This is a genomic window from Actinoplanes sp. GCM10030250, assembly GCF_042666575.1.
Classification (GTDB): domain Bacteria; phylum Actinomycetota; class Actinomycetes; order Mycobacteriales; family Micromonosporaceae; genus Actinoplanes.
The window spans coordinates 167,761-216,598 of the sequence record NZ_JBHTDO010000012.1 but is presented as its reverse complement, the minus strand read 5'-3'; the positions used below and the strand labels follow the sequence as shown (position 1 = coordinate 216,598).

The following is a 48,838-nucleotide window of genomic DNA, read 5'->3' as shown; positions in this document are numbered from 1 at the left end:
CGAGAGTGCTCACCCACTCGCGGCTACCAGGCACCGAGTCTGCCAGCGGCTGACCCGGTAGCTCCCATTAGGCGGTAGCCACGCCGATGCCGAATCCTGCGGCGAGACGGGTGTAGGTATCGCCGTTGCGCAGGTGAGCCAGAGCGAGTAATGCCTGCTCACCGGGGTTGAGGCGCCGCCAGCGGGAGCCGCGTTCACGGCGGTGGACGCGGATCCGGTCAGCGAGGTGGTTCAGGCTCCGATTGGACAGCGGGATCTTGGCGGGGTAAGACAGCACAGCGAGGCTCCCGGTTGGGGCATCTGATCTTGGTCGATTGCTGTCTTACCGGGAGTCTCGTCCTATGTCGACACCGGCCACCCACACCTGCCGTGACCAGCACCGTCAGGTTGGAAAAGGCTCAGTGACTACGTAACCCGTTATGCCACGGACGGCACCGGTGGCGAGCTGTTCTCGATCGCGCGCGAGGGGAACGAGCACGCCCTCGCGAACATCAAAGGAACCTTCAATCGGCTCGCCTGCGTCCTCGACTACTCAGCGCCAGAGCTTCGCAGCGCTGCGGGCTATTACCAGAAGACAGATCTCTCGGCAGCGACGAACCTCGACCTCTCATTGCCAGCGGGGGCGAAAATATGCCCCACGCCTCTTGAGTACGAGATCGCCGACAACTCTTGTAAGCCTTCGCCGATCGCGGACGCCCGAGCGCCGGAGACTCATCTCCGGCCGCCGGCGCCCGAACCGGACAACCCGGTGAACCGCCTGAGCTGGATGGACTACATCAGTCCGAGTGCCTGGATCATGAAGGGCTTCGACCTGGTCCTCGGGTTCGATCCCATTCAGGAGGTACAGAACAAGATCTTCGGCGACTGGGAGACATTGGCCAGGATGCCGGAGGTTCTCGACAACGCCTCTACCGCCGTGCACGACGTCGCCATCAACATCCAGTCCGGAGCCACCGTGCTCCAGGGCTGTTGGCAGGGCAACGCCGGCGAAGCGGCCTACCGGTACTTCACCGACTTGGCGACGAGCGTCGACGGGCTCCGTCTGCCGCTCGGCGAGATGGGTGCGGCATATCGGACCATGGCCGACGCCGTGTGGTCCGTCGGAGACGCCCTCGGTGGCCTGCTCAAGGGCATGTGCGACGCGGCCTTGATCGCAGGACTCGCCGTGATCGGAGGAACCGCCACCGCGGCGAGCGGCGTGGGCCTGGGAATCGGCTACGGCATCGCGGCCATCGAGAGCACCATCATCCTCAAGCACTGGGCGGAGGCAACGAAGCTCCTGGCCTACGCCAACGCGGCCATAATGGGCTTCCGAGCCGTGCTCAACCGAGAGCTGAGCAATCTCGACTCGGTGAAACTGCCCGTCATCGGTGGTGGAGCGGGGTATGACCACCCGCTCGCGGGGGCCGGTGCTCATGCCTGACGAAATCCTCGATATCGCCGGCGGCGACAACGAGATGGCGAAGAAGTTGCGCGACATTTTGATCGCCCTGGCCGATGACGGAAGCGAGCAGATGCGGGAGATGGCTCAGGAGGTCATCTCCGGATCGTCGCTCAGGGAGATGGGAGCAAGCAGTGTCTACGGCGACGAGGTCGGCGCGGCGTTCGAAGAGTTCTGGGCGAAGTACCGGGACATGCCGCAATCCGAGCGCGATGAGATCGTGCAGAAGGCTCGGGAGTATCTCAGTCATTGAGCCGGAAACGATCGGACACGAATGCGCCTGCGCCGCGCTCGCGCGGCTCCTTGATCTAGAACGGGACAATTCGGCAGTAAGAAGGGCCTATGCACCCGCGCATCGATGAATTTCTGTTCGCCCAACTCAGGGCGTGCTTCAGGTGATCGTTTGAGTGCCCCGGCAGGAATCGAACCTGCGACACACGGTTCAGGAATGAGTGAGCGCAGAGAGCCGCGTCAGGCTCTTCACCTGGGCGTACGCCTTCCCTCCTCGCCTCGCTGGGCGACCCCGTTTCACCTCCTCTGCACCAGCTGCCCAGTCTTGCTACCGGTTGCCGGGCCATATTTTGTCTGACACAATCGGCGTGTGGCTCGGTACAAGTACAAGTGGGCGGCCTCAGCCACCAAGCACGGCCTCAGCCAGGCCCAGATCAAGCACGTGATCGAACACTGCGGGCTCCCCTTCGCGCTACCGGCTGAACCACCCGACAGACCCTTCGAACGCCTGCTGTTCCTCGGCGACGACCAGGACGGCACCGCCCTCGAAATTATGGCGGTCGAACTCCTGGACGACAGCTTGTACGTCATCCACGCGATGGAGATGCGGCCCCGGTACAACAAGAAGTACAAGGAGGCGAAGCAATGGCGGACCTGAAAGAAGACCGGAAGACCCCGACCAAGCCTGTCGCTCCGAAGAAAGCACCGGCCACGAAGTCGAGCAAGGCTGGCACTCGCAAGACAGGTGTGCGGACCAAGAGCGGCGCAGTCCTGACCGCAGAGGCCGAAGCAGTGCTCCTCGCCGAAGCGGAATCCGGCTACGACCCTGGCGACATGGTTCCCCGCAAGGCTGCGGGCCGACCGTCGCTGTCTTCAGCCGGAGGAGCGTCGCACCGCATCAACGTTCGCGTCGACGACGAGATCTACGACGTTCTCCAGCGCGTAGCTAGCGACTCCGGCCGCAGCCCCAGCGAACTCGTCCGCGAGGTGCTGCGCGCGGCGTATGGCCCGAGATCCTGACCTCAAGAACGCCAAGAAATACGATGGCCGGCTCCCGGGCAGGGGGTCGGCCATCTTCGTCATTTCGGGGCCGTCGACCCACGCAGCCGGGCCTGTGTGCCCCGGTGGCAAGCCGCGAAGCGGCGCGGCAGCGATCGCCGGAAGCACCGAACTGGGTGACCGCCCACAGCGATCGTCACGGCCGTTCTACGGCTGAGGAATGGGCTGGGCCTTGTGTTGGTCGGCCGCGCGGCCGATGCCGGCCGAAGGCCGCCAGCAGGCCAGCGCGTGCCGACCGCGCCGCGCTTGCGCGGCGCCTTGATCCTCGAAGAGGGTAACTCGGCAGTACGGGCGCTTCGCCGCTTCGCGCACTGGTTCCAGCTCCAAACCGAGTAACCCGCTTGGCCATCGCTCAGATTCACATGATCAACGTCCTCCCAATGCGACCGCCTTGGCACGTTATGAGTTTTCTGGCGCGAGATGCCAAATGCAGGAAAGCATACCGTTCCGATTGAATTGTCCAGCTCGGCAGCATGGGCCGTCGCGCCAACTGCCGCTCGTAGGAAATCAATGGTGCCGCTAGCTTGTACGATGAGCAACGGTGTGGACCTTGGCCGAGCCAGCAGTGACAGAAATGTTTCTAATTCGTAGGTGGCTTCTATGACCAGTAACGCCGACCCCGACATTGCGGAACCTAGCGAATTACAGGGACGCTCCGGTGCGGCATTTGATCGAATTATTGGAAACACAGTCAACACCGCTATTGCAACATGGGTGTCAACGTCAACCGGATTACCAGAGGCAGGTGCGACACTAGGCGGAACACTCGGACCGCTAGCCGAAGAGCTATCTTTCGCGATTCGAAAGATCGTAGGCCTCCGACACAGGCAAGCGGAGTTGATGGTGGCGAGGGCGGCCGATACCGCGAGTGTCTCAGTCAGCGACTTAATAGACTGCTTGGCAGAAGAGCCAGCGAAGTTACAGCTTTTAGTGGTCTCACTAGACGCCGCCGGCAGAGCCGCAAGCGAAGACAAACTAGACCTTGTAGCGAAGCTGCTAGCCACCGGAGCCATTTCTACTGACAGGGCGTTGGTAGATGAGCAAACACTTGCTATGCAAGCCGTTGCAGATCTAGAGATATTCCACCTGCGGCTAGTTGCGATCCTAGACAGACCATCACCTGTCTGGTGGAAAAGCATGCCGCTTAGGCAGCGGCTCAAGTTCGCATGGCCGGAAGATAGAGTCCTGGAACAGGATCCAGGGCTTTCAGCAACAATCGCGGCGCTCACTGCAAAGTTGCAAAGCCTAGGTATCGCCAGATCGATCGCGAGTCCTCTAGGCGATGAATCAATCTTATGGGAACTCACCGATTTTGGCAGGCTGTGCATGGGCACCCTTCGCAATCGACCCGTCAAAGAGCCACTCGAAGAGCAGGATTAATGGGAATGGTGAAACGTTGACCACGGATCGGATTGATAACGCTTCGAGGAACGAAACTCAACGGGATTTCACAAAGAATCCTGGGCTGCTCTTTATCACCACCTCCTTGAGACTTCTAATGCTACGCCTCGATCGTCTGCGCGACCTCGTCGAGATTGTGCGCAAAGATAAGGCACATAATAGTACTAAGTCTCTCCGTCATCTCGAAAAGCGTATCGATTTCCAGGAGCGGATCGCTATCGAGATCAAGGTAAGAGGACTTGCAAATTCGCGCCAAGATCGAATTGATGCACTTCTTGCCGAGAAACACGGGATAGTCCCGGACAAGAGTAAGGGTAGAGAATTTGAGCGATATCCCTTAGCGGCCGAGCAGGTCTTCGCTTTCATATCAACGTACTCGGAGAAGGTCGACAATGACATCTGGGAAGAGCTCGAAGCGACCCACAGTAGCGATGAGGTCAAGCTAGAGTACGCGTCGAACTATTACGCTAGTATTCTGCAGCCTGATCTAGCGGGCGAACTCGCAGCATCTATATTCCCCCGCGCCGTCCAGCAATTCAATTCAGTTCTCGGAGGTCTCGCTCGGACGGCGCTTACCGTTTCAGGTGCCGAAAGCCTAGGTGATCTCCCAGACATACCTTGGGCGATCCAAAAATCGCTCGGGAAGTACCCTAATGATATCGAAAGGTGGGCGATCGATCGGCGAGTTGAAAACTTCGTGCGCGGCGGAATAGATGAGTGGCGTGACACGAGCTTGCGATTTGCAGAGTTCGATGTCGAAGACGCGACTGGCAGCTGGCATATTATTCAGGAGGCAATCGCAAGGATGCGACTTCTCGACCGCGCCTCTGATGGCACGGTCGATGCCGAGTATCTAGCCGACGCGGGCCCACTGGCTCCACCGGAAGCTCGCATTTGGGGTCGCCTTAAGACTTCAGGAGACTACCTAAGTGATCTCTTGGACAATATCGAGTCACTTGCACTCAGCATGGCACTATTGTGGTCCACCAACTTTTTCAATGATCACGACTCCGACATAAACTTTTTTATAGACCGGGCCGTAGATCTTGAGAGTCGCGGCAGATGGACGAGTGCACTCGGAATCTTTCAGACCTTACGTGACACATATGTTCATCCTGAACATCCGTCATTCTCGATGACGATGATCAACATATGGCTGTGTCGTCAACAACTCGGTACCGACGACGACGCGATGAGGAATTCAATCAAAATCTCGCAAACCGCGGAGCCTGTGGAACAGGCAGGTCTTTGCGCACTCACACGCGATTGGCCGGGCATGCTGGCTGCAATCGAGGAGGCCTGTGAAGGGGAATCCGCCTCCTTCACCGCCAACTGGCTAATGCAAATGCCTTTAATGCAACGTGCCATGAAGGAAAACCCTCAGGTCAGGCGACTCCTCGAAAGAAAGAAGAGTGCGTCTACGAAGCGAAGATTGAGAAAATAATGGGCGGTCACAGGCATTGCAGAGGGAGGTGTCAAGGATAGTTGTCTAGGTGGGCGCTACCGGAACCTGGCTGATACGGTACAAATCACCCGGACCGAGCAAGACGCGGATACGCTCAGCGCGCAGTTGTTCGACGCTGCGGCGGAATGGTTCGCGAGAGGCGAGGGCGCTGTTCACGAAGGGCAGGACGACGACGGGGATGCCGAGGCCGGGCGCTTCGGCGAGCAGGCCGAGGGCATAGGTGTCGGAAATGCCATGGGCGAACTTGTTGATGGTGTTGTACGTCGCTGGTGCCACGATGATGGCGTCCGCACGGGGCGACCTCGGTTCGCCCGGCAGGCGGTAGCGGTGGCGCACGAGGCGGCCGGTCTGTTCCTCCAGCGCTGGGCACGTCGATGAAGTCAAGTGCCGGCGGCGTGGCGATGATCTGTACGGTCCAGTCGGCGTCTTGCGCCAGTTCGACAAGCTGGCCCACCTCGCCGGCAGGGCCGGCGGCACAGACGACGATGTAGAGGACCTTGCCTTCCGAGGTCATGCGGCGATTCCCAGGGCGTCGGCGAACTCGCGGGCTTCTCGGCGGACGCTGATGCACACCTCAGCACATCGACGATTCTCAGTTCGCCCAGCTCAGGGCGTGTTTCAGGTGATGGTTCTGGTGCCCCCGGCAGGAATCGAACCTGCGACACACGGTTTAGGAAACCGTTGCTCTATCCCCTGAGCTACGAGGGCGCGAGTGCCCAGGATAGCGTGCCCACCGCTGACCACGGGTGACCACCGGTACCCACGCGTGCCCCACCGTCGCCACCTGGCATATCGCGGCGTGGGAGCGGCCCGTGGAGCGGATCTGGAGCACGCGAATCGCGCGTGGAGCGATGTCGCCGGGCGTGGACTCACGCGGCGCCGGATTGCCGGCTGTTGTCTGTGCCGGCGGGGACCAGGTCGCCGATGTCGACGCCTGCTTCGGTCAGGAGCCGTTCGACGGTCGCGATCGCGAGGCCGTCGACGATGTTGTCGGCGGGCACGTTGGTGAGCCGGTAGAAATGGTCGCGGCCGCGGCGGACGGCTTCGACGCGCCAGTGCCGGTCGGGCGTTTCGAACGCGCCCTCCACCGTTTCCCGACCTCGTTTCATCGGCCCTGGTGCGGGTGGGGGAGCGGCGGGGATGTCATGGCGGCGGGCGGCCCGTGGGGGCCGGTCGGTGCGTAGCCCGCGCCACGACGGGTGCCGCATCCGGTTGTCGGGTGTCCAGTTTCGGAACATCACCTCGCCCACCAGGACGGGTTCGACCCAGTGCGCGTGGCGGGCGTGTTCGCGGGGCACGTCGGCGACCGGGGCGGTGGTGCGCTGCAGTGGCCGTAGTTGATCGCGGAGCTGGCCGAGCATGACGTCGGTGAAGCCGGTGCCGACGTGCCCGGCGAAGACCAGTTGGTCGCCCTGGTCGTAAACGGCCAGCAGCAGCGAGCCGATGGTGCCGGTCCGGCGGCCGGCGCCGGCTTTCCACCCGATGATCAAAACCTCTTGGGTACGGATCAACGGCACCTTCGTCCAGTCGCTCGATCGTTTCCCCGGCCGGTACGGGGAACCGAGCCGTTTCGCGACGACACCTTCGAGCCCACCGAGTTCGGCGGCGCGCAGCACGGCGTGGCCGTCGGCGTCGACGAAGTGTGGTGGTGTCCGCACCGTCGGGCCGGTCAAAGCGAGATCGGTGAGGAGTTCGCGGCGTTGTTCGTAGGGCAGCTCGGTCAGCGCCTTCCCGTCGAGCCGGAGCAGGTCGAACACGTAGTAGACGACCGGCACCTTCGTCAACAACGCCGCCGTGGGCTGGGTGACGTGGATCCGGTTGGCGAGCCGGGCGAAGGACGGCCGATCACCAGGTTCGAGGGCGACAATCTCCCCGTCCAGCACCGCGGTGTGCCCGGCCAGCAGGCCGCGCAGGTCGCCGAGTTCCGGGTAGTTCGAGGTGATGTCGTTGTGGTTGCGCGACAGCACCCGTACCCCATGGTCGTTGACGTAGCTGACCGCCCGGACCCCGTCGTACTTGAACTCGAACGCCCACCCGCCGCCGACCGGCATGGCACCAGGGCCGGCCAGCATCGGCGATATCGCATCGGGCAGGGCGTCGATCACCACTCCTGCCTACCCGACCCGGCGCCCAAGGTCACCATCGTCGACCGAACTACACCCTGGTAGTTCGGCGAATCCGCAAAGGGCGGCGCTGAGCGACACCCGATCAAGGCGCTCACACGCTCGGCGGCGGCACCGGAGAACGACCGGCGCAGGCTGCGGCCGAGTAACTCACATAGCCGATGAGAGGGCGCCGGCCACAGTCGCACGGTTCCGGCAGCGTTCACACCGAGTTCGCTTCGCGGGCGGGCTGGCCACGGCACCCGCGCATTTGGAAGCGCTACCTCGGCAGGCATACTCCTGCCGCCGGCAACGCCAACCACCCCGGATCTTGTGACGTTGCACCGTCACGGTGTTCAACAGATTCACAAGATCGCGTCCGGCCTGATGGCTCGCTGGCTGGTCCGCGGGAGGGTGCGCAGGTCGCCCTGACCTACCGCAACAACCCCGAAAAGGCCGGGAAGGTGGCCGCGCGCGCCCCACACATCGGCGTCTGAAATCAGCCTCTCCGGCGTGCCGTCAGATCGAGGTGAACGGCGGCGGCCACCGGTGCGTGTCGCACTGGTGGCCGCCGGGTTCACGTCGGTATTGCTATGGGATCAAGGGGTTGTGCGTCAGGGGTAGGCCACGACCTGGCGCGGGGTGGTGTTGCCGGCCGGGTTGGGGACGGAGCCACCGGTGTCGTTGACGACGTTGGCGATGGTGCCGACGTCGCCGAGGGAGACGGTGAGGACGCTACGGAGCCGGACGCCGGCCCGGTTGGGCACCTCGAAGGCCCGGTCCACCCGGACGCTGGGGTTGACGTTGAAGTAGGCGTAGGAGCCGCCGCCCCAGAGTTCGTGGTCGGTGACATTGTCGGCGACCTTGTAGGCGGCGTAGCCGTTGCCGCGGGGCCCGATCCAGGCTGCCTGGTTGGGTACGTCGTACGGCTTCTCGTTCTGGAAGAAGATCGTCCGTCCGCGGTTGCCGTTCCAGATCACCTCGTACTTCTGGTAGTGCTCGACGAACAGGCCGGTGGCGAGGACGTCGTCGCCGTTCACGATGAGGCCGGTGTCGCCGGTGTTGACCGCCCAGCCGGTGGGTGCGCCGCCGTGGTCGGCCCGCCATGCCCAGATGTGGTCGATGATCGTGTCGTCGCTGTGCACGGCGAGGGTGGTGGTGGCCTTGCCCTGGACGCTGCTGCCGATACGGAAGAAGACGTCCTGCAGGCTGATCGGGTTCGCGGCGTGGTCGGTGTGGACGCCGGCCCGTCCGACGCTCATCAGCGTCGGGCTGTTCGTCGTACCAGCGTCGAACGTCAGGCCGCTGACCTTGACGCCGTCGACGTCGGCGACGTTCAGCGCCTCGACCCCGTTGTTCGGGATCAGGGTCGGGAAGCCGATACCGGTCACCACGGTGTTGGGGCGGGTGACTCTGATCGTCTCGTTGAGGGAGTAGGTGCCCGGGGTGAAGAACAGGTTCAGGCCCTGAGCGAGGGCGGAGTTGATCCGGGCCGCGCTGTCACTGGGCTTGGCGACGTAGAACTCCCGCATCGGGATCGAGGTGCCGGCGGTGTTCGGCCAGCTGGCGCCCGCGGAGTTGCGCCGCACAGCGGGCACGAAGACGCGGTAGAGGCCGGCGTTGTCGACGTAGAGGTAGGGCTTCTCACGCGTGACGGGCGTGGTGGCCAGGGTGGTGTGGGGCGGGTTCGGGAACGCGTTCGGCGGGGCACCCTGTACGCCGGAGTAGACCATGTTCCAGACGCCTCCCTCCCAGCGCCCGATACGGCTGTCCCGGGTGTACCACTGCTGCTGGGAACCGGAGGAGACGGTGCCGTCGACCACGGCGTCGGCCAGGTAGCCGCCGCTGGAGTAGCCCTGCCCGTTGTCCTGGTTCGAGGGTGCCAGGGTCAGGTTGCCCTTGATGTGCACCCGGCGCATCGGTGCGGCCTGGGAGACGGCCCATCGGTTGGTGCCGCCCTCGGGCACGATCGACAGGTTCTCCATGCTGCGCCAGAAGTTCTGGGTCGCGTTGGACTCGTCGCCGTAGTTCCAGCCGGAGTCGACGTTGACCGCGCCGTTGATCGTCACGTCATCGGGGTTGAGCCCGAGACCGGCGATCGTGGTGTAGAAACCGACGTTCGCCCACACCCGCCCGTACGTGCCGGGCTTGAAGAGGAACACGTGACGCTGGCTGCCGAACTGGGCGGTCGGGCTGCGCAGCTGGCCGTTGAACGCCGAGTCCACCGCCGACTGAATGGTCGACGCCGCGGTACCCGGCTCGAAGATCCGCACGTTCGGGCCGAAGTCAGGTTTGTCGGAGGTCGGCAGGGTCGGGGTGCTGGGTGACGGTGACGGCGAGGGGTTGGTGCCGCCGCCGAAGACCTGGAACTCCCAGAGCGAGTAGCCGTACGGGGTGGCCCGGGTGGTGCCGTTCATCCGCACGTACCGGCCGCTGCCGGAGACAGTCAGGGTCTGGACGCCGGCCCGGCCCACGGTGACCGGGGTGATGTTCGCCCAGGTGGAGCCGTTCGCGGAGGTCTGGATGGTGAAGGCCGAGGCGTAGGCCGCCTCCCAGTTCAGCACCACCTGGCTGATCGACTGGGTGCTGCCCAGGTCGACCTGCAACCACTGCGGGTCGGCGAACGTGCTGGACCAGCGAGTGCCGGCGTTGCCGTCGACCGCGGCGGACGCGGAGAAGGCGGCACTCTCGACGGACGAGGCAGTGGCGGGCTTGCCCTGCGACAGCGGGATGTCCGCGGCGCTGGCGTTGGTGGCGACCGAGGCGACGGTGATGCCGAGGGCTGCGGCGAGGACGGCGCTCAGCACGACCTGCCCGCGGCGTCTGTGTTTGTGCGGCGATGGGGAAGTCAGGGTCGGGGGTGTCATGTTCCTGCCTGCCTGTCGGACGGGTGCCGCGCGTCCGTGGGGACAGACTTACGGCGGGGCGGGGTAGCCGTGTAGCACAAAGCAGAGAGCGCTCTCTGGGCAATTGTTACCACGCTGTTGCGGCTCGTCAATATGTCGGCAACAAAGGATTGGCGGATGGGACAGAATCAGGCCCGCTGAGCCGAGTTCACGAACTTCGCTATCACGTATCCGAATGGAAATTGGGGGAAAAATTTCCCAGAAAACTGTTATCCCGCGCATTAGGCCTGGCTGACCCTCCGCAGAAGGAGCGCCAGGCAGCTTGCGGCGAGCGGCCGGGTGCGCTCACGCCACGGCCGAGTCGCCGACGACGACGGCCGCCAACGGTCGCCGACCGCCGACGTGGTGAGCCCAAGATCTCGAAACGATACCGTTTCGACGTGCCCGTAGCCGGACGGCCGCAAGAAGGTGCAGGTCAGCAGGCGGACTCATGTCTGCCAGCGAGGAACGCCGAGAAACGGGACCACAGGCGGACGCCGATGTCCCTACGATGCGCCCAATTGATCTTTCGGGTCAGCACGGAGGAACCAGTTGAAGCACTCTCCCTTTCGCTGGGCCGTGGCCGGAACGGCCGTCGCTGTGGCATCCGTTGTCCTGGCGGCCCCGGCATCGGCGGCCAACGACGCGGTGCTGCTCGCCGGCGCGCCGCAGCAGATCAGCGCGGCGCTGGGCGATGAATTCGATGTCACGCTGTCGGTGACCAACACCGGCACCACGGCCCTGAACAGTGTCGGCATCGTGCTGCACACCGACTGGGCATTCGAGGCTGTCGAGCAGTTCTCCAACTGCGACTACGAGGACGGCAGGCCGAGGCTCTGCACGTTCGGCCAGACGCTGGCGCCGGGCAAGAGCTATCGCGTCGCTCTGCCGTACAAGGCTCGTGCTGACACCTACGCGCCGGGCGGCATCTACGGTGAGTTCGAGTGGCTGACCGCGGACGAGTACCCCGGCCACAGTGGAGGCACTCCGGGCGCCGGCGGTGTCCTTCAGCTGCGGGAGGGTGACAGGCTGGGCGCCAGCGAGAACGGTGCCGCCCAGACCGTCGATGTCGCTGTGACCGGTGCGAACGGCGCGGACCTCGGCGCGATCGGCGACGAGGTCTCCGGCGCGGCCGGCGCCCAGGTGCAGGCCACAGTGGGCGTGCGCAACGACGGTCCGGCCACACTCGACGGAGGCCGGGGTGGCAGCTCACTGGGTGAGATCGAGGTGACGCTTCCGGCCGGCACCTCGTTCGTCAGCGCTCCGGGGTGCGGCCGCGGGGAAGACGCCTCGCACTACATCTGTGCGGCGCCGTATCTCTTCACGGCCGGTACGACGTCGACCTGGACCTTCACCTTGAAGATCAACAAGGTGGTGCCGGACGCCCAGGGCACGGTCGTGGTGAACCCGCCGTGCCAGTGCAAGCGGGTCACCGACCTGGACGACTCCGACAACACGGCACTGCTGGTGGCGAACCCGACCCCGGGCGGCGGCGCCGACCAGCTCGATCCGGTGATCGCGGGCACCGGCCTCCTCGACGGTCAGCAAGCCCCCGCGAAGCTCGTCTTCCATCCGGCGGTAGCCGACAACGTCGCGGTCACCGAGCTGGGAGTGACCGTCAACGGCTCCCTCGCCGCGGACTGCACCTTGAGGAACGGCTGCGAGGTCTCACTGGCGGGCCTGCCCAGCGACACCGAGGCCACCGTCACGGTGTGGGCCGCCGACGCCGCGGGTAACCGCGCTGAGAAATCGGTGAAGGTGCACGTCGACAACGTCCTCCCGACCGCGGCCTTCTCACCGGCGATGGGGTCGTCCGTGCCCAGCGGACCGGTTGCGATCACCCTGACCGGTGTTTCTGGTGATGTCTGGCGCGTCGATGTGTTCGATGGCGGGACCCGCACCAACCTGCCGGAGGCGCCCTGGACCTATGCTTGGGCGGCGACCAGCGGCGCGACCTCCCCGACGTTCGTCCTCTACGACCGGGCCGGCAACACCACCACTCTCGCGACCGGCTATGTCGTGTCCAGCGAGGTCGTGGACGACAAGGCACCGGTCATCGCGCAGGTGGACTTCGCCGGCGCGTACTCGACGAACCGGCTGGACACGGGCACGGGCTGGGTCGGCGGCGTCAGCACCCTGAGGCCGACTATCCAGGACGAGTCGGCGATCACCCGGACCGAGTGGAAGGTCGACGGGGTGCTGAGGTCGAGCGATCCGGCCTTCTCCTGGAACACACGCGCCTTCGCCGCCTCCACAGCGACCGTCGGGCTGCAGGTCTGGGACGCGGCCGGCAACACGTCGTCCAAGTCGTTCAAGGTCAACATCGACAAGAGTGGCCCCACGATGTCGGTCACTCCCGGCCAGAACGCGCTGATCCGGGGTACGTCGTACGTCACGTCGCTGAAGGCTTCGGATGCGCACGGCGTGGCGGTCATGAACCTCGCGGGCCGGAGCGGCTCGGTGACGTGGGTGCGGTTGTCGTCGGGTCGGGACGGCGCCAAGACGATCACCTGGATGGCCGTCGACAAGCTGGGCAACTCGGCGAGCGCGACGCGGACGGTGATCGTCGACAACACCGCGCCCGCGGTCAAAGTCGCCAAGGCGCCGAAGAACAAGTCGAAGCTGACCAGGAAGGTGACCCTCGCGGCCTCGGCGAGCGACCGGAATGGCGTGGCCAAGGTGCAACTGCTGGTCAACGGCAAGGTGGTGGCCACCGACACCAAGGCCGGCTATCGCTTCGTGCTCAACCCGAAGAAGTACGGAAAGACATTCAAGGTCCAACTGCGGGCGTACGACAAAGCGGGCAACGTCCGGTACTCGACCAAGCGGACGTACCGCCGCTGACATTCGCAAGAACCGCCGAGCCGTAACTTGTTCACCGAGCCGGATTGACCTGGGAGAGCAAAAAGTCCGTCACAGCCGGGGCAAAATCAGGACCAAGCTGGGGTACGTGAGCGCCGCCATCGATCGTCCATGCCTGCACTGTCGACTGGCCGGCGCAACCCTGCGCATAGGTGCGCACCGACGTCTCGGCCGCCGGAAGGTCGACGACCAGGTCGAGTGCGGGAGCGTCCCGCCCGGAATCGGAACACCGGTTGTGGTCCCGCCATTGGGCGACGGTGGTGGCCGCCGACGGGTAGGCGGTGCTGCCGCGAGTGCCGCCGCCGTACGCGATGGTCTCGTCGGCGCTGCTGTGAATGGCGAGCACGCTCACCGGTTCGGATGGCCGGCATCGTGCGGTGTCGTTCCAGCTCGCACCGTTGAGGGAGACGATCGCGGTGACCTGGTCGGCGTGATCGCAAGCCATGCGGAACGCCATGAAACCGCCGTTCGAGTGGCCGATCAGATAGACCCGGGCGCGGTCGATGCGGTACGAGCTTTCGATGGTGGAGATGAGCTCGCTCAGGTAGCTCGAGTCATCGGGTTCCGGACCGGAGAACGCGCAGCATGCGTCGGTGGCGTTCCAGAAACGCTGGCCCCGATCGTCGACTGATCCATCCGGATAGGCGTAGATGAATCCGCGCCGATCCGCCTCCGGGGTCAGGCGGAAGTACGACTCCTGTTCGTTCCCGTAGGACCCGTATCCGTGCAACAGGACGACCAGCGGCGCGGGCCGGGCCGGATCATAGGAGTCCGGGATGTGCACGGTGACCGGCCGGCCACCGATGTCGACCGTGCCGGTGCCGCTCGTCGGCAGCGCGGCCGGGGCACTGGACGACGGCCCAGGGTCATCCGCCGAGCTGCAGGCCAGCACCACCATCACCGATGTCAGGGCGATCATGGCGCGAGCCGCCTGCCAATTGTGTCGAGGCATCGCATCTCCCGGGCCGGTGCGGAATCAGGACCAGGTCTGCGCGCCGGCACGCCGTATGGTCCCGACCGGCGGAAGCCGACCTTCGCGTAGCAACGTATTCATCCCGGACAGCCTCGGTCAAGCAGCTCGAAACCGCTTACCAGCCCCTGGTCCCAGGGCCACCCTTGAACGGGCCGGTGATGTCAGCGGTGATCCAGCCGCCGTAGAAATCACCCTCTTGCGGCTGGACCAGTTCGCCCGCCACCCGGCATTCGTCGACGAGGCTGGGATAGAAGGCGACGGCTCCGGCCATTTCCGCGTACGCGAATGTGGGTCTTTCATAGGACCAGCCGGCTCGCTCCACCCGGTTTGTCCCGGTGACGAGGTCCCAGTAACTGGCGACGCCTTTGAACTCGCAGTACGACTGGCCTGTGCCGGGCGCCAGCGCACCATCGGCGATGTCGTCTCGGGGCACGTAGTAGACCGGCGGGTGCGAGGTTTCCAGAACCCGCCAGCAGCGGTCGCTGTCGACGATCACCTGTCCCGCATGCACGATCGTCACCCGTGCCTCGGTGCGCTCCAGGCGAGGCGGACGCGGGTAATCCCAAACCGACTCCATCGGCTCAGCCTGCCAGCCCGGCCGTCACACCGCAGGGCGGCCGGCCAGCGCAGCATCACGTTGGCCGCCATGTCACGCTGGTCGGTCACGATTTCCTCAAGCTGGGCCTATTTAGCAGCTTTTGTCACTTAATGTCGACCGCGGCGCAGGATTCTTCATAAATCTGTTCAACTATTGCGGCGATGTGACCAAGGCTGTCACGATGACCGTCGATCCCTACCTGTCCCCAAGGATCGACTGGAGTCCCCCATGACAGTCACTCGCCGTACCCTGCTGTCCTCGGCCGCCCTCGGTCCGGTGGCCGCCCTGCTCCCGAGCGCCGCACCGGCGCAAGCCGCATCGCCCGCCGGTGACGTGGTCGGCAAGGTCAGCGTCGGGTATCAGGGCTGGTTCTCCTGTCCCGGTGACGGCGCGCCGATCGGTGGCTGGTGGCACTGGAGTCGTGACCGCTTTCAGCCGCCGTCCCTCAGCAACACCACGATCGTGTCGTGGCCGGACCTGCGTGATTTCACGCGCACGTACCCGACGGCGTACCCGAATCTCGGCAACGGGCAGCCTGCCGCGCTCTTCTCGTCCTACGACCAGCAGACCGTGGACACGCATTTCAACTGGATGCAGAGTTACGGCATCGACACGGCCGCGCTTCAGCGGTTCAACCCGTTCGGCGACGAGGGGCCGACCCGCGATGCGATGGCGCAGAAGGTACGGGGCGCGGCCGAGCGGACCGGGCGCAAGTTCTACATCATGTACGACGTCACCGGCTGGACGAACATGCAGGCCGAGCTGAAGACCGACTGGGCCGGCAAGATGTCGGCGCACACCGCGTCCAGCGCGTACGCGAAGCAGAACGGCAAGCCGGTCGTCTGCATCTGGGGTTTCGGCTTCAACGACGACGGGCGCCCGTTCACCCCGGCCCAGTGCCTCGACGTGATCAACTGGTTCAAGGCGCAGGGCTGTTACGTGATCGGCGGCGTGCCCACCTACTGGCGCGAGGGCAAGAACGACAGCCGGACCGGGTTCCTCGACGTCTACCACGCCTTCAACATGCTGTCGCCGTGGATGGTCGGCCGCACCGGCGACCTCGCCGGGCTCGACTGGTTCTACGCCAACGTCAACGTCGCCGACCAGGCCGACTGCAACGCGCGCGGCATCGACTACCAGCCGTGTGTGCTTCCCGGTGACCTCTCCTCCGGTCATCGCAGGCACGGCGACTTCTACTGGCGCAGCATCTACAACATGGTCCGGCTCGGCGCGCAGGGCCTCTACGTGTCCATGTTCGACGAGTTCAACGAGGGCAACCAGATCGCCAAGACCGCCGAGACCGCGGCGTCCGTGCCGGCCGGTTCCGGGATCCGTGCGCTCGACGAGGACGGCACCTTCTGCTCCGCCGACTACTACCTGCGGATCACCACGGACGCCGGGAAGATGCTCAAGGGCCAGATCGCGCTCACTTCCGTACGCCCGACGCAGCCGACAACCGGAACCACGCCGCCTCCGCAACCCACCGGTGACCTCGCTGCCGGCAAGGCGGCGAGCGCGAGCAGCGTGAACGGCGCCTACGCCGCGGCGAACGCCGTCGACGCGAGCGCCGGCACCTATTGGGAGTCCAGCGGCGCGCTCCCGCAGTGGTTCCAGGTCGACCTGGGCGGTGCGTATGCCGCGAAGAGCCTGGTCATGCGCCTGCCCGCAGGCTGGGAGAGGCGCACTCAGACGATCACCGTGCAGGGCAGCAGCGACGGCTCCAGCTTCAGTACCCTCGCCGGTGCCGCCGGCTACGTCTTCGACCCCGGCTCCGGCAACGCGGTGACGGTCGCGCTCTCCGGCGCGACCGCCCGATATGTGCGGCTCAGCTTCGCGGCCAACACCGGCTGGCCGGCGGCTCAACTTGCCCAAATGCAGGTGTACGGGGACGACTCCCCCACCACACCACCGCCCGTCACCGACCTGGCGCGCGGCAGGACGGCCACCGCCAGCAGCCAGGTTCAGGCATACGGGCCGGGCAACGTGGCCGACGGCGACGCGGGCACCTACTGGGAGAGCGCGAACAACGCCTTCCCGCAGTGGGTACAGGTGGATCTTGGCGCGGCTGCCACGGTCGGGCGGGTGGTGCTCAAGCTGCCGCCGTCGTGGGGTGCGCGAACGCAGACGCTGGCGATCTCGGGCAGCGCGAACGGGTCCGCCTTCACCACGCTCTCCGGCGCTGCCGGGCGAGCGTTCAGCCCCGGCTCCGGCAACACGGTGACGATCAGTTTCGCGGCCGCCTCGACCCGATATCTGCGGGTGACCGCGACCGGGAACTCCGCATGGCCGGCCGGGCAGTTGTCGGGGCTGGAGGCGTACCCGGGCTGACCTGCCCACGATGCGGGACCGCGGCGATGTTCATCGATCCGATATAGGTTTGCCTCCCGTATCACGTATCGCCGGGGCGTGTACCCCGGTGAGCGGAGGCCGAGATGACCGACCAGTCCGACGAAGCGTCGTCGGTCCAGCGACGCGCGGACGTGAAGTTCCGCTTCCTGCCGCTGGTCGGATCCGGCGACACGTCGCCGGTCCCGCTGACCGGAAACGCACCTGCCGTGCCGCCCGGTACGCCCGGCGTCCGCGGTGCGGAGCTGCCGGTCGCGGGGCGGCCGGTCACCGCACCACCCGGTGGCTCCCGCCTGCTCGGTAGTCCGTCGTCGAGTGAGGCGCCCGCGAGCGTCTCCTTTCTCAACGAGCCCACCGAGCGGCTACCCATCGTCACGCCGGAGGTCTCCTCGCTGCGGAGCCGCCGCCCGCCGCCGCGGGTGGCGGGGAGGGTCGTGCTCATCTACGAGCAGCAGATCCGCAAGCCCCGGCGGCTGTGGGTGTTCACGGCTGCGCTCGTGTCGCTGACCGTGGGGGTGGTGCTGGGTCAGACGGAGGCCTATCAACCGGCCACGTCGCGCCCCGCGTCGGCGTCGCAGGTCGGCGACGTGCCGGTGCCGGATCCGTCCGCGGTGATCCAGGCGCCACCGCCGGTGCCGTTGACCGCTCCGCTCGGCGCGGTCAAGCAGCGGCGACTGGAGATCGCCGGAGCGGCGACAACGCTGCGCGTCCGCACAGCTGAGCTGGGCGAATCGCTGTTTACCATCACCGCGCTCGACCAGGGCACGGTGCCGCAGCTGACCGACACCGCGAACGGCTCGCTGCTCGCCCTCACCGCCGGTGCGGCCGGCCCGGTGGGCGCCGAGGTGGTGCTCAACTCCAGGGTGGACTGGACGCTGGGGCTCACCGGTGGGGCGACCGAGCTCGACGTGGACTCGCGGGCCGGCGGTCTCGTGGGCGTCGAGCTCGCCGCCGGTGTGTCCCGCGGCGTGCTCCAGCTGGCCAAGCCCAAGGGCACGGTTCCGCTCGCGGTCACCGGCTCGGTGGTGGACCTGACTGTGCGCACCGAGGCGGGTGCCCCGGTGCGGGTCCGCCTCGGCAAGGGCGCGGGCCTGGCCACCATCAACGGCAAGGCCCGGCGCGGCGTCAAGGCCGGTGTCACCCTCCGGGAAACCGGTTGGCCAACTGCCAAGGACAGGTACGACGTCCGTGTCACCGCCGACGTGAGCACGCTGCTGGTCGAACGTTCGACTCCCGCCCGCTGACCCGGGCCGCCTCGCGAGAAGTTTGATCACAGCGTGTGCGGTCGTTGCGACGGTGAGCAACGAACGGTGGAGCGAGGCCCGCGAATGGCGCCTCGGCTGATCCGATCGGGCAGGGCTGACGGGATTTTTACAGGTTTTAGGCGTACGCAATATTAATTAGCATTTGCCCCAGTTTGAAAAGACCGCGGGCCGCCACAGGTTGTGCCACGCCAAGGCCGCTCTTCCCGAAATCCCTGGAGAAACCCTGTGCGCGTCAACCGCCGCCTGGTATGTCTGACTGTCCTCGCCGCCATGACTTCCGGCGCTGCCGCCTGCGGAAACGCGGAAGCGGGCACCACCGCCACGTCGCCGGCCCCGACGCCTGCCGAGACGCTGCTCGACGCGGTGCCGGACGAGGCCGCGCCCGCCTTCGCGTTCGCGACGACGGGAGGCTGCGTGCTGCCCTTCACCGGAGTGTTCGACGCACCCGGCAAGGCCGTCAAGACCTCGATCACCCAGAAGATTCCGCGGGTGGGCAGCATCGCGATGACGTTCCTGGCCATCGGTGAGGACAGGCCGTTCGCGCGGATCACCACCAAGCCGGCCTCGCTGGCGACCAGGATGGGCGTGCCGAAGACGTGGATGGCACTCGATCCGGCGAAGATCGCGGACCTCGGCGACAGCCCGCTCAGCTACGACGGCAAGATCGACCCGTTGGGGATGGGCGAGCTGATCCAGCAGGCGTCGGGCGTGGTCCGGGAGGGCGCCAGGTACACCGGAACAGTGGATCTGACGAAGATCGAAGAGGATGAATCGGTCATCGCGTCCGCGGCCCTGACGAAACTCGGTGACAAGGCAGAGGCCGTGCCGTTCGAGGCCGTCGTCGATGAGGCGTCGGGAAACCTGACCACGCTGAAGCTCAAGATCCCCTCCGGCAAAGCCTGCACCCTGACCTACGACAGATTCGGCGAGGTGAAGTCCCTGTCCGCGCCGACGGCCAAGAAGGCGCCGGCCGGCGTTTACGCCCTGCTGAACTCCTGAGCGTGTCGGCAGCCGCCGGGGTTTGTCAGGGGCGGGCGTCGAATCGGGCGCGGGCCTCGAAGACGCGGTCCATGTTCGTCTCCGCCCAGTTCTTGATGGCGACCATGACCGGGAACAGCTCGTGGCCGAGCGGGGTGAGCGCGTAGTCGACCCGGACCGGCACGGAGGCGGCCACCGTGCGGGTGATCAGGCCGTCGCGCTCCAGCGTCCGCAGGGTCTGCGTGAGCATCTTCTGGCTGACGCCGGCGATGCGGTGGGCGAGTTCGCCGTGCCGCTGCGGGCCGCCGACCAGAGCCGGGATCACCAGCGCCACCCATTTGTCGGTGAGTCTGCTCAGCAGCTCACGGGTGGGGCAGCCGTCCAGGAACGCATCGTAGTCGCGTTTGGCCTGCTCACGGCGTTGTGCCGCGTTCGTCGTCGGCATCGTGTCGCCCCTTCGGTGCCCTAGGAACTTTCAGGTACCTACTTTCTCACAGTGCCCATTGATTCGTACGGTCGTGGTGATCACGAAGTTTCACGAAGGAGACGGCAATGCGCGCAGTCAGCTATGCGGAGTTCGGCGGACCGGAAGTCCTGCACGTGGCCGATGTGCCGGTGCCCGAGCCCCAGCCGGGACAGGTACGGGTCCGAGTCGCCGCGTCAGTCGTGCACCCGGTCGACCTGATGGTCCGCTCCGGCCGGTTCCCGGCCCCGCTGCCGACCGGTCTGCCGTACACACCCGGCTGGGACGTGGCCGGCACCGTCGACGCGGTCGGCCCGTCGGTTGCGGAGTTCACGATCGGCGACGAGGTTCTCGGCTTCTCGCCGTGGCTGCAGACCACGGCCGGCGCTCACGCGGAGTACGTGGTGCTCGACGCCGCCTGGCTGACCTCAGCGCCCGCCGGCGTACCCGCCACCGAGGCGGCCACCCTGCCGACGAACGGCCTCGCCGCCGCGCAGGCCCTCGACCTGCTCGCGCTCCCCGCCGGTTCGACCGTGCTCGTCACCGGCGCCGCCGGGCAGGTCGGCGGTTTCGTGCTGGCGCTGGCCCGGGCGTCCGGCCTGCACGCCACGGGACTCGCCGGCGACGGCGATCGTGAGTTCGTCGAGTCGCTGGGCGCGACCTTCCTGCCGCGATCCGGCGAGCCGGCCGGGACGTTCGACGCGGTCATCGACCTCGCGGTGATCGGCTCCTCGCTGCTGGACCTCGTCCGGGACGGCGGCGGCTACGTGGCGGCGTCGCCCCCGCTCCGCCCGGAATCGGTGCGGGGCATCCGAACGTTCGCGATGGAGGTGCTGCCGGACGGGTCTCGGCTGGGTGAGCTGGTCAAACTCGTCACCAGCGGGGACATCCCGCTCCGTGTCGCGGGCGTGTACCCGTTCGCCGAGGCGGCGGCCGCTCACGACCGGCTGGCCCGGGGCAGTGTGCGCGGCGGCGTCGTGATCGTCCCCTGAGATCCCGGTCATCCCTCGATGAACTGGTAGTCGCTGACGATGCGACCGTCCGGGCCGAGCAGGAGGATCTCCAGCCCCGTACCGGCCGGGTCGCCGCCGGTGCGGGGCACCATCTCCCAGCGGAACTTGACCACGTCCTGGAGCCGGTCCGCATCACCGCGTGACCGGAACACGAACGTGCCGGGTGCGACGAACTCCTCGTACGCGCGAGTCACCCGCGACTCCAGTGCGTCATGCCCGCGCGCCTCCAGGACCAGCCGATCGAAGCCCAGCCCTTCAGCGGCCTGTCGCATCTCCTGCGGTGGCTGCAGAACGTGTACGGCGTCGGCCGACCACAGCCGGCGGATGGTGTCGCGGCGCCGTTCCGCGTCGGGTTCGCCCCAGACGGAGACGTAGAGGTCGGTGAGGTTCTTCAGATCGATGTCGGCCATCGTGGTCCTTCGGTCGCGGCGGAACGGGGGATCGTTGCGACCACGACTGTGCGGCGCCCGCCGCCGCCCGGCAATTCCCGGCAGGGAATCGCGGACCGCCACCGAAACCGGTACACAGGACGCGTGATCACCGATGCGGCAACCGGCGGACTCGCGGATGGTTTGCGCACGTGGCGCACGCGCCGACGGGTCAGCCAACTCGAACTGGCGACGCGCGCCGGCACCACACAGCGGCACGTCAGCTTCATCGAGAGTGGCCGCTCGACTCCCGGTCGTTCGATGATCATTCGGCTGGCCGAGTCGCTGGAGGTGCCGATCCGCGAACGCAACAGGCTGCTCCTGGCCGCGGGATTCGCACCCGCGTACCCGCAGAGCGACCTGGACGACCCTCAGCTCGCCGCGGTGCGGACCGCTCTCGATCGGGTCCTGCACGGTCACTTGCCGTACCCGGCTGTGGTCGTCGACCGGCACGGTGACCTGGTCTCGGCCAATGCCGGGTTTCACATGATCACCCGCGGGGTGGACCCCGGCCTGCTGACGCCACCGGTGAGCGTCCCGCGAGTCCTGCTGCACCCCCGCGGCCTCGCGCCGCGCATCGTCAACATCGACGAGTGGGCCTGGCACATCATCGACGGCGTGCAGGCCGAGAGCGTGCGCAACCCGAGCGACCGGCTCCGGCGCCTCGCCGGGGAACTGGCCGAGATGGCGCCGCCGCGTCCACGACGACTCCCGCCACATCACCTCGGCTTCGCGGTGCCGCTGCACCTGCGCACGGATGACCCGGACCACCCGGATCTGCGGCTCATCACCACACTCACCCACTTCGGCACGGCCACCGACGTCACCATCGCTGAACTGCGGCTGGAGGCGTTCCTGCCGGCCGACGAGACGACCAGCGCCGCACTGAACGACATGGTGTCGTGGTGACGAGCGATGAGTTCGGGCGACGTAACGGGTCTATCACGGCATGACTCGCATCATCGCTGACATCTCGATCTCCCTCGACGGCTTCGTCACCGGGCCCGGCCCCGGCCCGGACAACGGCCTCGGCGCCGGTGGTGAAGCCCTGCACACCTGGGCATTCTCCACCGACCCCGAGGACAGCCGGATCCTTCGCGAGGCGACCGCCCGCTCGGGCGCCGTCATCCTCGGACGCCGGCTCTTCGACCTGGTCGACGGGCCGGACGGCTGGAACGACGAAACGGGCTACGGCGCCGGTGAGGTCGGAAAGCCGTCCTTCGTCGTCGTGACGAGCTCGCCGCCGGAGTCGGTACGACTCACCGACCTCGACTGGACGTTCGTCACCACCGGTGTGCCCGACGCGGTCGCTGCCGCACGCGAACGCGCGGAGGCGGCATCGTCGGAGCGTGGCCAGGACCTCGACGTCGTCCTCATGGGCGGCGGCGCCACGATCCGCGCGGCGTTCGACGCCGGGCTGGTCGACACGCTGTCGCTGCACCTCGCGCCCGTGGTGCTGGGCGGCGGCACGCCACTGTTCACCGGTGGGGTGCCGCGCACGCTGGTGCAGCGCAGCGTGATCGCCACCTCCACCGCGACGCACCTGATCTACGACGTCACCCGATAGGGACCGGTCCCCAGTCCGGCGCGCTCTCCCAGAGGGGAGTGTGGGTGACCTGTCGAACGTGGCTGCCGTCGACGCGGGCTGTGAAGAATCGGATGATCCGGCAGAGTCGGCCGCCGCTGGTCGATTCGCGGGTCGCGGCGCCGCGACGTACATTGATGCGCGACGTACATTGATGCACGTCTATCAAAACCGGAGGTGCTTCATGCGCCGTACGATCGTCGCCGCCAGCGCAGTCGCCGCGCTGATTCTGGGCGCTGCCGTGGTCGCAGCCAGTTCGCCCGCCGCCGCCCTGGAACCAGACCTGGCCAACCCGCAGGTGGTGGCGACCGGGCTGACCGTACCGTGGGGTCTCGGTTTTCTGCCGGGCGGCGACGCGCTCGTCGCCGAACGCAACAGTGCCCGGGTGCTGAGAGTGCGTCCCGGCAGTGCGCCGGTCACCGTCACCACCATCGCCGGCGTCGCACCCACCGGTGAGGCGGGTCTGCTGGGCCTGGCGGTGTCTCCCACCTTCGCCCAGGACAATCTGGTGTACGTCTACTTCACCTCGGCCACCGACAACCGCATCTCCCGGTTCCGGCTGGACGCACCGCAGACCCAGCAGGTGGTGCTCAGCGGGCTGGCCAAGGCGAGCATCCACGACGGCGGCCGGATCGCGTTCGGACCCGACGGCATGCTCTACGCCGGTGTCGGTGACGCGGGTGTGACGTCGAATGCTCAGGACCAGCAGAGCCGCAACGGCAAGATCCTGCGGATGCGGCCCGACGGTGGTGTGCCCGCCACCGGCAACCCGTTCCCCGGATCGCTCGTCTACAGCCTCGGCCACCGCAACCCGCAGGGTCTCGCCTGGGACGCGCAGGGCCGGTTGTACGCCGCCGAGTTCGGTCAGAACACGTGGGACGAGGTGAACCAGATCGTGGCCGGCGGCAACTACGGCTGGCCGACGGTCGAGGGTCGCGGCACCGACACCCGCTTCCGCAACCCGATCGTGGTGTGGACCACGGCTGAGGCTTCGCCCAGCGGCGCGGCCATCGACGGCCAGACGCTGTACGTCGCCGCGCTGCGCGGACAACGACTGTGGACGGTACCGCTGGACGGAGCCGGTGGCGCGGGAACACCCGTCGCGCTGCTACAGGGCCGGTACGGGCGGTTGCGCACTGTGGAACGCGCGCCCGACGGTGCACTGTGGGTGACCACCAGCAACCGCGACGGCCGGGGTACGCCGGCCGCGGACGACGACCGGATCCTGCGTTTCCCGCCCGTCGGCTCGCCCACAACGCCCGCCACCAGTATTTCTCCGACCACGGCACCGACCGTGGCCTGCTCAGTGCGCTGGGCGGCCGACGACTGGGGAAGCGGCTTCACCGCGAACGTCGGCGTGACCAACCTGGGCGCCGCGCGCTCCTCGTGGACTGCCACCTTCACCTTCCCCGGCGACCAGCGTGTCACCGGCGGCTGGAACGCCACAGTGAGCCAATCGGGCGCCACGGTGACCGCGCGTAACGTCAGCTGGAACGGCGGGCTGGCGGCCGGCGCCACGGTGACGTTCGGTCTGCAGGCCACCTACAGCGGCACGAACGCCCACCCCACCGACTTCCGCCTGGACGGCACGGCCTGCTCGATCGGGTGACCCCTCGGCGAGGCCTTCCTCAGCGATCGGGGAAGTCCTCGCCGAGCAACGTCCGCAGGCGGCTCAGCGCGCGGGCGTTGCGCATCTTCACCGCCGAAGCCGATATGCCCAGGATGGTGGCCACGGTTTCGACGCTGTGGTCCTCGGCGTGGCGTAGCACCAGGACGGCACGGTCCTCGACGGCCAGCTGGGCCAGGGCGTCCACCAGGGCGAGGCGGAGCTCCGGTGTCGCGGGCGGTGTCAGATCGGGCCGTTCGGGCAGGTCGGCCAGGACGAGTTCGGAGCCGCTGCGCCGGCGCTGCTGGTCGAAGACCGCGTTCATCAGGACCCGGCGACTGTAGGCCTCCAGGTTCGTGTCGTCGCGGATCCGATCCCAGACGGCGTACATCTTGGCGAACGTCTGCTGGGCCAGGTCCTGGGCTGAATGCCAATTCCGGCACATCAGGTACGCGCTACGGCGAAGCCGGGTTCCGGCGGACTCGACGAACGCGGTGAACTCCGCGTCGCGGGCCGCCTTCGTGCGACGGCGCGCTGTCGACCAGCCACCGAGGACGGGAGCCGGTGCTGACGTGTGGGTGTCGGTCACAGGACTCCTCCGACGGGGGCGTCCGCCGTACACCTGCGGCCGGTGATCAGATCGACGCCGTCCATGGCCGCGTAGTGGAGGCGAAGCTCGGTGTACTGCTGGGCTACGCCCAGACGCAGGCGAAATGCCTCGGGGAAGCGGTCGGTCCCGACCGCGGCGATAAGGTCCGGGTTGTCGGCATACCGGCTTCGAAACTTCTCGTACGCCTCCTTACGGCTCTCGAACGCGAAGGCACTCACCCGCGGATCATCGCTCAACGCCTCGGCGAGCGCGGTCCGCTGGACCTCCGTCACCCCGGCCGTCAGGAAGACGAGCGCGTCGGTCGCATCGGTCTCCACGGGTTGCGGCAGGCAGGAGGGAGCCGAGACCGGCATCATCGCCGCGGCCAGCGTCACCTGGGGGTCCGTGGACTCCGGCGAGCCGGCCGTGAGGTTCAGTCCCGCCACCGCACCGATCACCGCGACGACGCCGGCCGCCGCGCCCAGCGCGGTCCGGTGGTTCCGGCGCCGGCGCAGGCGGCCGCCCTCGGTGATGGCCGCATCCGCCATCTCGTTGAGGGCGGCGCCCGGGTCGTCGCTGACCGCCCGGTCGAAGTGATCTCGCAGGTTCTGGGTCACAGCCGTTCTCCTCGCTGCCGGGGTTGGATCTCCTCTGCCGGTATGACTGGATGGCCGCCCGATCAGGTCACACCGGCTCCGGGTGGGCGTCAAGCGGCGGGCCATCGGTAGGCCACGGCCTGGCCGGAGGGTGCCTCGTCGGCGGGCACAGGTTGCCTGGTGGTGGCCCTCCAGAAAATCTGGGTTCGAGGTACTAGACATTCTCGCCAGGGGTGGGTAATGTTCTGTCCGTTGACAGCGGAGATCGTCGAAAACGCAGACGAGCTTGCTGAGCGTTAAGCAGGGCCCGAACCATTTCGTGGCTCGCTCAGCACGGCGGTGGAAATGTTCACCGCCCAGTAAGGCAAGCAGTACCCGTAAGGCAAGTAGGACAGAAACACGAGTAAGACGCAGTGCAGCAACACCAGCAAGATGTAAGACCGGCAAGACGCACGACCAGCAACATGCACGACGAGTAAGGCACGTGGAAGTGGCAAGACAAGACCTTGACGTAATTCCAGGTCAGGGCAGCAGGCAGGGCCGATGTTCGTTCAGGGCTCTGGCTGGCACGACAATCCGCCGCACGTGGTGGGGCCATGAAGTCGCGTGGGCTCCGACACCGGCGGGCAGTAGGACAAGCAGTACAGGAATGGGAAGCAGAGGAAAGGGAGGGCACGGACACCGTTGGATCGCCCGCTGCCAGGGCGCAACTCGAACTGGCGCGGACACCGCAGTATCCATCGAACGAAAGGTGGTCTTCGGTCACGCTTATGCGATCCTCGCAACCTGTGTCGCCAATGGCGGCAGGTGCGGATACGACAACCCGGCGAACCTGTCGGTAGATGGTGTTTTTGACCCGTAACCCCGGGCCCCGGCGCTTCTGCGCCGGGGCCCTCGTCATTGGAGAGAACCTGTATATGGCCCAACCCGACGACATGTTCGGTGACGACGACTACCCCGCCTACACGATGGGCCGCGCCGCTGAGATCACCGGCTCCTCGCAGGACTTCCTGCGCCGGCTCGGCGACGCGAAACTGATCACCCCGCTGCGGTCGAGCGGGGGGCATCGGCGCTACTCCCGGTACCAGTTGCGCCTCGCCGCGCGGGCTCGGGAGATGGTTGACCAGGGCACCGCTCTGGAAGCCGCCTGCCGAATCATCATTCTGGAGGACCAGCTTGAAGAGGCCCTCCAGCACAACGAGAACTTCCGGCGCGAAGAAGCGAGCCGGCAAGCGAACCAGCAAGAAGCCTGACTCCGCCGCCTCACGGTCCTTCTCCAGCATGAGAGGGGCCGTTTGTCGTTATCCGGAGCCCCTTTACGGGCGCTGTGCTCGGCGAAGAGGGTTGCCTGCGCGGTCCGGTGGTGTTATCGCCGTTCTGTCCGGGTAGACCTGGGGAATGACTTCGGGAGAAGAGATGTCGAGCCGGCGGCGGACGGCTGCGGCGATGCACGGCACCGCAGAGCAACTGGAAGTGGCCGAAGCCATCCTTCACCGCAGTGCCGAGGAGTCACCGAATCCGGCAACCACCGCACGGTTGCACGCTCTCGGTGACGAGGTGACCGCTCAGGCGCATGCCATCGACCGGCGCGCGGACTCGCTCACGCTGCCGGGCCTCAAGCACGAGGGCGCTTGGGAGCACGAGGGCACCTGGGAACACGATGCCGACTCCCGCCGCGACGTGAACGGGAAGAGCATCGCCGCCGAGTAAGGCGAAGAAACGCCCACCGAACGGGCCGGCCGCAACAACAGGCCGTATCGAACGCCGCGCCGCGCCGCGCCACACTGCGCCAAGCCGCGCTGTGCTGCGCCAAGCCGCGCTGTGCTGCGCTGTGCTGTGCTGAAACCGGAGGGCGAGCCTCCGCGTCATGTAACACGTCATTTTGTTCCGGAACCGGAGCCTTATATTGACCAGTTTCTGTAAAGCTTCTTAATATTTGACGGCCCGCAGTCATCCCCAACGGCGTGCTCCACATGCCGGACACGAAGGGTCGCATTCCCCATGAGCCTTACACGACGAAGCAGGTGGGCAACGGTTGCGACGGCGCTCGCGGTCGCCGCTGCCGGTACCGCCATCGCACTGACCGGCCAGGGTGTCTCTCAGGCCGCGGTCCTGCCCAACGGATTCAAGAGCGTCGGCTACATGCCCTCCTGGGCCGGCAGCGCCACCAGCGTCCAGTACAGCAAGCTCACCCACATCAACTACTCGTTCGCGCTGCCCAACGCCAACGGCACGCTGCAGCCGATCGAGAACACCGCAAAGCTGCAACAGCTTGTAACACTCGGGCATCAGAACAACGTCAAGGTCTCGCTCGCGATCGGTGGCTGGAACGACGGCAACGACTCGGCCTTCGAGACGCTCGCAGGGAACTCCGGCAGCCGTACGACGTTCGTCAACTCGGTGATGAGCACGGTCCGTCAGTACAACCTGGACGGTGTCGACATCGACTGGGAGTACCCGGATCCGGGCACCTCGGGCAACAACTACACCGCGCTGATGGGCCAGCTCAGCACCGCCCTGCACAATGAGGGCAAGCTGCTGACGGCCGCCGTGGTCAGTGAGGGTGGCACCGCGAACGGCGTGCAGCCGGCGGTCTTCGGATACGTCGACTGGCTGAACATCATGGCCTACGACGGCGGCAGCCCGCACGCGAACTACGACTGGTCGATCAACGCGGCGAACTTCTGGAAGAACCGCGGCCTGCCGAAGGCCAAAACCGTGCTGGGTGTGCCGTTCTACAGCCGGCCCGGCTACTACACGTACGCCCAACTGGTGGCCCTCGACCCGGCCAACGCCAACCGGGACTGCACCACGGCCGGCGGCGCGCAGCAGTGTTACAACGGGCTGCCGACGATCCGGCGCAAGACCCAGTGGGCCCTGGCCAACGCCGGCGGCATCATGAACTGGGAGCTGTCGCAGGACGCCACCGGAGCGAACTCGCTGGTCAGTGCGATCTACGAGACCGTGATGGGTGGCTCGCCCACCAACCCGCCGACCAACCCGCCGACCGGCCGGACCGGGCGGATCACCGGCATCGGTGGCAAGTGCGTGGACATCGCTTCGGCGAGCAGTGCCAACGGTACGGCCGTGCAGCTCTACGACTGCAACGGCACCGCCGCGCAGACGTGGACGGTCGGCACCGACAGCACCGTCCGGGCGCTCGGCAAGTGCCTGGACGTGGCCGCGGCCGGCACCGCGAACGGCGCGCTGGTGCAGATCTACGACTGCAACGGCTCGGGTGCACAGCAGTGGCAGTCCCAGTCCAACGGCACGCTGCGCAACCCGGTCAGCAACAAGTGCCTGGACGCGCAGAACAACAGCTCGGCAAACGGCACGCGGCTGCAGATCTGGGAGTGCTTCGCCGGCACGAACCAGCGCTGGACCCTGCCCTGATAGCCGGCGGCCGCCCCACCCGGTCGAGGGTGGGGCGGCCGCTGCCGGTAAAGCCATCGATGACGGACAGCGCCGATCCAGTATCGTTCCACCGTTGTCGATGATCAACGGGGGACACTGAATGGCAGTCCGGCATCGCCGTGGCCTGATCGCAATTGCCGCCTTGCTGGTGGCGACTGGTGGCGGGGTGGCAGCCACCAGGGGAGACGCCGCGGGCGATCCGCCGGCGTCCTGGACCGAGGCGGCCGCGCCGCAGCGAACGCCGGAGCCGTCAGCCGGCGAAGCCGAGGCGCCCGGCGAGACAGCGCCGATCGACAAGGCCGATAAGGCGGACAAGGCTGACAGAGCCGACGAGGCTCCCGAGGCCGGGAAGACTGCCAGGACCCGAGCCGTCGACGACGCCCGGACCGTGGTGCGCCGCAACGGCTCAGCGATCCGTTCCGCACCCGGGGAGCACTACCGCCCGGTGGACGCCGTGGTGGACCCGGACGGCGACCGGCATGTCCGGTTCCAGCGCACGCACGACGGCCTGCCCGTGCTCGGCGGTGATTTCGTGGTGCACTCCGACGAGGGCGGACGGCTGTCCGGAGCCACCGTGGCACAGCAGCAGGCGATCGAGATCTCGAAGACGATTACCAAGGTCAGCCGGGCGCGAGCCGTCACCGCGGCAGAAGAGGGCGGGCTCGAAAAGGGCCGACAGGGGAAGCCCGGCGTCCGGAAAGTCATCGACGCCTTCGACGGCAAGCCGGTTCCGGCCTGGGAGGTGACTTCCGGGGATCAGGTCGTGATCGTGGACGGGACGACCGGGGACATTCGGCGCGCTTATCGCGAGGTGCACACCGCCGACGCCGGTACCGGGCACGGACTGCAGGTGGGCGACGTCGCACTGGGCACCACGAGGCAGGCCGACGGCACCTATCTGCTTGTCGACCCCGGCCGGGGTGACAACCGGGTCCGCGATGCCCTGAACGAGGACTCCCTCTTCGAACCGAAGAAGTTCGCCGAGTTCACCGACGCGGACGACGTGTGGGGTGACGGCACCCGCGCCGACCGCGCCTCGGTTGCCGTCGACGTGCACTACGGCATGGCCACGACGTGGGACTACCTGCGGGACACGTTCGGCCGCTCCGGGATCCGCAACGACGGCAAGGGCCTGACCGCTTACGTCCACCACGCCGTCAACCAGGCCAACGCCTCGTGGAGCAGGTCCTGCGAGTGCATGATGTTCGGTGACGGTTCGCTCGCGGGCAAGCCGTTCACCTCGATCGACGTGGTCGCGCACGAGATGGCGCACGGCCTCACCTACGCCACCGCCGGGCTGGTGAACTCGGGTGAGTCCGGCGCGCTGAACGAGGCGAGCAGCGACATCTTCGGCACGCTCGTCGAGTTCTCGGCGAACAACCCGGCCGACCCGCCGGACTATCTGATCGGTGAGAAGACCGAGACCCGGGTTCCGGCGCTGCGCAGCATGGACGAGCCGAAACGGGATGGCAGATCCGCCTCCTGCTGGGCTCCCGCGGTGAAGGACCTCGACGTGCACCACTCGTCCGGGGTCGCCAACAAGTTCTTCTACACGCTGGCCGTGGGCAGCGGCGTTTCGGAGTGGGGCGACAGCCCGCCGTGCGGTGACGCGGTGCCGGTCACAGGCATCGGCAACGAGCGCGCCGCGCAGATCTGGTACCGCGCCCTGACCGTTTACATGGTGTCGAACACCAACTTCGCCGGCGCGCGCGAGGCGACCCTGTTCGCGGCCGCCGACCTGTACGGCCCGGACAGCTCCGAACGGCGCACGGTGGAAGCGGCCTGGCTGGCTGCCGGGGTCGACGGCTCCGACGGCGCGTACGGCACACCCGACTTCGCGCAGTTCGAGGACTACTCGCCGAGCCCGCACATCGGGGATCCGGTCCGCATGCAACTCAGTGCCAAGGACCCGCAGGGTCAGCGGGTGACCTTCGGCGCGACCGGCCTGCCGCCCGGCGTGTCGATCGACGCGGCCGGCCTGATCACCGGCGTGCCCACCGTCAAGGGTGAGTACCGCAGCGAGATGCTCGCCACCGACCCGGACGGCAACACCGCCCGTGAAGTGGTGTACTGGCTGGTCAAGGGCCCCGCGGTGGTGCACTCGGTGTCGCCCGCGGTGACCATGCAGCTGGGTGCCGGAGCCCTCGGCAACATCAGGGCGGCCGTCTTCGTCGACGCACCGGACTATCTGGACGATCCCTACGACTCGTTCAAGGTGACCGCGACCGGCGTACCGGATGGGCTCGACGTGACGGTGCGCCGGCCGGTTTCGAGTACCTACGAGGTCACTATCGCCGGCATACCCACGACCGCCGGGTCCGGCACCACGGTGCTGACGGCCGTCGACGCCGACGGTGATCAGGTGACCGCCTCGGTGCCGTGGAAGGTGCGGCCGGCACGGCTCCCGGGTCTCCCGGTCGGCGTGTCCGTCACCGGCCATAACGGCAGTGCGTCCCTCGCGTGGGACCGGCTGCCCTACATGACCGGAGATGCGCAGGTCACCGGCTGGATCGTCAGGCTGTCGCCCGGCACCGAGCAGACGCTCCCCGCCAATGCGCGCTCGTTGCAGCTGACCGGTTTGGATACGCGTAAGGCGTACACCGTCGGGGTCCGTGCGAGAAGCGCGATCGGCGACGGCCCGGAGAAGACGCTCACGCTGACACCGACCGGACTGCCGCTGAGCGTGTCACCCGGCACGGTCACCTGGGGCAAACCGGCCACGCTCAGCGGAAAGGTCCTGCGTAGCGGCAGTTCGCCGGTCGCCGGAGCGGTGCTGACCCTGGAACAGCGGCCGGTCGGGCGGACCACGTGGAGCCGGGTCACGACGGTCAAGACCGACGGCAAGGGCGTGTGGCGGGCGTCGGTCAAACCGGCAGTCAAGACCGCATATCGGGTCATCCACGCCGGTTCCTCCGGCATGTGGCCGGCGACCTCGGCGACGCCGTCGGCGGCTGTCCGCTATGCGGTAACGGTCAAGGCGAGCACGACCAAACACAGGGCCAACAAGAAGATCAAGATTTCCGGTACGGCGAAACCGGCTCGATCGGGAGTCAAAGTCACCCTGCAACGTAAGGTGGGCTCCCGCTGGGTGGCCGTCACGAGCGTCAAGACGACGGCCAAGGGGACGTACTCGTTCTCCCGGGCCTTCAAACGCGGCACCTGGACACTGCGGGTGATCGTGGCCGGTGGCGGCTACAACGCGACAGCGGGCAGCGCCTCGGTCAAGCTGAAGGTCAGGTGATCAATCCTCGCTAGAGCCCTGATCAGCGAGCCCGAAGACGTCGGACAGGCCGGTCACCTCAATCGCCTTGCGGACCGGAGGCGACGGATCGACAAGGGTGAGGGTGACGCCGACGCTCGCCGCGGTGTTGCGGGCGCTGACCAGGGCGCCCAGCGCATACGAGTCCATGAAACTCACCTGGCTCAGGTCCACCCGCAGGTAGGGGCCGGACATACCGCGAGCCGCGCTGACCAGGCTGTCACGGATCGAGTCCGCCTCTGCCAGATCGAGCTCGCCGGTGATCGTCGCATCGACCACCCCGTCAGGGTCGGTTCGGTAGGAGACAGCCGCCATCATCGACATCTCGATCACGGTACCCGCCATCATGATCACCAAACCAGTGCGTTGCTCTGAGATTCTGATGTGATGGAGACACGACTTTCCGTGAAGCGGCGGCCCGAGCTCGACGCCATCCGGCTGGCCGTCGTGCTCGGTCTGGTGTTCTTCCACGCGGCGCTGGTCTTCGACACGCGCGACGACTTCTACGTCAAGAACGCGCAGACCACCGAGGCGGTCACCTGGCTGGCCGGGCTCGGCGTGGTCTGGGCGATGCCCGCGCTGTTCCTGATCGCCGGTCTCGGATCGTGGCACTCGATCAACCGGCGCGGCGTGCGGGGCTTCGCCGGTGAGCGGCTGCTGCGACTCGGTGTGCCGCTGGTGTTCGCCACGCTGGTCCTGATCCCGGTGCCGCAGTGGCTGCGGTCGGGCGCCACGGAGTCCTATCCGGACTTCCTCCGGCGATTCTTCGACGTTCACCTGAGCCTGTCCAACTTTCCGTTCCTCGTGCGCGGCGAGGATTTCGAGAGCGGGCACCTGTGGTTCGTGGTGCTGCTGCTGGCGTTCTCGCTGATGCTCTCGCCGCTCGTCGCGTGGTTGCCGGGCGAGCGCATCGGCCGGATCCGTGACGCGTGCGCCGAGGCGGTGGCGACGCGAGGGGTCCTGCTCCTGGTGCCGGCGATCCCCCTGGTCGTGATCGGGGCGGTCCTCGGCATGGAGGAGGCGTTCGCGGGCTGGAGCCGATGGGCGTACCTGATCTTCTTCCTCTACGGTTTCGCGCTGGCGTCCGACGATCGGTTCCGGTCAGCGATGCGAAGCCAGGCGCGCATCGCGGCGGTCGCCGGGGTGGTGCTCTTCGGCGGCGCGGGCATCGCATTGGGTACGGCCGACGGCGAACCGTTCACCGACATGACCGCCCATGCCGTCCTCGCCCGGGTGCTCTTCGCCGCCGCCGGCTGGTGCTGGCTGGTCGCCATCCTGGGCCTGCTGGACCGGGGACCGGTGGAGCCCGCGCGGCAGCCCGCCGAGGGCCGGCGCGTGTACGCCTACCTCGGCGCCGCCGCCCTGCCGCTCTACATCCTCCACCAGCCGATCGTCGTGGTCGTCGCCTATCAGGTGGTGCGCTGGGACGCTCCGATCCCGGTGAAATACCTGGTCATCGTCGTGGCGTCGTTCGTGATCATGTTCGCCGTGTACGACCTGCTGGTCCGGCGCACCAGGGTGACCAGGTTGCTCTTCGGCATGCGGTGACGGTTGTGCTCCCCGACTGCACCGTCGGTGGACTCTGGGACGGGGGTTCTCCGCCGACCTAGGGACTGCATCGTTGCCGACAAACGAGGAGAAAACCCGATGGCTGACCAGGCCAGGACGACCGGATTCAATCCCATGCGGAGCCTGCTCGGGAACCGGCGGGTCAGCACGAAGATCATGACGGCGGTCGGGATCGTGGCGCTGTTCGGTGTCGGTGACGGGCTGTTCGCGCTGGACAGCCTCGGTGCCACGAACGACCAGGTGAAGTCCGCCTACGTGATGAACGGGGAGCTCAACACGATCGGTAACCTGCGCAGCGCGGTCAACCGGGTCTGGCTGGGTGCTGACGACTACCAGCTGGCCTCGACCGACGAGGAGCGTGCGACCGCCGAAGAGGCGATCGCCAAGGCGCAGAAGCAGGTCACCGAGTACGCCGCCGCCTACCAGACCTACCCGATCGGTACCGTCGCTCGCGCGTCGATCGAGTCGTTCGGGACCGACTGGGCGGAGTTCAGCGAGCAACTCGACACCGGGGTGCTGCCGCTCGCCGCGGCCGGGAAGACCACCAAGCTGGCCGCGCTGCGCGCCGGTGAGCTCGCCGAGCGGAAGACGGCGGTACGCGCGGACCTGTCCACGCTCGCCGACGAGACCGTGAAGGCCGGCGTCACGCAGGAGGCCACCGCGCAGAGCCGGTACGACTCCACCCGCATCCTGGTGATCGCGCTGCTCGCCTCGTGCACCGTGATCGGCCTGCTCCTCGCGACCGCCATCGCCCGCCTGATCGTGCGCCCCCTGTCGCGCAACGTCGAGGCGCTCGCCCGGATCGCGAAGGGTGACCTGACCGCCCGGGTCGAGGTCGACAGCACCGACGAGGTCGGCCAGATGTCCCAGGCGCTCAACACCACCGCCGAGGCGATGGCCGGCATGGTCGGCCGGATCGGTGAGAGCTCGTCGGTGCTCGCCTCTGCGTCGGAGGAGATGTCGGCGGTGGCGTCCCAGCTGTCCGCTTCCGCCGAGGAGACCGCGGTGCAGGTCGGCACGGTGTCCGACTCGGCCGGCCGCGTGTCGGAGAGCGTCCGGACGGTGTCGGCCGGTGCCGACGAGATGGGCATCTCCATCCGCGAGATCTCCACGAACGCGAACGAGGCGGCCGGCGTCGCCGCGGAGGCCGCCCGGGCCGCGGCGTCGACGAACGCCAGCGTCGCGCGGCTCGGCGAGGCGTCCGCCCAGATCGGTACGGTCGTCGCGATGATCACGTCGATCGCCGAGCAGACCAACCTGCTCGCGCTCAACGCCACCATCGAGGCCGCCCGCGCCGGTGAGCAGGGCAAGGGCTTCGCCGTGGTGGCCTCCGAGGTGAAGGACCTGGCCCAGGAGACGGCCCGGGCCACGCAGGAGATCACCGCTCAGGTGACGGCGATCCAGGCCGAGAGCTCCGCGGCGGTCACCGCGATCCAGGAGATCGGCCAGGTCATCGCCACGATCAACGACTACACGACGACGATCGCGGCCGCGGTCGAGGAGCAGACCGCTACCACTGCGGAGATCTCCCGCAGCGTGAGCGAGGCTGCCGAGGGCTCGGTCAGCATCGCCGACACGATCTCCGGTGTCGCCGAGGCCACCCGCCACGTCACCGCCGGTGCCACCGAGACGCAGCAGACCGCTGCCGACCTGGCCCGCACGGCCGCCGACCTCCAGCAGACGATCTCCGCCTACCGGGTCTGAGGTTTCGCTTCGGCAGAAGGCGGGGTTTCGCCCTTCGGCAGAATGTACGACTGTGACGATGCGCGTGATGGTGGTCGACGATCATCCGATGTGGCGGGACGGGGTGGCCCGGGACCTCACCGAGGCCGGCTACCTCGTCACCGCCACGCTCGGTGAGGGCACCCAGGCTCTGCGGGTCGCCCTCGCCGCACGTCCCGACGTGGTCGTCCTCGACCTCCAGCTGCCCGGCCTGTCCGGGGTCGAGGTGATCCGTGGCCTGCTCGACGTGCTGCCGGCGGTCCGCATCCTGATGCTGTCCGCGAGCGGCGAGCAGCAGGACGTCCTCGACGCGGTCAAGGCGGGCGCCACCGGTTACCTGGTGAAGTCGGCCGGCCGCCAGGAGTTCCTCGACGCGGTCCGGCGCACCGCCGAGGGCGAGACCGTGTTCACCGCCGGGCTGGCCGGGCTGGTGCTGGGTGAGTACCGGCGGCTGGCCACGACCCCGGCGCAGAAACCGCAGCTCACCGCCCGGGAGACCGAGGTGTTGCGGCTGGTCGCCAAGGGCCTGTCGTACCGGCAGGTGGCGGAGCGGCTGGTGGTGTCGCACCGGACCGTGCAGAACCACGTGCAGAACACCCTCGGCAAGCTTCAGCTGCACAATCGGAGCGCGCTCGTCCGCTATGCCATCGAGAACGGGCTCGAATGAGTACTTGTACTCATGCCCACGGCACCGGCTTCCGGGATCTTGTCAGGCATGGATGTCGAGAGTTCCGGGACATCGGCGATGATCGTCGATATGAACAGGCGTTGGGGTACGGCCCTGGCCGGGCTGGGTGGCTGCCTGCTGATCGCGATGCTGGCGTCCAAGCGGGGCGGTCAGTTCTCACCGATGCTCGGCGTGGCAGGTCCGGACGCCTACTACGGGCCGAATCCGATCACTCCGCTGGTCCCGACTGCGGCGACCGTGCTGGCGCTGTGCCTGCTGCGCTGGTGGCCGTACCTGCTGCCGGCCGCCGGGCTGCTGAGCGTGCCGCTGATGTGGCCGCAGCTGCTGCCGGACAGATACCCGATCGAGGTGTTCCACGGGCTCAACGCGGCATTTCCGGTGCTCGTAGTGGCTGTCCTGGGTGCCGCGCAAAGCCTGTTGAGCAGCGGGTCCCCGGGTCTTGGCGCAGCCGTGGCCGGCCTGGCCGCCGGGTCCGTCCTGTTCGGCCACTCGCTGCCCGGCATGGCCTGGGAGGGCCTGGAACCGGATCTGTCCGTCTGGCACGGCGTGCTCCTGGTGACCGGTCTGACCGCGATCGCCCCGGCGGCCTGGCACCGGCGGCGAGGCGACCGCGACGCCACCGGAGTGCCGGAGGGCAGGGCCTGGAGCGGGCGGAGGTTGCGGCTGGTCGTCACCGGCGGGCTGGCGGCCCTGATCGTGCTGCCGATCGCGATGATCTCGGCCGAACGGCTCGGCGCTCTGCTGGACGTGAGCTGGACGACGCTGTCGCGGTACCCGTACACGAAAAGCGCCATCCTCGGCGCGCTGACCCTGGCCGCGGTGCTCACCGTGACCGCTTTCGCCGGCCTGTGGTCGCTGGCCGCCGCACTGACCGCCGCCACCGCGCAGATCGCGGTCTCGGCACCGCTGTTCATCGCGTTCACCGCGATGAACAGCACGGGACCGATGCGCTGGTTCGGCGCGGCGGCCGGGGTGGCGATCGGTGCGGCCTGCGCCGCGAGCCGGTGGCGGATCCCGGCGGCGGCGACCCTCGCGGTGAGCACGGCGACCTCGCTGTTCATCGCGTACGCCGCGACGAGCGGCCACCCGGAGAAGCTGGCGGACCAGCACCGCGTCGTGCCGGCGCTGGTGATGCTGGTGCTGGCCACGGCGGCGGCGACCGCTGTGGTCGGAGCCGCCGCGCCGGTGCTCGCCCCGCGCGGTGCGGTCCCGGTGGTGCTGGGCCCGATCGCCGGAGTCCTGGCGGTGGCCGGCGCCCAGACGGTGCCGGTGATCTACCTGGGCGGCGGGCAGGCGCTGGACTCGCCCCTCAGCTCCCGGCTCCACTTCGACACCGCTGCCGTGCTGCTGCTGGCGGTGGCCGCGGCGATCGGTGGCCTGGGCGTCGCGCACTACCTGTCGGAGCGCTGGGCGGAACGCAAACGGGCCGAGCTGATCCGGCAGGAGGCGGCGGCCGCGGAACGTGACCGGCTGGCCCGCCCGATCCACGACGGGGTGCTGCAGGTGCTGGCCCTGGTCCAGCGGGAGGGCTCGGAGCTGGGCGGATCCGGCGCCCGACTGGCGGCGCTGGCGGGTGAGCAGGAGACGGCGTTGCGCAACCTGCTCTGCGGCACCACGCCTGGCGAACGGGGCGAGGTGGACCTGAGGTCCGCACTTTCCGCGCTGTCGTCGCCGGTCCTCGAGGTCTCGTCGCCGGCCACCCCGGTGGCGCTGCCGGCGGAGCGGGCGGCCGAGCTGATCGCGGCGGTCCGGGCCGCGCTGGACAACGTCCGCGAACATGCCGGTCCCGCTGCGCGGACCTGGATCCTTCTTGAGGACGAAGACGATGGGGTACGGGTGACCGTGCGCGACGATGGCGCCGGTTTCGAGCCGCGGCGCCTGGCGGAGGCCGCCTCGGCCGGCCGGCTGGGGGTGGCGCAGTCGATGCGCGGCCGGATCGGCGATCTCGGCGGCACCACGACCATCCACAGCCGGCCCGGCGACGGCACCGAGGTCGAGTTCTGGGTACCGCGCCGCTGATTCAAGCCCGCCGGCGCCGGATCCGGGCGCCTGGATCCCGGCGCGGCGTGGCCGGCGTGCTGCCTTTGTCGGTCAGGTTCGCCGGCGCCTGGTGGCCAGCACGATGCCGGCGCCGGTCAGCAGGAGCAGCAGACCGGTGAGGCCCACCAGCGGGGTGGCGGGGCCGGTGATCGGCAGGGTGGGTGTCTCCGCCTCCGGCGTGGTGGTCGCGCTGGGTGACGGGCTGGCCGACGGGCTGCTGCTTGCCTTGGCCGCGAACTCCAGCGGGATCTCCAGGGTGTCGTTGGCCTTGTTCTTGTCGCCGGCGTACTCGTAGAACGAGACGGAGACGCTCTGCGTGAGGTCCAGCACGGTGTCGTCGGTGCTGGTGGGGAGGTTGTGCACGAGGCGGACCTCTTCACCGGGCTGCAACTCGGTGCTCACGTCGCAGATCATCATGCCCGGGTCGCCGAAACACTCGCCCTTTTCGGCGCCCTCGACCGTCCCGCCGCTGTACCAGTGGCTGTCGAAACCCTCGTGCAGCGCGAAATGCCGCACCACGCCGGGACCGTGGTTCGTCACGATCAACGTGTACTTGACCGGCTGGCCGAGGGTGATCTTGCCGGTCGGCGGGATGGCGGTGAGGCCCAGGTCGGCGAGGTGCACCACCCCGGTTTCGAAGGTCGAGGTGTTGTCGATCGGGGTGGCCTCGGTGCCGTCGGACGAGGCGACTGCGGTGAAGCGCAACCGCTCACCGAGCGCGAGGTCCGCGGCGAACCGCACGGTCACGTACCAGACGAACGCGTCGAAGTTGTCCTCCTTCTTCACCGCGACGCAGGTGACCGTGGAGGCGGCGGCCGTGCACGGGCCGCCCGCATCGGGCTTGGCCGACTCGAAGGTGACCCCGTCGGGCAGCGTCAGCACCGCACGGACACTGCTCAGGTCGGCGGGTGCCTCGGTGAGGCCGGCGGTGAGCCGGTATTCGGCGGTCTCGCCGACCAGGACCTCGCCCGGCCCGCCCAGGTTCATCGACAGATCGACGGTGGGCTCCGCCGCCCGGGCGGGCGTGGGAAGCCCGAGGGTGGCGACAAAGATGGCCATCAATACGGCGGCGGCGCCCCGTTTTCTCATGGTCGCGCAATTTACCAGCGGTGTTGCTGCCGTCAATGCCCTGTTCACTCACTGCGGAACGACCGATTGTGCCCCCGTTCGGGCCGGTCCTGCCGCTGCGCCTCGAGCGCGGCCGGCGGCTACCCGTGCGGGCCTGGCGCTGCCGCGTGCGCGGTGCAACTAAGCTCTCCGTGATCGTCGCCAAAGGGCGACACGGGTGATGGCGAGATGCATGGCGAACTGGTTCAAATCCCTGCTCAATCGTGACGTTCCGGCACCGGCCGCCGACGGCAGCTGGACGCCGGGCACCGTGATGAGCATCGTCGCCCACCCTGACGACGATCTCTACTTCCTCAATCCGGGCATCAGCGTCGCGATCACCGCCTCCGTGCCGGTGGTCAGCATCGTGATCACCGCCGCCGAGGGCGACGGGCGCAACGTCGACGTCAACGATCCGGACCGGGACGCGACGCCTGTCGATCACGCGGGATATGCGACGGCGCGGCGGGTTGGACTGCGCCGGGCGTACGCGAAAATGGCCGGTCTCGGTGTCGACGCCATCTGGCGTCGCAAGCTGGTGAAACTCCGCACCGGGTTCGTCGTCGAGCGTGATCAGCTCGAGGAGCGGCCGGACGTGGTCCTCTACTTCTTCAACATCGGGCATCGCGACGGTGTGAACACGACGATCCCGCTGCTGCTGGACGGGTCGCTCGAAGCGGGGCCGACACTGCCGTCGGTCGACCTGCCGGCCGACGTGCAGTCGGTGAGCCGCGAGACGCTTCTCGGATCGCTGGTGGAGCTGATCGAGAAGCACCGGCCGACAGTGATCCGTACGCTCGACCCGGACCCGGAACACGATTGGGGCATCGCCGACCGGCACGTGGTCTCCGATCACCACGAGCACACCGCCACGGCCCGGTTCACCATCGAGGCGGTCAGCCTGATCAGCAAGCGGTGGAAGGTCCCGCCGCTGATGGAGTACTACCGCGCGTACGCGAACCGGTACTGGCCGATGAACCTCAGCCCCCGGGTCTATCGGGAGAAGGCCGGCTACCTCAGCGTCTACGCCGGCGCGGACGGTGGTGTCGGCGACAACCAGCTCGGCACCGACCCGTACCGCAGCACCCACATGTACTCCTCGGCACAGCGCTACGTCGCGACGCCGAGCTGGCTCGTTCCGCTGCCCGGCGGCGAGCTCGCCGCGTTCGCGGTGCTCGGTGACCGCCTGGCGATGTGGCGCGAACAGGGGCCGGACAAGTGGCAGGGTCCGATTCTGATCGGCGAGCCCGGCGTGATGCCGACGCTGGCGGTCGCCGTGGCGCCCAGCGGTGCGGTACACGTGACGGCACTGCGCCGGATCGACACCGGCGAGCGGGTCGAGATCGAGGCCGGCTACCTGACTGTCGACGGCGGCACGCCGTCCGAGTGGGTCTCGCTGGGCAACCCCGACGCCGGGGACCCGGACCGGCGGCGGCAGCGGGAGATGGGTGTCCCGGCCGCCACTGTGGACGGCCAGGGCGACCTGTGGGTCTTCGTGCGTGACTTCACCGGCGGGCTGAGCTGCCGCCGGCAGTCGGGCGGTGAGTGGCAACCGTGGGAGCCGCTGGGACGCGGCCCGCTGCAGGACGTGCCGGTCGCGATGACCACCGGGGACGGGCTGGTGCGGGTCTTCGTCGCGGCGAAACTGACTGTCGCGCACTGGCGGCAGGAGAAGCTCGGTGGGCCGCTCGAGCCGCACCACACGCTGAAGACCGGCCGGGTGGCGAGCGGCGGGCTCAACGTCGCGCGTACCGCCGGGGACCGGGCGTGCCTGCTCTACCGGCAGGGGAGTCCGGCACGCAACCGGGAGAACCCGGATCCGGCGAGTGCCATCCGGGCGTACCGGGAGCATGAGGTGGGCGGTGCGTGGCCCGGTGGCGGCGCCGACTTCGGTGGCCCGGACGGGCTGGGGCCCATCGCCGCACTGGACCGGCTCGACGCCGGAGCCGGCGATCTGGTGATGGCGCAGCGCAACCGGTTCTGGACGGTGAGCGTGGCGGTGCCGCCGCTCAAGGAGGGCCGGTCACGGTGGCGTCAGCTGCCGGGGATGATCAGTGGCGCGCCGGCCCTCGCGGTCGACGCCGAGGGCCGTGGTGTGCTCGCTGTGCTGGGGATGGACGGGCGCCTGCACGTCAGCCGGCAGGAGGAGCCGGGCCCGGAGAACCGGTTCGGCGCCTGGGTCACCGTCTGAGGGCCCGCCGGTGCGGACGGGCCCGCGTGCTGGTCAGGCTGGGCGGTCGGTGATGACCAGTGCCAGGCCGCTCGGGGTCGAGAGGTACGGGCGGACGCGCACTTCCGAGTCCGGAGTCTCCTCGTACAGCTCGATCGGTGGGCGGTCGTCGACGAGGACCGACGGGTAGACGTACACGCGCTTGCGCTCGATGACGTCGTCCATGAGGCGCGCGATCGGGATCAGCGGGCCGTACGGGCCCCGGGAGACCGAGGCGTCCCAGTCCTCGTACCGCAGGACACGCAGCGCGGCGAACGGCTCCACCGGCACGTCGAAGCTGAACCCGCCGTTGCCGGTGGCCGTGCCGGGCACGACGAACGTGTTCGGGTGCTCACCGCGCCGGGACAGCGTGAGGATCGGCTGCGTACCGTCGAAGTCCCCGGCGACCAGCCGTCCCTGGACGGTGATCGTCTCCTCGCCGAACCAGACGTCGCCGGCCTCGGCGTGCTCGTCGCGCTGCCAGGTGGCGACCGCGAGGAACCCGTCAGCGGTCTTGTAGGGCACGTTGCGGACGAACGGCGCCGTCTCGCGGCCGCCGATCAGGTCCCGGACGTCGAGCAGGCCGGCCCGCAGCCGGTACAGGCCCTCGCGGCGGTCGGCCACGAAGAGATCCCAGCGGCCCTCGGCGAACGTCGCCTCGTCGAACGGGAACGACGCGCTCCAGCCGGTCTCATGGTCGCCGGCGAGCGGGATCCTGACCGCCTTGCGGACACCCTCGATGCGGCGCGGCCGGCAGACCAGGTGGGTCATGCCACGCGGCAGGCGGGCGCCGGGCACCTCGACGACCACCCGGCCGTCCTCGGTGCGGCAGGTGGCCACCGGGGGCGGCTCCGTTCCGCGGCGGATCTTCAGGCCGGGCAGCACCCGGAACAGGGCCCGGCCACCGGAGCGCAGCTTGCGCGCCGGGCCGGTCAGGCTCCTGACCGGCCCGGTGAGGTGCGAGACGAAGAGCCGCTCGTAGTCGCCGGCGATCGCCACCGGGTCGTACCGCCCGGAGTTGACGTGCGCGGTGGCGCCCATCCTGGCCCGCAGGTCGTCATCGTTCATCAGGCGCAGCAGGCCCGCGGCGATGGCGTCGACGTCGCCGGTCGGCACCAGCAGGCCGTCCTCGCCGTCCCGGATGATCTCGGCGGGGCCGACCGGGCAGTCGGTGCTGACCACCGGAAGCCCGCAGCGCATGGCCTCCACGATGGTCATTCCGAACGATTCCTTGTCCGAGGTGACCGCGGCGATCGAACCCTTGACCCACTCCGCGTCCAGCGGGGTGTAACTGCCCATCCGGAAGACGTGGTTGTGCATGCCCATGTCGGCGATCAGGGTGCCGAGCGGCCGGGACTGGCCGCCGCTGCCGTAGATCCGCAGGGTCCAGTCGGGGCGCTCGGTGACGACCTTGGCGAAGGCGCGCACCAGCAGGTCGTACCGCTTGATCTCGTCGAGCCGGCCCGCCGCCACCACGATCTTGCTGGTGCCGGAGGCCGGGGCGACCGCGGGCTCCGGAACGCTGTTCGGGATGGCGTGCACCGGCGGTGCGCCGTCGCCGAGCACCTCGCGGACCGCGGCGGCGTCGGCCTCGGTGACCGTGGTGACCGCGGCGAGCTGCGGGTACCAGTGGCGCATCTGCTCGTGCACCGACTCCGGGATCAGCGCCTGCGTCATGTGCTCCTGCGCGATGCGAACACTGCCCGGGCGGCCGAGCCGGGCCACCGCCAGGTTCAGCGCGGAGCGGGTGCCGACCACGACGTCGTACGGCGTACGCCGGAGGTAGTTGGTGATCCGCTCGTCGGTGAGCCGGCTGTAGAAGCGGTAGAACTCCTCCTCCGGCGGGACCAGATCGGACATCTGGCTGACCCGCGGGTCCCTGGTGTCCGCCGCACGCGACCGCAGGTCGACGAGCCCGATCACCGGCACCCGGTCGGGGATGTCGAGCATCGGCCGTTCGAGCCGCCGCAGGATCGAGACGATCTCGACGTGGTGCCGCTTGGAGAGTTCCGTCGCCAGGTTGATGACCGTGCGGTTGGTGCCGCCGACCCCGTAGACGTTGTGGACGAGGAAGGAGATCCGCACCTCAGCCCCGCTTCTCGTACGGGCTGGGGATCGGGAAGTAGCTCTCCAGGAACGGGCGCAGGATGGTGTCCTGCGATGCGAGCTGGTCCTGGGTGGAGTAGGCGTCGTTGAGGCAGAACGCGTCCCAGTCGCGGCGGACCAGAGCCCGGGCGAGCCGGGCGGCCAGGTCCGGCACGGCGAGCTGGATGTAGCCGTACTTGACCGAGCCGGGCATCGCGCGCCCGCTCAGGTACGCGTAGTAGTGGTACAGGTTGGACAGCGGAGACAGGTCGTGGGTGCTGCGGAACCGCGACGCCATCGTGGTCGAGTACTCGTCCGGGAACTCGTTCTCGATCTCGGTCAGCACGCTGCGGCGCAACGCGTACGGCACGTGCTGGAACACCTGCGACGTGGTCGGGCCGAACTTGCGCTCCAGCAGCCGGCGGTTGTTCTTGTGCGCGGCGTCGACCGGGGTGTCCTCGGCCGTGATCGGGCCGACCGGGACCCGGCCCGCCGACAGGAAGAACTTCGACAGCCCGTTGGCGAGGAAGAACGCCTGCGGCGCGAGCGGGCGGCCGATGAACATGTCGTCGTTGAAGTAGAGGAAGTGCTCGGCCATGCCGTCGATGCGGTGCAGCTGGCTCTCGATGGCGTGCGAGTTGAAGACCGGCAGCACGCTGGGGTCGCTGAAGATCTCCTTGTGGCTGACCACCTGGATGTTCGGCCGGGACAGGTCGAGCCACGCCGGGGTCTGATCGTCGGTGACGATGTAGATGTTGCGGACCCACGGCGCGTTGGCGTGCAGCGACCGTAGCGAGTACCGCAGCTCGTCGCGGCTCAGGAACCGGGCGTCGCTCGCCGACTCCTCGTGGTAGACGTCGCCGGTCACCGTGGCGCGCTTGCGCTGCCACTCCGGGTCGGTGCCGTCCACCCAGGTGTAGACCACGTCGATCGGGAACCCGATGTCCTCGGGCAGCGCCGCTGTCATCTCGCGGCGAGTACGGACCCGGGGAAGGGCGTACACCGTGCCGCCGAGGCGGGTGAACTGCTCGGTCGGCGCCAGGACCGGCTCGTCGGCGTGCGGGAGCATCCTGGTCATCCGGTTGGGCCGCGGCGCCCAGATGCGCGCGCCGTCCCGGCCGGTGTTCCAGAACTCGATGTCACAGCCGTACTCACGGCCGTGGACGATGGACTGGGTGGGATCGGTGCGGAACCAGACCAGGCGCAGTACCTTGACGTCGGCGAGCTTGCTCCACGTCTCGGCGGTGGACTCGGACAGCAGGTCGCGGACGGCGGGCTTGGGCAGCACCGTCGCCACGTAGGCGGCGGTCCGGCCGGCGAGCTCGGCCAGCGCGGCGAGCGCCTTCTTGCGGTAGTCCCCGCGCACGCCGATGACCGGTGACCGGTCGTCCAGGCCACGGACAGTGAAGTACTCCACGCCGGCCGCCGTGAGCGCCTCCTCCACGGCGGCCTGGTTCAGCCGCCGCACCTCGAGCGGCGTGAGGCCCGGATGCACGTGGACGGTGCGCGGGAGCAGCTGGACGGGAAGCTCCACCCGCTCGACGGTGATCTGGTCAGGCATGGTGGTCACCCGTCATGGCCTCGGAACGTGAGAACGGCTGCCGGGGGATCGGCACCGTGGCCCCCATGGCGATCCGGCCCAGCGTCGTGGCGCTGTACTGGGCGCGCTCGGCGGCGACCGGGTCGGGCAACTCGTACGGCGAGCGGAAGGGGAAGTACTGCGGGAGGAAGTCGGCCATCATGGCCGCCTGCTCGCTGAGAGCCACCGCGGCGGAGTCGGTGTCGTTGAGGCAGAACACGTCGCTGTGCCGGCGGGCCAGCAGGAACGCCAGCTGCACCGGGGTGGAGGGGTGAGCGAGGTCGGCGTACGTGTACTTGATGGTGCCGGGCACCGCGCGCTTGGTCAGGAACGCCCAGTAGTGCTGCAGCGACGACGGGATCGACAGGTCGCCGGGGTGACGGAACGGGTGCTCGGCGGTCGCGCGGACCTGGTCCGGCAGCGTCTGCTCGATCTCCTCGAGCACGCTCTTCTGCAGCGGGTACGGCACGTGCTGCATCTTCTGCGTGATGCTGCGGCCGAACCGCTCGGCGACGTGCTGCCGGTTGTTCTTGCCCGCCGCGGTGACCGGCGCGTCGAAGATGGTCGCCGGGCCGGCCTCGAGCTGTGCCTTGGACTGGAAGAACTTGGCGATGCCGTTGGCGTGGAAGAACGCCGTCGGCGCCACCGGGCGGCCGAGGAACATGTCGTCGTTGAAGTAGATGAAGTGCTCGGCCAGGCCCGGGAGCATGTGCAGGCGCGACTCGATCGCGTGCGAGTTGAAGGTCGGGAGCACCCCGGTGCCGCTGAACAGCTCGCGGTGGCTGACGACGGTGAGCCCCGGGTGCGATCCGTCCAGCCACGGCGGCAACTGGTCGTCGGTGATCAGGAAGATCCGGCGGACCCAGGGCGCGTAAGCGGCGATCGAGCGCAGCGAGTACTTCAGCTCGTCGCGGCTGATGAAGCGGGACGCGTTGGTGGCGATCGTGTTGATCTGCTGCTTGCCGAACGCGGTGAGTGAGGAGTTCTTGCGCTCCAGCCAGTCCGGGTCGTTGCCGTCCACCCAGGTGTAGACGATGTCGATCGGGAAGCGGATGTCCTCGGCCGGCACCGCGGCGAACTCGGACCGGGTGCGGTACCGCGGGCGCTCGTCTGCGGGCGGCATCACCGGGTTCAGCGCGACCGGGGGCACGTTCTCATAGGCCGCCTCGGTCGGCAGGGTGCTCGCCACCCAGTTGCGGCGCGGGCCGGCGATGGAGTCGGGTGCGCCGTCGACACCCTTCACCGTGTGCCAGAACTCGATCTCGCAGGCCGACCCGCTACCCAGGACGGTGGTCGCATAGGGGCTGGTGACGGGGAAGTAGACCTGAACCGCGTTCTTGCCGCGGCCGGCCCGGAACCCTTCGTCGGTCACGGTGCCGGTCCGGATCTCGGCATCCCGCAGAGCCTGGTCGGCGCGCAGGGCGGTGAGGGTCCGCTCCCGGTCCCGTTTGTGCACCGCCACGGAGCTGTGCAGGGTGCTGATCGGGCGGAGGCAGAAGTATTCGATTCCGGCGCGGTCCAGGGCTTCCGTCACGCCGTCCAGGTTGAGCTGCCAGGCGGCGGCCGGTGTCATGTCGGGCATCACCCGGGCCTGCACGGTCTGGCCCGCGTCGCGGGCCTTGACCAGCGCGCCAGGAGCGGCCGGGGTGGGCAGTCGCCGCTGGCGGGTCAGCCGCCGCACGAGCCAGAGCTGGCGGTGCGGCGGGAGCAGCTCGACGAGCCGCAGGCGGTAGTCCTTGGGCAGCAGGCGGTAGAAGCGGAGGGCAATCATGCCGCACCCGCCTGTGGCAGCGTCGCGCCGAACGTCGCGAATCGCCGGCCGCTGCGGCCGGCGAGATTCTTGATCTGCACCTGTGGTCCCCCGTGGCTCCACTGAACGATGGGGACCGGAGCCCCACCGCAGCGGAGTCAGGGTAGACAACAGGTCAACGTGAAACAAATATACGTCTGGTAACAGTCCTTACTGTTTCGGTGAGACGGCGGAGTTTCCGCTGGTCCGGGCGCGGGTCCCGGACCAGCGGAAGATGTGTCGAATCAGAGTCCGTAGCGGCTCTTCAGATGACGCCAGAAGTCCCGCAGCATCCATTTGTCGAACTCTGTGATCTGCGTCGCACTGCCGGCCTTCATGACGAAACCCTTGCCAGGGGTGGGATCCCAGTCGTAGAAGTCGTCCAGCCCGTACGTGTGGCCGATCTCGTGCAGCAGGATGTGGACGTTCTCCGTGCCCAGGTTGCTCATGAAGTACTCCGAGCCGATCCGCTGTCCCCAGTCGCCACCGGCGCCGCCCTGGAAGCCGGCGGTGAGCCAGAGCGAGTGGTCGTAGTGGTGCGAATCGCCGCCGGGGCAGCCCGAGTAGTTGCCGTCCTGGTGGAAGAAGCGGCCGCAGGGCTCGCCGCACTGTGGTGCGTTCTCCCGGATGTTGTTCACGTAGACGTCGACCGAGGTGTCGGTCCACTCCAGCTGGGCACGGTCGCGCACCGCCCAGCCGACCACCTTGACCGGTACCTGACGGTACGGCCAGTTGTTCCAGCCCTGCCCGTTGTCGAGCATCTGGTCCATCCACTTCTGGTACTGCTTCTGCAGTGTGGCGTGGACGGCGTCACGCTGGGCCGCGGTCACGTGCGCGGTGGAGTCCCAACGCACGCAGTAGTTGATGGAGCCGCGGCCGGCCATCAGCTGATCCCAGCCGTAGTTCTTGAACCCGTACAGGTTGCTGTAGGTCTCCTCCTGGTGCGCCCAGACCTTGTCCAAGGGGGCGGCCAGGTCGGACGGCGGCATCCACGGGTCGGTGCTCGCGCTGGGAGTCGGGCTCGTGCTGGGGCTGGTGCTGGGGCTCGGGCTCGCGCTCGGGCTCGCGCTCGGGCTGGTGCTCGGGCTCGGGCTGGTGCTCGGGGATGCTGACGGGCTCGCGACCGCGCCGGTGCACCTGGTGCCGTTCAGTGCGAAAGAGGCCGGGCTGGGGTTGGTCCCGCTCCAGGTGCCGGTGAAGCCCGCGTTCACCGAGGCGCCGGGTGCCACGGACCCGTTCCAGGCCGCGTTCGTCACGGTGACAGCGGTGCCTGACTGGGTCCAGGTGGCGCTCCAGCCCTGGCTGACCTTCTGGTTCGCGTCGGGGAACACGAACGTCAGGGTCCAGCCGTCGAGCCGGTCACCGAGGTTGGTCACGGTGACCGAACCCTGGAACCCGCTGGTCCACTGGCTGGTCACCGCATAGTCGACACGGCAGCCGGTCGCCGCGTACGCGGACTGCAGGACGGCCACGGTGGAGAACGCGGCCATC

At 68.0% G+C, this 48,838-nt stretch carries 38 protein-coding genes, 1 tRNA gene and 2 pseudogenes (1 of these 41 cut by a window edge); 24 read left to right on the top strand and 17 right to left on the bottom strand.

The annotated features are described in order from the left end of the window. Positions 1–70: 70 nt before the first annotated feature. Positions 71–277: pseudogene (locus ACFQV6_RS18280) on the bottom strand (transposase family protein); the annotation flags it as partial. 471 nt (positions 278–748) lie between these two features. Between ACFQV6_RS18280 and ACFQV6_RS18275 the strand changes: the two are divergent. From ACFQV6_RS18275 to ACFQV6_RS18250, 6 genes are all read left to right on the top strand, one after another. Then, a complete protein-coding gene (locus ACFQV6_RS18275) occupies positions 749–1,423 on the top strand; it encodes a WXG100 family type VII secretion target (protein ID WP_378028682.1) in 675 nt (224 codons plus the stop codon). Further along, entirely contained in the window at positions 1,386–1,694 is a 309-nt protein-coding gene (locus ACFQV6_RS18270) for a hypothetical protein (protein ID WP_378028681.1), read from the top strand. The genes ACFQV6_RS18275 and ACFQV6_RS18270 overlap by 38 nt, the downstream gene beginning before the upstream one ends. A 348-nt stretch (positions 1,695–2,042) precedes the next feature. Then, positions 2,043–2,330, top strand: coding sequence for a hypothetical protein (locus tag ACFQV6_RS18265; RefSeq protein ID WP_378028680.1), 288 nt, complete (start codon positions 2,043–2,045; stop codon positions 2,328–2,330). Continuing rightward, the gene (locus ACFQV6_RS18260; protein WP_378028679.1) at positions 2,318–2,692 is read left to right on the top strand and encodes a ribbon-helix-helix domain-containing protein; all 375 of its coding nucleotides are present in this window, start codon (positions 2,318–2,320) and stop codon (positions 2,690–2,692) included. Before ACFQV6_RS18265 ends, ACFQV6_RS18260 begins: the two co-directional genes overlap by 13 nt. Before the next feature lie 639 nt (positions 2,693–3,331). Beyond that, positions 3,332–4,111, top strand: a complete 780-nt coding sequence (locus ACFQV6_RS18255) for a hypothetical protein (protein WP_378028678.1) — start codon at positions 3,332–3,334, stop codon at positions 4,109–4,111. Positions 4,112–4,127: 16 nt separating this feature from the next. Then, positions 4,128–5,576 (top strand): hypothetical protein, encoded by a 1,449-nt coding sequence (locus tag ACFQV6_RS18250; protein ID WP_378028677.1) that lies wholly within the window; start codon positions 4,128–4,130, stop codon positions 5,574–5,576. 45 nt (positions 5,577–5,621) lie between these two features. Here ACFQV6_RS18250 and ACFQV6_RS18245 read toward each other — a convergent pair whose 3' ends face one another. From ACFQV6_RS18245 to ACFQV6_RS18230, 4 genes are all read right to left on the bottom strand, one after another. Next, complete coding sequence (locus ACFQV6_RS18245) at positions 5,622–6,041, bottom strand: flavoprotein (RefSeq protein WP_378028676.1); 420 nt, start codon at positions 6,039–6,041, stop codon at positions 5,622–5,624. Positions 6,042–6,229: 188 nt separating this feature from the next. Next, positions 6,230–6,305: transfer RNA gene (locus ACFQV6_RS18240), tRNA-Arg, on the bottom strand. 161 nt (positions 6,306–6,466) lie between these two features. Continuing rightward, the gene (gene ligD, locus ACFQV6_RS18235) at positions 6,467–7,702 is read right to left on the bottom strand and encodes a non-homologous end-joining DNA ligase (RefSeq protein WP_378028675.1); all 1,236 of its coding nucleotides are present in this window, start codon (positions 7,700–7,702) and stop codon (positions 6,467–6,469) included. A 611-nt stretch (positions 7,703–8,313) separates the two neighbouring features. Continuing rightward, positions 8,314–10,566: a discoidin domain-containing protein gene (locus ACFQV6_RS18230; protein ID WP_378028674.1), complete on the bottom strand. Its 2,253-nt coding sequence runs from the start codon at positions 10,564–10,566 to the stop codon at positions 8,314–8,316. 618 nt (positions 10,567–11,184) lie between these two features. Here ACFQV6_RS18230 and ACFQV6_RS18225 point away from each other — a divergent pair. Continuing rightward, positions 11,185–13,428 (top strand): Ig-like domain-containing protein, encoded by a 2,244-nt coding sequence (locus ACFQV6_RS18225; RefSeq protein WP_378028673.1) that lies wholly within the window; start codon positions 11,185–11,187, stop codon positions 13,426–13,428. A 31-nt stretch (positions 13,429–13,459) separates the two neighbouring features. Here ACFQV6_RS18225 and ACFQV6_RS18220 read toward each other — a convergent pair whose 3' ends face one another. After that, positions 13,460–14,398 (bottom strand): alpha/beta hydrolase family esterase, encoded by a 939-nt coding sequence (locus ACFQV6_RS18220; protein WP_378028672.1) that lies wholly within the window; start codon positions 14,396–14,398, stop codon positions 13,460–13,462. Between the two features lie 136 nt (positions 14,399–14,534). Then, the gene (locus ACFQV6_RS18215; protein ID WP_378028671.1) at positions 14,535–14,996 is read right to left on the bottom strand and encodes a DUF427 domain-containing protein; all 462 of its coding nucleotides are present in this window, start codon (positions 14,994–14,996) and stop codon (positions 14,535–14,537) included. 249 nt (positions 14,997–15,245) lie between these two features. Here ACFQV6_RS18215 and ACFQV6_RS18210 point away from each other — a divergent pair, with 249 nt between their 5' ends. The 3 genes from ACFQV6_RS18210 to ACFQV6_RS18200 all read left to right on the top strand — a co-directional run bounded on the left by ACFQV6_RS18210 (position 15,246) and on the right by ACFQV6_RS18200 (position 19,627). Then, entirely contained in the window at positions 15,246–17,345 is a 2,100-nt protein-coding gene (locus ACFQV6_RS18210; protein ID WP_378028670.1) for a discoidin domain-containing protein, read from the top strand. A 104-nt stretch (positions 17,346–17,449) separates the two neighbouring features. After that, positions 17,450–18,607, top strand: a complete 1,158-nt coding sequence (locus ACFQV6_RS18205; RefSeq protein WP_378028669.1) for a hypothetical protein — start codon at positions 17,450–17,452, stop codon at positions 18,605–18,607. A 291-nt stretch (positions 18,608–18,898) separates the two neighbouring features. Next, positions 18,899–19,627 carry a hypothetical protein gene (locus ACFQV6_RS18200; protein ID WP_378028668.1) on the top strand — a complete coding sequence of 243 codons (729 nt, stop codon included), beginning with the start codon at positions 18,899–18,901 and terminating at the stop codon, positions 19,625–19,627. A gap of 25 nt (positions 19,628–19,652) precedes the next feature. Here the strand turns inward: ACFQV6_RS18200 and ACFQV6_RS18195 are convergent, their stop codons facing one another. Continuing rightward, positions 19,653–20,051, bottom strand: a complete 399-nt coding sequence (locus ACFQV6_RS18195; protein WP_378028667.1) for a winged helix-turn-helix transcriptional regulator — start codon at positions 20,049–20,051, stop codon at positions 19,653–19,655. A 107-nt stretch (positions 20,052–20,158) separates the two neighbouring features. On the opposite strand from ACFQV6_RS18195, the gene ACFQV6_RS18190 reads away from it, so the two are divergent. Then, positions 20,159–21,061 carry an NADP-dependent oxidoreductase gene (locus ACFQV6_RS18190; protein WP_378028666.1) on the top strand — a complete coding sequence of 301 codons (903 nt, stop codon included), beginning with the start codon at positions 20,159–20,161 and terminating at the stop codon, positions 21,059–21,061. 8 nt (positions 21,062–21,069) lie between these two features. Here the strand turns inward: ACFQV6_RS18190 and ACFQV6_RS18185 are convergent, their stop codons facing one another. Then, positions 21,070–21,492, bottom strand: coding sequence for a hypothetical protein (locus ACFQV6_RS18185; RefSeq protein ID WP_378028665.1), 423 nt, complete (start codon positions 21,490–21,492; stop codon positions 21,070–21,072). Positions 21,493–21,615: 123 nt separating this feature from the next. On the opposite strand from ACFQV6_RS18185, the gene ACFQV6_RS18180 reads away from it, so the two are divergent. The 4 genes and pseudogenes from ACFQV6_RS18180 (at position 21,616) to ACFQV6_RS18165 (ending at position 24,704) form a co-directional block, all read left to right on the top strand. Continuing rightward, complete coding sequence (locus ACFQV6_RS18180) at positions 21,616–22,419, top strand: helix-turn-helix domain-containing protein (RefSeq protein WP_378028664.1); 804 nt, start codon at positions 21,616–21,618, stop codon at positions 22,417–22,419. 40 nt (positions 22,420–22,459) lie between these two features. Then, a complete protein-coding gene (locus tag ACFQV6_RS18175) occupies positions 22,460–23,077 on the top strand; it encodes a dihydrofolate reductase family protein (RefSeq protein ID WP_378028663.1) in 618 nt (205 codons plus the stop codon). A gap of 202 nt (positions 23,078–23,279) precedes the next feature. After that, positions 23,280–24,326 (top strand): annotated as a pseudogene (locus ACFQV6_RS18170) (PQQ-dependent sugar dehydrogenase); the annotation flags it as partial. Positions 24,327–24,389: 63 nt separating this feature from the next. Continuing rightward, positions 24,390–24,704 carry a cellulose binding domain-containing protein gene (locus ACFQV6_RS18165; protein WP_378028692.1) on the top strand — a complete coding sequence of 105 codons (315 nt, stop codon included), beginning with the start codon at positions 24,390–24,392 and terminating at the stop codon, positions 24,702–24,704. A gap of 19 nt (positions 24,705–24,723) precedes the next feature. Here the strand turns inward: ACFQV6_RS18165 and ACFQV6_RS18160 are convergent, their stop codons facing one another. Further along, complete coding sequence (locus ACFQV6_RS18160) at positions 24,724–25,290, bottom strand: SigE family RNA polymerase sigma factor (protein ID WP_378028662.1); 567 nt, start codon at positions 25,288–25,290, stop codon at positions 24,724–24,726. After that, complete coding sequence (locus ACFQV6_RS18155; RefSeq protein ID WP_378028661.1) at positions 25,287–25,907, bottom strand: permease-like cell division protein FtsX; 621 nt, start codon at positions 25,905–25,907, stop codon at positions 25,287–25,289. Before ACFQV6_RS18155 ends, ACFQV6_RS18160 begins: the two co-directional genes overlap by 4 nt. Before the next feature lie 896 nt (positions 25,908–26,803). Between ACFQV6_RS18155 and ACFQV6_RS18150 the strand changes: the two genes are divergently transcribed. From ACFQV6_RS18150 to ACFQV6_RS18135, 4 genes are all read left to right on the top strand, one after another. After that, positions 26,804–27,139, top strand: a complete 336-nt coding sequence (locus ACFQV6_RS18150) for a MerR family transcriptional regulator (protein ID WP_378028691.1) — start codon at positions 26,804–26,806, stop codon at positions 27,137–27,139. 145 nt (positions 27,140–27,284) lie between these two features. Next, complete coding sequence (locus ACFQV6_RS18145) at positions 27,285–27,596, top strand: hypothetical protein (RefSeq protein ID WP_378028660.1); 312 nt, start codon at positions 27,285–27,287, stop codon at positions 27,594–27,596. A gap of 291 nt (positions 27,597–27,887) precedes the next feature. After that, positions 27,888–29,279: a glycosyl hydrolase family 18 protein gene (locus ACFQV6_RS18140; protein WP_378028659.1), complete on the top strand. Its 1,392-nt coding sequence runs from the start codon at positions 27,888–27,890 to the stop codon at positions 29,277–29,279. A 121-nt stretch (positions 29,280–29,400) separates the two neighbouring features. Beyond that, a complete protein-coding gene (locus ACFQV6_RS18135; protein WP_378028658.1) occupies positions 29,401–32,541 on the top strand; it encodes a M4 family metallopeptidase in 3,141 nt (1,046 codons plus the stop codon). Here the strand turns inward: ACFQV6_RS18135 and ACFQV6_RS18130 are convergent, their stop codons facing one another. Beyond that, positions 32,542–32,904 (bottom strand): STAS domain-containing protein, encoded by a 363-nt coding sequence (locus tag ACFQV6_RS18130; protein WP_378028657.1) that lies wholly within the window; start codon positions 32,902–32,904, stop codon positions 32,542–32,544. Between the two features lie 42 nt (positions 32,905–32,946). Here ACFQV6_RS18130 and ACFQV6_RS18125 point away from each other — a divergent pair, with 42 nt between their 5' ends. From ACFQV6_RS18125 to ACFQV6_RS18110, 4 genes are all read left to right on the top strand, one after another. Then, positions 32,947–34,107: an acyltransferase gene (locus ACFQV6_RS18125; RefSeq protein WP_378028656.1), complete on the top strand. Its 1,161-nt coding sequence runs from the start codon at positions 32,947–32,949 to the stop codon at positions 34,105–34,107. Positions 34,108–34,242: 135 nt separating this feature from the next. After that, positions 34,243–35,832 carry a methyl-accepting chemotaxis protein gene (locus tag ACFQV6_RS18120; protein ID WP_378028655.1) on the top strand — a complete coding sequence of 530 codons (1,590 nt, stop codon included), beginning with the start codon at positions 34,243–34,245 and terminating at the stop codon, positions 35,830–35,832. A 58-nt stretch (positions 35,833–35,890) separates the two neighbouring features. Beyond that, complete coding sequence (locus tag ACFQV6_RS18115) at positions 35,891–36,517, top strand: response regulator (RefSeq protein WP_378028690.1); 627 nt, start codon at positions 35,891–35,893, stop codon at positions 36,515–36,517. A gap of 48 nt (positions 36,518–36,565) precedes the next feature. Then, the gene (locus tag ACFQV6_RS18110; RefSeq protein WP_378028654.1) at positions 36,566–38,557 is read left to right on the top strand and encodes a sensor histidine kinase; all 1,992 of its coding nucleotides are present in this window, start codon (positions 36,566–36,568) and stop codon (positions 38,555–38,557) included. Between the two features lie 72 nt (positions 38,558–38,629). On the opposite strand, the gene ACFQV6_RS18105 is transcribed toward ACFQV6_RS18110, so the two are convergent. Next, on the bottom strand, positions 38,630–39,667 hold the full coding sequence (locus ACFQV6_RS18105; protein ID WP_378028653.1) for a hypothetical protein: 1,038 nt from the start codon (positions 39,665–39,667) through the stop codon (positions 38,630–38,632). Positions 39,668–39,878: 211 nt separating this feature from the next. On the opposite strand from ACFQV6_RS18105, the gene ACFQV6_RS18100 reads away from it, so the two are divergent. Beyond that, positions 39,879–41,876 (top strand): PIG-L family deacetylase, encoded by a 1,998-nt coding sequence (locus ACFQV6_RS18100; RefSeq protein WP_378028652.1) that lies wholly within the window; start codon positions 39,879–39,881, stop codon positions 41,874–41,876. 33 nt (positions 41,877–41,909) lie between these two features. Here ACFQV6_RS18100 and ACFQV6_RS18095 read toward each other — a convergent pair whose 3' ends face one another. From ACFQV6_RS18095 to ACFQV6_RS18080, 4 genes are all read right to left on the bottom strand, one after another. After that, positions 41,910–43,979 (bottom strand): glycosyltransferase family 4 protein, encoded by a 2,070-nt coding sequence (locus ACFQV6_RS18095; RefSeq protein ID WP_378028651.1) that lies wholly within the window; start codon positions 43,977–43,979, stop codon positions 41,910–41,912. Between the two features lies 1 nt (position 43,980). Continuing rightward, a complete protein-coding gene (locus ACFQV6_RS18090; RefSeq protein ID WP_378028650.1) occupies positions 43,981–45,540 on the bottom strand; it encodes a stealth family protein in 1,560 nt (519 codons plus the stop codon). Continuing rightward, a complete protein-coding gene (locus ACFQV6_RS18085) occupies positions 45,533–47,329 on the bottom strand; it encodes a stealth family protein (RefSeq protein ID WP_378028649.1) in 1,797 nt (598 codons plus the stop codon). The genes ACFQV6_RS18090 and ACFQV6_RS18085 overlap by 8 nt, the downstream gene beginning before the upstream one ends. Positions 47,330–47,592: 263 nt before the next feature. Further along, positions 47,593–48,838, bottom strand: the 3' portion of a protein-coding gene (locus ACFQV6_RS18080; RefSeq protein WP_378028648.1) for a cellulose-binding domain-containing protein. It continues 35 nt past the right edge of the window; the window shows 1,246 of its 1,281 coding nt (coding positions 36–1,281); its start codon lies beyond the right edge, outside the window; it ends in the stop codon at positions 47,593–47,595.

What these genes read in the sequence shown, in the direction of transcription:
- ACFQV6_RS18270 (WP_378028681.1), top strand. Translation starts at nt 1,386, where the DNA reads ATGACCACCCGCTCGCGGGGGCCGGTGCTCATGCCTGACGAAATCCTC.
- ACFQV6_RS18260 (WP_378028679.1), top strand. Translation starts at nt 2,318, where the DNA reads ATGGCGGACCTGAAAGAAGACCGGAAGACCCCGACCAAGCCTGTCGCT.
- ACFQV6_RS18255 (WP_378028678.1), top strand. Translation starts at nt 3,332, where the DNA reads ATGACCAGTAACGCCGACCCCGACATTGCGGAACCTAGCGAATTACAG.
- ACFQV6_RS18230 (WP_378028674.1), bottom strand. Translation starts at nt 10,566, where the DNA reads ATGACACCCCCGACCCTGACTTCCCCATCGCCGCACAAACACAGACGC.
- ACFQV6_RS18220 (WP_378028672.1), bottom strand. Translation starts at nt 14,398, where the DNA reads ATGCCTCGACACAATTGGCAGGCGGCTCGCGCCATGATCGCCCTGACA.
- ACFQV6_RS18215 (WP_378028671.1), bottom strand. Translation starts at nt 14,996, where the DNA reads ATGGAGTCGGTTTGGGATTACCCGCGTCCGCCTCGCCTGGAGCGCACC.
- ACFQV6_RS18210 (WP_378028670.1), top strand. Translation starts at nt 15,246, where the DNA reads ATGACAGTCACTCGCCGTACCCTGCTGTCCTCGGCCGCCCTCGGTCCG.
- ACFQV6_RS18205 (WP_378028669.1), top strand. Translation starts at nt 17,450, where the DNA reads ATGACCGACCAGTCCGACGAAGCGTCGTCGGTCCAGCGACGCGCGGAC.
- ACFQV6_RS18200 (WP_378028668.1), top strand. Translation starts at nt 18,899, where the DNA reads ATGACTTCCGGCGCTGCCGCCTGCGGAAACGCGGAAGCGGGCACCACC.
- ACFQV6_RS18195 (WP_378028667.1), bottom strand. Translation starts at nt 20,051, where the DNA reads ATGCCGACGACGAACGCGGCACAACGCCGTGAGCAGGCCAAACGCGAC.
- ACFQV6_RS18190 (WP_378028666.1), top strand. Translation starts at nt 20,159, where the DNA reads ATGCGCGCAGTCAGCTATGCGGAGTTCGGCGGACCGGAAGTCCTGCAC.
- ACFQV6_RS18185 (WP_378028665.1), bottom strand. Translation starts at nt 21,492, where the DNA reads ATGGCCGACATCGATCTGAAGAACCTCACCGACCTCTACGTCTCCGTC.
- ACFQV6_RS18175 (WP_378028663.1), top strand. Translation starts at nt 22,460, where the DNA reads ATGACTCGCATCATCGCTGACATCTCGATCTCCCTCGACGGCTTCGTC.
- ACFQV6_RS18150 (WP_378028691.1), top strand. Translation starts at nt 26,804, where the DNA reads ATGGCCCAACCCGACGACATGTTCGGTGACGACGACTACCCCGCCTAC.
- ACFQV6_RS18145 (WP_378028660.1), top strand. Translation starts at nt 27,285, where the DNA reads ATGACTTCGGGAGAAGAGATGTCGAGCCGGCGGCGGACGGCTGCGGCG.
- ACFQV6_RS18140 (WP_378028659.1), top strand. Translation starts at nt 27,888, where the DNA reads ATGAGCCTTACACGACGAAGCAGGTGGGCAACGGTTGCGACGGCGCTC.
- ACFQV6_RS18135 (WP_378028658.1), top strand. Translation starts at nt 29,401, where the DNA reads ATGGCAGTCCGGCATCGCCGTGGCCTGATCGCAATTGCCGCCTTGCTG.
- ACFQV6_RS18130 (WP_378028657.1), bottom strand. Translation starts at nt 32,904, where the DNA reads ATGGCGGGTACCGTGATCGAGATGTCGATGATGGCGGCTGTCTCCTAC.
- ACFQV6_RS18125 (WP_378028656.1), top strand. Translation starts at nt 32,947, where the DNA reads ATGGAGACACGACTTTCCGTGAAGCGGCGGCCCGAGCTCGACGCCATC.
- ACFQV6_RS18120 (WP_378028655.1), top strand. Translation starts at nt 34,243, where the DNA reads ATGCGGAGCCTGCTCGGGAACCGGCGGGTCAGCACGAAGATCATGACG.
- ACFQV6_RS18115 (WP_378028690.1), top strand. Translation starts at nt 35,891, where the DNA reads ATGCGCGTGATGGTGGTCGACGATCATCCGATGTGGCGGGACGGGGTG.
- ACFQV6_RS18110 (WP_378028654.1), top strand. Translation starts at nt 36,566, where the DNA reads ATGGATGTCGAGAGTTCCGGGACATCGGCGATGATCGTCGATATGAAC.
- ACFQV6_RS18105 (WP_378028653.1), bottom strand. Translation starts at nt 39,667, where the DNA reads ATGAGAAAACGGGGCGCCGCCGCCGTATTGATGGCCATCTTTGTCGCC.
- ACFQV6_RS18100 (WP_378028652.1), top strand. Translation starts at nt 39,879, where the DNA reads ATGGCGAACTGGTTCAAATCCCTGCTCAATCGTGACGTTCCGGCACCG.
- ACFQV6_RS18090 (WP_378028650.1), bottom strand. Translation starts at nt 45,540, where the DNA reads ATGCCTGACCAGATCACCGTCGAGCGGGTGGAGCTTCCCGTCCAGCTG.
- ACFQV6_RS18085 (WP_378028649.1), bottom strand. Translation starts at nt 47,329, where the DNA reads ATGATTGCCCTCCGCTTCTACCGCCTGCTGCCCAAGGACTACCGCCTG.